This is a genomic window from Rummeliibacillus sp. TYF005 (genome assembly GCF_003844195.1).
In the GTDB taxonomy this organism is placed as follows: Bacteria; Bacillota; Bacilli; order Bacillales_A; family Planococcaceae; genus Rummeliibacillus.
The window spans coordinates 1-57671 of record NZ_ML122549.1 but is presented as its reverse complement, the minus strand read 5'-3'; the positions used below and the strand labels follow the sequence as shown (position 1 = coordinate 57671).

The following is a 57671-nucleotide window of genomic DNA, read 5'->3' as shown; positions in this document are numbered from 1 at the left end:
TATTTCTTCTTTCTTTTCAATATTAATAAACTTATCTTCTTCTTGAAAATGAATGAAAGTCTTAATATTCATTTAATAAGTACTCCTTTATTTTTCACAGGATATAGTTGATGAAAATGCCTTTTTTTCTTTGATACTATTATAAACTCATTCCAACAAATACAAAGATTAATAAACTAATTGCAAATAATAAATACGCAATCTGAATCAGGATATACATTGTCACTTCAATGGTCGTAAGTTTTCTTTGTTTTTTCGTTTTTGCTAAATATTGAAAATAAAAAGAGGAACTTATTATTAGCGCTACAATGGCGATGGTTCGTAATATTTCTGCGAGTAAGATCAAGCAAATCAACACCTTCACGATAAACTTTAACTTTTATACGGTTGAAACAAATTTAAGTTTCAGAGAAAGAAAATTGCCTCGATGTAACAAGGAATCAATAAAGGTTCAATTTCTTCTTTCGTATCGAAGAAAGGGAGAAAGGTATTTCATGATGCCTTTCAAGTTATGATACTATGGAGAAAATTCGTTTATTACTAGATGATTTACTTGATTGTAATTTAAAATATGCCAGTTACCCTCAGCAAATCGGATTGTAGAGATGCAGGCATTTGCTAATACCGTTTTTCCAGAACCAATTTCATTGTTTGAAATAACTGCTAAAATAGTATTTATGACAGCACCGTGAGCTACTAAAATAAGTTTTTTAACATCTTGTTCTGATTGGATTTTTTGGAGTCCCAACATAACTCGCTCTAATAGAAACTCTCTAGATTCTTGATTTGGATATTTTAAATCTGGATATTTAGTAATTCTTTCTTCTTGAGTTAAGCCTTCTGCATCACCATAACTTCTTTCGATAAATTGAGACATTTCTATAATGGGAATATGATTTCTCTCTGAAATAATTTGAGCGGTTTGTTTTGCACGTTTTAGAGGACTAGTAATGATAAGTTCGTAAGATGATTCACGCAAATAATCTGCACATGCATTTGCCTGAATAATTCCTTTTGAATTTAGTCTAATGTCTGTATGTCCTTGAAGTTTACCAAGTTTATTCCAATCAGTTTCACCATGTCTTACTAAACAGATTTCCATAATAATTCATCTCCACCTAAAATGATATGATTATAATCTATCAGGTAAAAAATTCAAATACATTTCCAAAGCATTGTTATGCTTTCTTAAAACTTCAATTGTTTTACGATTAGGTTCTACAAAGATGATTGGGTAATCGATTTCGTCTAGCTCTGGATTTACAGAAAACGCAAGCATTTCTTTGTCGGTAGAAAACTGAGCATTTACGCCCTTTTTGTTTCCTCTGGCATCTAATCTTATCCATTTATTTAAGGATATTATGTACACTGCGTTTAATGCATGTATACAATATCCTTTTTCAGGTGTATCAAATAACATCAAACGTTGATAACAAAAACCTGTTGGAATCCCTTGTGAACGTAGTAGTGCAGCAAGTAGATTTGATTTAGCATAACAAATACCTTTTTGATAACTCAAAACTTCTGAAGCATGACAAGTGACTAATTCATCTTGAATATCCCATGAATGTGACACTTCATCGCGTACAAATTCAAATGCATTTTGTATTTTTTCTACATCTGTTTGATTGGTTTTAAATAGCTCTTCTGCTTTTCTTTGAATGATAGGGTTTGAATAATCTACTTCATTAGATTCTTGTAAATAGTCATTGATATTATCTGATTCTAAAGTAAATTCCATAGATACCTCCATAGATAAATCTTGTGTGAATTATTTTTAATATTACCATTATTTTGATAATATTATAATCTAATAGTTGCGAATTCTTTTAAGAAAATGTTTATAACATAAACTCGGAGGTAAATGATGAAACGATTTAGTAAATGGTCTTTCGGATTACTGATTGTAGGACTCATATTGTTTGGCCTCAATTTGGGAATGGAGGGTTATTCTGAACCAATTATGGTTTTAGGTTTGTTTTCCTTTATTATAGGGATTGTATTAAGTTTTATAGCTATTATAAAACATGAAGAAGGAACTTTAAAATTCATGTCACTTATTTTGTCCTTTGTATTGTTGTTTTGGATTACTTGGTTTGAACCACTTCAGCTTGTTCGAATTTTTACTTGGGTGAAAAATATCCTTTAATTAGGTATAAATTTAATTCTAGTCTTTTTCAAGGTACCAATCCGTCTCCAGCATGGATAGCAACATAATCCGTCCCCATTGCGTCCCCATTGCATTAGATAGTTTGACACATCTAGATTTCCCACCATTTTTAAAGTAATGTTCGTAAAATCTCCCAAATAACTGCTACAGCTAAAAAAAGTTTTTGCATGGGCTTAAAATAACTATCTTAATAATCGTTTACAAAAGGAACTAATAATTTCGTCTAGTTCTAACAAGTAAAATAAACACCTCAATATATAGATTATTCTAAATTTCCATTATACTTTTACTGGTTGTCAACTCAAATAGATTAACATACTTATATGATAAAAAAGGAGTTGTATACGATGAAAATCTTATTAATTCGGCATGGGGAATCAGAGGCGGATCTTTTGAATGTACATGAGGGAAGAGCCGATTACTCATTAACTAAAAAAGGACAAGATCAAGCGTTATGTATGGCTATTCGTGTAAAAAAAGAATTCAATGTTGAAAAAATTTGGTCTAGCACATTAAAAAGAGCAGAGGAAACGGCTAAGGTATTAAGAAAGCAAATAGGTTGTGAGATTGAATTCTTGGATGAACTTCAGGAACATAATAATGGAGATTTAGCAGGAAAACCATTTAGCGAAGTTAAGCATCCAGTGAATCTACTTCCTCATGAAAAGGTGGGAACGTTTGGTGAAAGTAAAATTGAATTCCGCATGCGGGCAGAACAAGTTCTCTCTAGGATCTTAGATAAGAGTAAAGGCTTTGAGGAAATAGCGATTGTTTCTCATGGGGGAATGATTTCTCGTATTATTGAAAGTTTCCTGCAACTTCCTGTCATACATAATAGCTATTTTCTAACAGGTGATACAGGTATTCATCTATTAGAGATAAACAAGGAAGGACGTTTAGTTTTATTTACAAACAATACAAATCATCTCTTAACTATGGATAAGCAGTAGATTATTTGAAAGTGAGTAGGGTATTGGTTATAGGTTTTTGCCAATGGAACTGATTAAATAGCTTATAGAACATCTGAAAGGGAAAGGATAATTTAAAAATATTTCACATAGAATATTGGGGAAGATAGTCTATCTCGTTTTTAGTAGCTTTATCCAGTGATATTTTTACAAAATTGATAGGTGATAAAGTAAAAGGGGAGATAATATATGGGGATATTTTTTATCATTTTTTTCTTAACGGTACTAGTATACATATTTTTTAGTTTGTACCTTTCTTTCATCAACATAGACAAGTATGTTGAAAACCTTCAAATGTTAAGAAGATTCTTTTATGCTATTTTTGTTGTAGGTATATCAATAGGATTAATGTTAGAGAAAATCAATTTAGATGATTGGAAGCAACTCTTAGAATTGACTGCTCTATTTGTTTTTATCGATTTAGCAGTATTCCAAACACCAGATATTTTAAAAATTTGGAATGCAGAATTTAAACATGATCATTATATTCGTAAAATTATCAAGAAAAATGAGGAAATTATTAGCTATAACTCTCAAAAGGTTGAATGTTTTACTGATATTGTTCTGAATAAGAGTACTAATTACTTAAATAATATCCCTTTACATCTTAAATTTGATGATTATAAAGAAGATTTGAAAAAATTCCTAGAATTTTACACCGGTACTTTTCAAATAGATTTGGCTATATTTGAATTTGAAAGCGGATTAAATGCTAATTTAGAAGACCTTCATAGTAACTTGGATATTAAACAAGCATTTACCCGTATTGAACAATGCTACAATAAGACCATAGTAGATGGAGAATGGAAGCTGTTTTTGGTACAAGAATTATTAGATGGGAAAGCGATAGAACTTCACAATAAAAAGGAAGTTAGTTCTTCAGACAATTTTAAAGATAAAAAGGTATTTATCATCCCTTTTTATGGAAGAAAATATGATATTCTCATAGGAATAAGCTCAACATTTATTGAAGTCGATGGAATAGATGCCTCTCATATTTTAAACTTAACACAAATATTTGATTGGTATATGGATTAATATTTTTAGTAGTACTATAATTAGGATATAGAATCCAAAGGAGGGAATGATTATGGAAACATATAAAGAAACAAAAACTCCTATCCCGGTTCAAGAAAAAAGTAAGCCAAATATTCGAAGAAAAAACTATTCTACCGATCAACATAGACCTAAAATGACTGTGAATGTTTCAGAATCATTTAATTCAGTTCATAACCTAAACAAAAAGGCGTTGCGTATACTAGCAAAAAGAGCATAAATAGAAGGAGATGTAAGGAATGACCCTTTACATCTCTTTTTTGTTATAAAGATTACCAAATCTGGACAAAATATAGATAATAATTTGAACAGAGGAGAATGTACAATGCCTTTTGAACGCAATAAAGCAAAGTCAAATAAACATAAACCAAAAATGTCAGTATCTAATGTGATGAAGAATTCGATTCATGAGGAAAATCAAACTGTACTAAATATATTGGATGAAAGAGAAAAGAAAAAGAAGAAAAGTGGATTATTTAAACGATGGGATTAAGCCTACCTTAGAATAGATAGGCTTTTTTGTTTGTATTAATCTATATTTCTTTATTTAAAACCTGATAAACCAATTGACGTGCTTCATCTGCTGACTTGGTATTCATTAATTGGTTTCTTAGTTCAGCTGCGCCACTAAATCCACGAACATAGATTTTGAAGAAGCGATGAAGGTGTGTATATGGACGAGGCACTGATTCTAAATATTTTTCGTAAAGATCCAACTGTAATAGTAATAGATTGAGGAATTCCTCAACACTATGTTCTTTTGGTTCTTTTTCAAAAGCAAATGGATTAGTGAAGACACCACGGCCAATCATAACACCATCAACACCGTATTGTTCGACTAATTTTAATCCAGTTGCACGGTCAGGGATATCCCCATTAATAGTTAACAGTGTGTTAGGAGCGATTTCATCTCGTAATTTTTTTATTTCCGGTATTAGTTCCCAGTGCGCATCTACTTTACTCATTTCTTTTCTTGTACGAAGGTGAATAGTTAGATTTGCAATATCTTGTTTTAACACATGTTCTAACCAATCGTGCCATTCTTCAATATCAGTGAATCCTAATCTTGTTTTTACACTAACAGGTAGGCCACCTGCTTTTGCGGCTTGAATAATTTCAGCTGCTACATCAGGATGGTTGATCAATCCAGATCCTTTTCCGTTACCTGCAACGTTAGGTACTGGGCATCCCATGTTAATATCAATACCACGGTAACCTAGCTTTTTCATCCCGATACTCATTTCTTCAAAAAATGCTGGTTTATTACCCCAAATGTGTGCGACAATCGGTTGTTCATCTTCAGTAAACGTTAAACGACCACGTACACTTTCTTTACCTTCAGGGTGACAATAACTATCGGTATTAGTAAACTCTGTGAAAAATACATCAGGTTTTCCAGCTTTACTAATGACATGGCGAAAGACAACATCTGTGACATCTTCCATTGGTGCTAATATAAAAAACGGCTTCGGTAAATCAAGCCAAAAATTATCTTCGTTGTTCATATGATCTTCTCCTTGTGAAACTTCTATAAATGATTCAAGTAAATTCAAATAGTTTACCATCATAAATAGTATCATTTTATGTCGTTTGATGCACAGAATTTTTCATATTATGTTTGAAGAGTCATACAAGTATCATCGATAGAATCCTTCATTATATTAAGGTTTGATACCATTAGGCGGTGAATTATTTTAGTAAGTTTTTAATGTTTTTATTGATTTATTCAAGGTTAACAGTACATTAATGAGGATTACTTCAGTAAAATAAGGTATATTATATGTTGAGTAGATTCTCTTTGACAAGAAAAGTAGGTGAATACAGTGGGAAAATATCAATTAGATAGCAAAGGTAAGGCAGCTGTGACAAAGTATCACGAAAAAAACAAGCCTACCCAATTTGATAAAAAGCAGCAACTTGAAAAAATACGTGCAGAGTATTTGAAAAAGAAGCAAAATCAAACTGATAAATAATATGAATGAAAACATAGGAAGCCGAAATTTCCTATGTTTTTTTATAGAAAGTATTTTTAAAATTGATATAGAGTTTACTCTGTTACAAATTACTCGTCATCGGGTGTATTTTTCGAAGAATTAATAAGAGACAAAGGATATTAAATTGTAATGTAGAACAAGTAAGTAAAAGTATTTTGGGAGGTAATGTATGATAGTAGATTCGTGGTTTACGGTGCAACAGATTGATTGTAATACATATGCAATAAGTGAATATGGACATTGGGAGAAAGTACACTCATTTTTATTATTGGGTAATCAAAAGGCGGCACTAATTGATACTGGTCTTGGAATTGATAATATAAAGAGAATCACTGACCAATTGACTACTTTATCGATTGACGTTATCACTACCCATGTACATACGGATCATATCGGAAGTCATGGAGAATTTGAGCGGATTTTTGTTCATGAGGATGATAAAGATTGGTTAGTGAATGGAATAAAAGGCTTATCAATAGAACAAATAAGAAAGGATATTAGTAGAGATATAACATTGCCTCTTCCTAGTAATTTTAATGCAGACACATATCAACCATTTCAAGGGGAGCCTACGGATTTGTTAGTTGATGGTGATGTAATTAAATTGGGTGATCGAAAATTAATCATCTATCATACTCCTGGACATTCTCCTGGTCATATTTGTGTTTTAGATGAAAAAAATGGTTATTTATTTACAGGGGATTTATTATATGATGAAACCCCTATATATGCTTTTTATCCCTCCACAAACCCTTCTGATTTAGTTAATTCATTGGAAAAAATTTCAGACATACCTAACATATCGATGATTTACGGTTCACATAATACTTTAGGACTTGAACCGATCATTTTAAAAGAAGTAAAAAGGGCAGTTAAGTTTTTGAGAGAAAATGAACTTACTAAATTCGGTACAGGAATCCACAAATTTAATGGTTTTAGTGTGCAGTTTTAATGGTTCTGATTAATGGTGTAAAGTATATTTTTTAGTTAAGTGGGTAAATAACTTAAAGAGGTAACTTGTTTATGACCAATACTTTATCCAGCAGGGGGGAACCGTTTGAAAGCTGTAACTTATCAAGGTGTAAAAGATGTGAAAGTAAAAGAAGTTCCAGATGCAAAAATAGAGAAGCCTGATGAGCTTGGCGTTTTCGATTTCTCACAAATAGCATTTGTAAAAGGTTTTTATGTATCTAAAAAAATTAAGCCTTTTTATGTTTAAAGAAAAGTTTTAATAGCTCTACTATTAGTATGAAAGCAAAGCTAATACCATAGTAAATTGCATAACCTGGATGGTCATCTTTATATGCAGAAAAGGAAAAAATGATAAGAAAAAGTGCTGTAAATATTGAATAATACTTTGTCATGTTAAAACCTTCTATACATTTTTTGTTAATTATACCATAACTGTATTTTGGAACATGCTAAATAGGTGATGAGTAAGCAATGTTCCAAAATCGATTTCTACTCATAATGAAACCAAATAAAGAATAAGTTTTTAGTATCAAAATTGTTGGATTTGGGGGATGTAGTTGTTCATTCAAGGAGACTTGCTTTCTATTCTACAGTTAGGTACGGGGCTATTTTGGATCATTACATATATTTTAATTATTATACGTGGGTTTCTAGATAAAAGTTATGGTATGCCGATGGCGGCTCTTTGTGCCAATATAGCGTGGGAGTTCATCTATACCTTTGTGTTTCCGCATTCCGGGCCACAAAAAATCATTACGCTCATTTGGTTTTTACTAGATGTTATCATTTTGATGCAATATCTATTGTATGGACCAAAAGAGAAGAAGAAGGGTATTTCAGAAAGATATTTCTATTCCTCATTTTTCATAACACTTGTATTTAGTTTCCTGATCATCATGGCGATGGCATTTGAGTTTAATGATATCGAAGGGAAATACGCTGCATTTGGGCAAAACTTAATGATGTCAGGGTTATTTATTTCTCTATTATTAAGTAGGGAAAATAGAAGCGGCCAATCAATTAGTATTGCAATTTTTAAAATGCTTGGAAGCTTATGTGCAGCCATCGCATTTTATATTTATTTCAGAACCAGTCTCATTACAATACTTTCAATTGCTACGTTAGTATACGACTTGATTTATATTTTACTTTTGCGAAAGTTTTATAGAAGGAAAAGATGATAGAAAGAGAATAGTGCACGTACGTTTTTCGAAGCTTTAAAGTTTGCATTGATTTAGCGGCATTAGTGATTAGTATTCTGTCATTTAACCATAAAAAAAACCCATCCTTGAGTTAGGGCTCTGATGGGTTAATTCACCTAAAACAACTGCCAATCCCCTTGAGGGAACCGACTATCTGTTTGACCGTTGATGGACTAACATCAGCGGTCTTTTTAATTTATGTTGATAATTTTAGTATACGTGCACATTTTTATTTTTTATGGAGATTTGTATAGTTATATTCTAATTTTCCTCTTTTAAGTTTCTTGAATGCCATAGAAAGAGTTGAAGTTGGGACGTAAATTTCACGGAGCGTGGATACAATTCGAAAACGCGTGGATTGGCAGTGAAAGAACGTGGATTAAATCACGAAATACGTGGATTAACAACGGAAGAACGTGGATTGAATCACGATATGCGTGGATTAAACAATAAAACCAATAAAATCCATTTAAATTTACAACTCAAAAAATACTAATCTAACATGATAAAATAGATAGAAAACAATCGGAGGTGGCTTATATGAAATGGGAAGAAGTGTGCCAGGCATTTCCAAAACAATGGGTATTGATTGAAGCTGTTGAAGCATATACTAATGAAAAAAGTGAACGTATTTTAAAAGAAATTATACCAATCAAGAAATTTTCTAATTCTCCTGATGCAATGAAAGCATACCAGGAACTTCATCAAGAAAATCCATCGCGTGAATTATATGTTCTTCATACAAATCGTAAGAATCCCAATATTATTGAGAAAAAACGGGTAGGTGTTAGAAGGTAGTGAAAAAGTTAATCATTGAGGATGGATTATTGCTTACTGATTTGAAAGTAATATTTAGAGGCAAATCGTTAAGTCTAAACCGAGTTTTGGTTGATACGGGGTCAGGGGGTACAATAATATCTACAGATTTAGCTCAATCAATCGATCTAATTCCAGAAGTAGATGACACAATCTACCGTATTAGTGGTGTCGGTGGTTCAGAATTTGTCTTTTCTAAAATGGTAGATACCATTAAAATCGGAGAAGCAGAGGCAACTGATTTTCCATTAGAAATCGGGGCAATGAATTACGATTTTGATTTGGATGGTATTGTTGGATTAGATCTTCTAAAAGAAATGAAGGCCAATATTAACCTAGAGAAACTAACAATAGAATTCAGTTAAAAGGCGAGTATAGATGATTTATCTGTATTGGCCTTTTCTTTTTGAGAGTAGATTTTGTACAAAGAATGTTGAGCCATGCTTATGTATGCTATGTATTAAATCCGTATTACTGTGAAAAAGAAAAAGGGCCATCAATCCCTCTTGATTACAATGTTACCACGACAATAAACAATGAGGAGGAATTAAAAATGCCCTAAAAATATTTTAGTCAAATCATTGACCTTTTAATCACTTGCAGGACTAAATTATTCCTGTACCTGTATGTTTGAGCAACGTTTTGTTAACTCGGTGATAAACTCCGCCTTTTCCTTTGGTGAAATTTTCACACTTCCAAGTGCTCCGGATTCATAAAATAGTTCAAGTCCTTGTCTGGAAGATAATATTCGATAACCTGTCAATATATCATTTGTTGGAGATACTTTGGTGATCATTTTGTATGGAATTTTACTACGAAATGGCCCTCCTTTCACTAATAGATAATCCTTATAGAAAACATACTTAATGAAAAAGGCAGTCCACACGATGATTCCTTCTAAAACAATAAATAGAGCGAACATAATAATTCTAATAGTAGTAGATGCTTCTTTATCAAGAATTGCAGGGAGTAGTGTTACAACTCCTATTATTAAAATAGCTATAGAAATCATTGCTACAAAGAAATTGTCTACCTTTGAACGAAAAATCATTAATAGCCACACCTCCTCTATACTATTTATACGGTTATTTCTTCTAATAGTTTCATCCCAGTATTGATTCAATATTGAATGACACCTAAAAGGGTGGTATGGTCTCCATTACATAACAGTGGTGACTGCCATCGAACAACTTCGACTTCTAGTTGTTCCGCGATTTCGAGTGTCTCTCCCGCGATTTTTACTCCTAGTTCCGCGATTTCGAGTGCAACTTCCGCGGTTTTAGAAAATTCTCCCGCGTATCAGAAAATTTATATCCTATCATCTCCTATGAGAGCTAATATTTGTCTGAAAGATCCTTGATGATCCTAAAAAAATCCCAATCATGACGTAAATTTCACGGAACGTGGATACAATTCATAGTTGCGTGGATTGGCACCTGAAGAACGTGGATTGAATCTCGAAATGCGTGGATTACCCACGAAGAAACGTGGATTGATCCTTGATTTGCGGATTAACTAACAATTAAAATCTGTGGATTACAGCTGAGAAAATGGATTAATGGATTGATCTATAAATTTCATGAATCGTAATGAAGTTAATTGGCATAAAACTCTAATTGGTTCAACTTTTCTGAATATTATTATTTCAACATAATATTGGATTTTGTAGTTTCTTTTACTTATAATATACATGTATATTTTACTAATAATTAATTCGAAATATATGTTTTTAGAACTATGAAAGGTGTTTTTGAAATGGATACTATGAAACAACTATTCCAAAGCGAAGATGGCAATGGAAAACAGAGAGAACAATTAGTCAATTATCTTGAAAAAATTTTAACATCAATGGATTCCTTAAAAGATCCATCTAAAACAACACTTGGACCAATGCAAGAACGTTCGGCAAATTTTTATCAGGAGTTGATGGAAGAGCATGTTGTCCCTACGAATGGTACTGGTTTAGATACTGTCGTGAATGCGTTAACTGACTTAATGAAAGGCCATCCGTTCCATACACATAATTTCGTGACAAATGTACTGCCTATGGCAAGCATTCCAGGTATATTAGGTTTGTTTGTAAACTCCCTCTTGAATGGGAATAATTTATGGGATGTTTATGGGCCTGCAGCTACAGAATCTGAAGTGAAAGTTATTTCGATGATGTCTAAGTTAGTCGGCTATGATTATACAAAGAGCTTCGGTTATACCACTTGGGGCGGCCAAGGTGCAGTATTTAGTGGACTTCGCGTAGCAATTGCGAAACAATTCCCTCATGCAAAAGAAGAAGGGGTGCCAAATAACCTATACTGTTTTGCTTCTGAAAATGCACATTATAGTTTATTAAAATCAATTGAAGCTGTTGGTATTGGAAGTAATCATTTAGTCCGTGTAAAAGCAGGAAAAGATCATTCTATGGATATGGATGATTTACAAAAACGTTTAAATGAAGTGATAGAAAAGGGCGGAATCCCAGTATATATTGTTGCAACAACTGGTGCGACAGATAGCTTTGCAATAGATAATATTAAAGAAATTAAAGAAATTACAACTGAATTTGAAAAACGATACAATTTAAAACCAATTCATATTCATGCAGACTCTGCTTTGGGCGGATTTTATGCATTCTTTAACGATTACGATTTCAAACAAAATCCACTGCACTTTGAAGATGAGGTACTTGAAAGCTTAATGGTTATTCGTTCACGTATGCAATATCTTCATTTGGCTGATTCTTTATGTTTTGACTTCCAAAAGCTTGGTCAAACACCTTATCTAACTAGCTTGTTCCTATTAAAAGAAGGTAGTTCACTAGGTCTTTTAGATTTAGAGGATTTTGATACACCGTATGTTGGAAACCGTGGTTATGGTTCATATCATACAGGATATACATTAGAATGCTCTCGAATGGGTAGCTCTATAGCAATCTATGCTGCACTAATGGCATTCGGTAAAACAGACTACCAAAAAATTCTAGCAAATTATGTTCGTGTTAACTTAGCATTCCGTCAGCAATTACAACAAAAATTACCATCACTGCAAATAGTGAACCCAACTAATATAGGACCAATTACAGCGTTCCGATTATATCCTAACAATGCTAATTGGAAATCAGAACAAGCAGGCAAATATAGCGTTTCAGAAATCGAAAAGATAAATGCATTAAATTCATCATTATTTGAAATATTAGGTAAACATCGAGATGACGTGTTCTTTGGAGACACAACGCGTATTTGTACAGTTGATGCTTCTGACAGTACAGAACGCATCCCAGTTGGAGTAGCAAAATTCTTCTCCATTTCACCTTATACAGAAGTAGAACATATTCCAGCAATCATTGAGTCTCTAAAACACTCAATAGAAGAATTGGAGGATTTAACCGTTGAAGAATCTAGCAAAAAATAGACATACAATGCTATACAAGTATATTCTTTATTTCGTTTCACCAATAGCCATTTTTTCAATCATTTTTGGCTCAATACTTTACTATACTTCAAACAATATTATTCAAAACCGAGTGATGAGTCTCTTTGAGGATAAATTAGAACTTGTATCAGATAAAGTAATGGAAGATGTTGACACTTCTCTCGTTACAGCGGCTGATAATAATGATCAAAAACAATATGAAACACTATTAAAGGCTTTAAATGAGGATAAAAAACGGCTAAAAGTACAAAATGCCTATGTTCTTTCCCGCTCAAATGGAAGAGGGCATATTGTAGCATTGAGTGATACCGATAATCACAATGCAGCTTATAAGTTTGATCCTAAGATGAATGAAGCAATTGATCAAGGTAAAGTCACGTTTAGTGATATTTATGAAGATAAGTATGGTATTCATAAATCTATTTTCGTCCCGTTTAAAGGTACAGATATCATTTTCGGATTAGATATGGACGCTGCCTTTATTTCTCAAGTGCAATCTAAAACACTTTGGACTGCAGTAGGGTTGACATTACTATTTGTTGTTTTAGGTGCAATCCTTGCTTACGTTATTACTAAACGAATTATTAAGCCAGTACTTGCTATTAACAATTATGTTGACGAAGTAGCTGAAGGAAACTTAGCAGCAGAACGATTTGAAATAAAAGGAAAAGATGAAATCGCACAATTATCACATGGAGTTTATCATATGGTAGACGATTTAAGAGACATTATTTCTAAAATTAGTTCAAATGCTGAAAATGTAGCAGCTACTTCTGAAGAACTGTCTGCAGGAGCTGAACAAACAAGCGCCTCTATAGAACAAGTAACGGTATCTATGCAAGAAGTATCAGCAGGTACTGAAAAACAGACAGATGCTGTCGAAGAGATTGGAAATAATGTAAATACAATATCTAAAAAAATGAATGACGTAACGAACTACGTTGAACAAGTAAGCGCAAATGCAGTTGATACAACTCACACAGCAGAAAAGGGTAAAGAAATTATTATCAATGCTGTAGATAAAATGAACACAACGACTAAGATGATTGATACAACTTCAGAAGTGGTTAATCGTTTAAGCAATTACTCTAAAGAAATTGGTGAAATTGTTTCATTAATTACAGAAATCGCTGATCAAACCAACTTACTTGCACTTAACGCATCCATCGAAGCTGCACGTGCAGGTGAACATGGTAAAGGATTCGCCGTTGTAGCTGAAGAAGTAAGAAAACTGGCAGATCAATCTAGAACAGCAGCAAACGATATTAGCAATCGTATTGATTTGATCAAGTCTGAATCTACAAATGCAGTAGACTCAATGTCTACAAGTTATGAAAATCTAAAAGTAAGTGCCGATGCTTTCCAAGAAGCAGGAGATGCATTTAAAGTAATCTACTCAGCGATATCAGAGTTGAACTCTCAAGTGAATCATGTAAGTACAACAATTGATGCAATGAATGGCGGTATGAATAACATCGCTGGCTCCATGAAGAAAGTTAGCGCAAGCGTAGTTCAAAACTCAAGCAGTATTCAAAATGTTGCAGCCGCATCCGAAGAACAAACAGCAAGTATGGAAGAAATTACTGCCTCTTCTAATAACCTAGCCACTATGGCAGAACAACTTCGCACGACTGTTGGCAGATTCAAGCTATAAAGTTCATTTGAATAGTAGCGTTAATAGAAAACAAGAGATTCGATGATATTATTTGTCAACGAATCTCTTGTTTTTTAGGTTCCATACTATTTCAAATCCCAACTTCGACTCCTGGTTCCGCGATTTCGAGTGTCTCTTCCGTGATTTTCACTCCTAGTTCCGCGATTTCGATTGCCACTTCCGCGGTTTCCAAAAATTCTCCCGCGTTTCAGAAAATTTATATCCTACCATGCCTCTTTTGAAAGGTAATACTTCTAATGAGCAGGGGCCTTTTGTGAAAATAGACGGAGAAATTACTAATAATAATCATGTATAAGCTAGATATTTAGTATGGGTATACTCAGTTTAATAGGAAAAAGATTTTGGACAATAGTCTATAATTTGGTATTATTATACTATTTCAGAAAAGTGAAAAGACATTAAGTTGTGATGTGGTAAAATAACACAGTAATGGAAAAATATCGGATAATTTAGAAGGTGAAAGGATAGGGGATTTATGAAACAATTAAGTAAAAAAGGAATCATTGTATCAATTATTCTAGCCTGTAGCTTAGTAATTGGGACAGCAGAAGTTTCAGCAGAAAGTAACGCAACATCCACAAAAAAAGTAGTTCAAACAGCTAGTGAAAAAAAGGTAGTATCAAAAAAAGGTGTCATCACTTTACCAAAGAAATTTAAAACAAAAACAGTTATGAGCGAATTAAGACCAGAAGCTGCAAAACTAATGAAATGTATGGTGCTTCTTTAGGAGACGGAAAAACAAAAGCATTCAAAACGTATGCGATAAAGCACTTAGCATCCAAAAAAGATGGCAGATATATGCTAGGATATGGTTATTCAGTGGAAAATTACAATGATAAAGTAAAAAGGACAAGAAAAGCGAATACAAAAAAGGATACTGCAAACTATTCTAAGGCTGTAAAAAAAGTCACAACTTCTAAAGTAGAATATAATGATTATTCAGTTAGGAAGGGATTTGCAAATTTCAGTTTTTCTTTCCAGCCAAAAAACTATAGTCCAATGAATGCAGTCACAGTTTATTTACATTTTACACAATTGAAAAATGGAAAGTATGTATTAGAACCTATAAACTATTATTAATGTATGAGATTTTTATAGTATTGCAACCACAGGTTTTTAATCAAATAAGCGGTAGATTGATCCTATAACAAATAATCCATTGAACCCTTTGACAAAATACACATTGTCAAAGGGCTTTTTTGCCTTATATCAGTTAGTTCAAGTAGTTCGCGTTGTTGCTGCTGAGTCGCTACTCAATCCACTCATTTCTATTCTCGAAAATATAGCCCTTCAAAAAAGTAACTTATTTCCTGTATAATTAAAAGATATAAATATAGGAAGTGATCTATAATTTCAATCGAATAACTTCCAATTTTATTCAATTCAGCAGTGATTATTATTTTAAAAATACAAAACAAAAAGAGGGATAAAGATGAACATCACATTTCAAAACATACATAAAATTGGTCATATCATTTACGAAGATGCGCTTTACCGACAATATCATTATCCAGAAATGCTAAGCCGTTATGATAGTAACTTTATCGAGTGGAAGCAAATGCCTACATTAGAAGAATTCAAAAAAATCGAACAAGCCTTACATACATTTCATCAACAACACGGACAGCAACATGTAAAATTTGTGTTCCCAGCAGATGAAAAGATTCCTGCTCCTATCACTAGCTATTTAAAAGAAGAAAACTATAATATTGGCTTTCTCGAATTATATACTATTCAACCAAGCCAATTCACAGTTGCTAAAGATCCAAACATCAACGTGCAACCAGTAACAGAAAAGAACCTAGAAGACTTCTTAAAACTCCAATACAATGAAGATTTAAAATATGGCGAAAACTTTGCAACTCAAAAACAAACGATGTTACGTCGTCAATTCAAAGAGGAAAGTTACAGATACCAAATCCTTGCCTATAACAAGGAAGGCGTCCCAGTTGGCTCAGTTGAAGTCAGCGAAAAAGAACAAACAGCAGAAATCGACAACCTATTTGTTATCGAATCCCACCAACGTAAGGGAATAGGAGGTCAACTCCAACGTCACGTCATGGACCAATTCCCAGATAAAACAATCATCCTCGTAGCCGATGGGGAAGACACCCCAAGGGATATGTATCAGAAGCAGAATTATAAATTCCAAGGGTTTCAGTATGAGGTTTTGAAGGTTGAAACTGGAAGCTAGTAATTTTAAGGAAAATGAAGAAATCACTAGATTTTAACAATCACTTTATCGGCTGAGTATAGCTAACTGGGATTAATCAAATTTGGGTTACGTAAGGAAGTTTTTGTTGAGAGACTGAGTATCTTATTTTTTCATAAAAGAGTTCGAAATAGGACGTAAATTTCACGGAACGTGGATACAATTTGTAGTTGCGTGGATTGACATCAAAAGAACGTGGATTGAATCCGGAAATGCGTGGATTGACATCAAAAGAACGTGGATTGAATCCGGAAATGCGTGTATTGACATCAAAAGAACGTGGATTGAATCCGGAAATGCGTGTATTGACACCTAAAGAACGTGGATTGAATCCGGAAATGCGTGTATTGAATCTCAAAAAACGTGGATTAATCTCATCACAATCCCTAACCTTAATAGATTAAACCCGAAAAACCGTTTGTAAATGCTATGTAAAAATCAAAAACCCTTTGACACTAAGTTTGTTTTTGTCAAAGGGCCTTTCTTTGGTTGGAGATATTTTAAATTGGTAGATGGTTTTTGAAATCATCTAATACGAATAATGTCTTGGATGATTGTAGTGTAATATTTAATTTTTTGGCTAATGGTTCTAAGTGGTCCTTAACTTCAGGTGTTACTACGATTGCTTGAGGACGTTCATCTAAGTGCTTCAGTAAGTTCAAAAATTCAATTTGTGTTATCGCTGCATTTTTTTTATCTGGAATAATTTGATGGTAACAAATCATCCCTGTATTTTGATCAGCTGCTATACATAAAACAGGGAAATATGGGCGTTCTGCCATGAAATCATTTACTGCATTATTCGTGTAAAAAAGGTCAAATTCTAATACTAAATTATTTTTCTTTTTTTTCTTAATCTGTGCCATTTCAAACTCAGACAATTCATCGTAGATTTGCATACTATTGTGGATCGACAAATTTAAAGGTTCAATTGTTTGAATCCACTGCCTATTATCATCTCTGTGGCGCATCACAAAGGTATCTGGGTCCTTAATACAAGGGAATTGCCAACCATTTTTGCATTCTTGAACAAATTGAATCGATTGTTGAATAACTGTAATCAGAATAGCAACATCATCGGCATTAGGTAGCCATGGGACAAATCCAGGTTCATAACTTCGGAATTGAATCCAATTGTGTTTGCCTCTATATGAAAGCCCTGTGTCCTTTATTAAATCATAATCGGATTTTTCTAATTCATCTCGATCGACAAAATATACACCTAAACCATGCAATTGATAGAAAAAGTCGTCAGTTACTTGATTATTTAAAATATCTCTCAATACATTCCAACCTTCAATTCCTCTATAGATGGATAAGCCATATTCAATATCACTACTACCTAAGATAGAGCAAAAGAACAACTCCTCTGTTTCAGGATGTCGTACAACAAAGATATGATTGTCATCTAGATATTGCCAAGGTTTAAGCTTTTTTAATTCATCCGCCACATGGAACAATGAAGACCAATCTGGTTTATCCTCTAGAAATTCTCCAATCAACTGATCTAATACATCATTTGATAGAGAGCTTCCAAGTTCAATAAGTTCATTTATCTCATCAATATCAACTGATGAACTTTTATCTGTGGCAAAAATATTTCCTTCAGCAGCGATACAAACAGGGTATTCAGTAGCAGAATTTGGTTTTGTAATTTTCTGTACTTCAATTTGAAGTTCGATCTCTTCATTGGCAACCTCATAAATAGCCTCATCTTTTTCTTTTTTAAACCATTCATAAAGATAAGCATCTTCATCATCTTGAATGTCAGTATCCAAGATAAAAAAATTATTGTCATAATCAATGCCAATATAATTATCTTCTATTTCTTTCCCATTTGATCGGAACGAATGAAATAAATACGATTCCGAATGAACTATATCAAAAGCTGCATTAATAAGTGCCCCAAATTCATCAAATGACATTTCATCTGATAACAGCAATGTACGATAAACGGGGGTGGGGGTATAGAGTGCTTGAATTTGTACTTGTAAAATCATTTATAAAACCTCCATCAATGTAATATTTCTTCAATAAAACAGGATTCTTATTATTTGGAACAACTTGTTCAATGACTTATGTATTTTCATAGCAGTTGTTATGAATCATTGTGGAAATTGTTACATTTCTTACAGAATCACTATCTTCGAATGCAAATGTTCTTGTTACAACGAGTATACCTTTGAAAATATTAAAAAAATCGCTAGTCGTTGTTCTGTGAAAGACCTGAATTAATTGCTATTTTACATGATAGGGTAAAAGAGTGGAAATTTATACATCTCTAACATCATTTTTGAATAATAGATATAAAAAATTGAAGAGGGTTGGGATTTTTTACGACAGATAAGACCTGGTGGATGAAAAGTAAATAAATATTCAAAAAATCCCAAAATAGTTTATATTAAATGTAGATGAAGTTGATACATATAAAAGGGGAGAACAAATATACCTCTATACAATAAATTAGTTCGTGATTTAATTCCAGAAGTTATTCAAAAATCCGGAAAGAAATGTACCACTCGTGTTTTAGCGCCAGAGGAACATCTAGGCGAAATAAAATTAAAAATGCAAGAAGAAGCATTAGAATTTAAAGAAGCAACCGTACAAAAAGATGCCATCGAAGAACTAGCAGATGTACTAGAATTAGTTCACGCAGCTTTAGACATATACAATGTTTCTTACCAAGAACTAGAACAAGTTCGTTTAGCTAAAAAAGAGAAACGCGGCGGCTTTTCAGAAGGTATTTATCTTGTAGAGGTAGAGGATGAAAATTTGCGGTAACATTCGATATTCCAAAAAAAGCTCAAAGTATCCTGTATGATTGGACCAAACAGATCTGTACGTATCGTTTACATATTTACTTTGAGAAGAAGATGGGGAAGATTGATGAAGGATAAGGGATAGATATACTTATATTGGTTTAAATATACATTCAAATAGGAGGATTATTAATGCCTAGCCCGATAACAATTATTAAAAACGATGAACTTTTATATGAAGCTACAAGCATTCAAAATGCTGCTAGATTTCTTGCCGAATATCTTCAGATAAGTAAATATAAATTATATGACCCAATAGAAAGAGGATATGTATATAACATTCCTTATTATGTTGAGGAAGATGAATATCGGTTTATTTCACTTGAGGAAGTAGCGGAGAATCGTCGAAAGGAACTTGAAGAGACGAATCATAAAAATGCTCGTCGAATTTGGTTGGTTCCAGCGAATCCAAAAGAATATGATTTAGAACGAGCATTTAATAGTTATGATAAGATTAATTGGAAAAGATCCTATAATTATGAAAATGGCGATATTTTATTTTTATACGTTTCTGGTAATATACAAAAGGTACGCTATAAAGTTGAAGTTATAGAAGGATTAGTAAGGGATAATGATACTCAAAATAATAAAGAATTCTGGGAAGATGAAGAGAAATATGAGCAGTCTAAAGAATGGACTTACACTAGAATTCGATTAGTTGACGAAGTTGATATAGATGATCTTTCTCTTTCACATTTACGTCAACATGGATTGAAAGGTAATATTCAAGGTTCGATGAAGCTTCATGGTGAACTCAGAGATTATATAATGACTTTTTTTAAACACAATTTAACAGAAGGTTATTATCCTGATGAAGTGTCAGAGGACCTAGCGGAGGGTAAAAGTATTAGTGTGACAGTTAATGCTTATGAACGTAATCCTATTGCACGAAAACTTTGTATCGAATATTTTGGTGTTCAATGTCAAATTTGTGAATTAGATTTTGAAAAAGTATATGGAAAAGTAGGTAAAGATTTCATACATGTACATCATATTATCCCACTTCATGAAATTCAACAAGACTATATAGTGGATCCCCAAAAAGATCTAATTCCTGTTTGTCCTAATTGTCATGCTATGCTTCATCGTAAAGAAAATGGTAAGTATTTAACTATTGAACAATTAAGACAACGTATTTTAAGTAACTAAAGAGTTTAAATATACGAAATCTATACCAATAAGGATACAATAACAACTATTATTTATTGGTAACAGAAAGTAATATACGACTTACTCAATCAGGAGGTACAGCAGATGAAACCATTTTGGTATTTTCCTTCAACTGAAGGCGGACAGATTAATTCGATTAATAATGCAGGGATTGAAACATTCCGAGGCAATGAGTTAGATTCTTTAACTAGAGAAATTTGCCAAAACTCATTGGATGCAGTTAAAGATGAATCTAAGCCAGTAGTTGTTGAGTTTAAAAGATTTGAAATTGAAACAAAGAAATTTCCAAACTACGATGGGATAGTACAAGTTTATGATAAATGCGAAGAAACTTGGAATGGTTTGAATCCTAAGAGCGAACAATTTATCAAACAGGCAAAAGAAATTATGAAAAAGCCTACTATGCAATTTTTAAGAGTCAGTGATTTTAATACAAAAGGACTTGAAGGAGCTCAAACTGATGAACTAGGAACACCTTGGAGTTCTCTTGTAAGAGAATCTGGATCCTCGAACAAAGGAGATAGCTCAGGTGGTAGCTTTGGTATTGGAAAATCAGCTCCTTTTGCAAATTCTAAAATTCGTACCATTTTTTATGAGTCACTTGATATTACAGGCTATTCATCACATATTGGAGTAGCAAATATTATGTCTTACAAAAAGTCTGACTTGACTACAACTTTAGGAACAGGTTTTTATACAAAGGACACACAATCGACAGCAATTCCTGGATTTTTTGGATTTGATAAAAGTTATTCTCGGTGCGAATCTGGAACGGATATCTATATTGCAGCATTTTTGCAACAGGATAATTGGAAAGAATCTATACGAAACTCTGTACTATATAACTTTTTCATCACAATTTATCAAAAAAAGCTAGTCGTACATATTGAGGATGAAATTATCTCGCATGAAAACATAGGAACTCTTATAACGCAACTTGATGATTCAAATGAGGATTTCAGACATTTGAAAGCTTATTATAAAGTGCTTACTTCAGAAAAAGCTTTGAAGATTCCTTCGCCAAAGCGAAAATATAAAACTATTGGTGAATTTAAAGAAGGGGAAGCTACCCTTTATATCATAAAAGGTGAAGATTTAAATCGCAAAGTTCTGATGACTCGTAAAGCAGGAATGCGTTTATTTGAACAAAATCGAATTAGTAGTAGCATCATATTTACAGGGATATTGATGATTACCGGTAAACGAATGAATCAAGTCTTTAAAGAAATGGAAAATCCAGCTCATAATGAATGGCAACCAAATCGCTATGAAGACCCGAAAGCTGCGGAAAAAGCATTCAAAGATTTGAGAAAGTTTGTTCGTGAATCTGTGTTACAAAATTTCCAAGCAGAAACAACAAATACGATGGATGCTATCGGGCTTAATGATTTCTTACCTGATGTTCATGTCAGTGGAGAGGGTGAAGAAAAGCAAGAATCTATCACGATGAAGATTAAAGAAGTGAAACAAAAGAAAAAGGATAAACCAAAAAAGAAAAAGAAGAAAAATCGTCAAACTGAAAAAATTGATGACATATTAATTGATGCCGGGATTGAAAATGGAGTAGACGGTAACGATGAAATAGCACCACACACTCCAAAAAATCCAGATAGTGAAAGTAATCAAGATCTAAATGAAAAAGATTTAAATCATACTGGAAACGATGAACAAGGTAATAAAGAAAAAAAGGAAACGTATAAACCAATTGATACTAAAATGAGATATTTATGTGTGGATAAATCTATGGGATCTTATCGTGTGAGTATCAAACCCGATAAAAAGTTTGAAAAAGGAAAAATTGAATTTAAAGTATCTGGTGAACAAAGTGACTATGAGTTACCTATTGAATCTGTAAAATCACAGGATATAGATGATATATCCGTTAAGGGTAATGTGGTTCATTTTACCAACATGGTAGGTAAAAATATGATTACATTAGAAGTACAAGTAAGCTATGATCATTACTGTGTTATGGAGGTGGATTTATATGAAGCTAAATAGTGAGCTTCCTTATCCAGTACTTTCAAAGGACAACGATCATTATGTAAACTCAACATTTGATGTAGAAGTTGAAGTTAAAAAGGTATTTGGTGAACTCGTAATTGATGCAAACTTTCTTTTGGAAAATAGCGGCATTGAGAGTCTTATAGCTGAAGGAAAAGCATGCTATGTGTTACATATTGAATGCCCGCAAACTAGTTATAGAGTCGTGAAAAAGTCTTTTACAAATCGTTTAACGATTAATATAGATGAAAATATTCTTCGAAATAAAATAGATGTGCATCCGTTAATCGTTGCAAATGATCGAATCGAAAATTATACAAATAGTAATTGGAATGAATTTTATTCGTCCTTACTCATTACATACGAAAAAGGAAATATTCTAGCTAGTTCAGATGCGATTGAATTAATTTTGCATGAAGATTCAACTGAAACGCAAAATTTACCTTCAATTGTAACAATTAGGCGCGTAGAAAAACTAGAATTTATGAGTGTAGATCTAGGAATGGAACAAATAATCATTGAATTACCACAAAAGGTATATAACCAGTATGCTCAATACGGTGATACACGATTAAAAGAAACCATATTAACATTAGTCATATTGCCCTGCTTAGTTGATGTTTTTCATATATTGAAAGAAGATACTTCAAGCTTTGAAGACTATCATTGGTATCAAGTATTAATGCAAATCTTTGAAAATAATCATCTATCTTTTACAAAAGTAATAAATGAAGAAATATCAGTTATGGAGGCTGCACAACGTGTTTTAAGAAATCCACTAATTGCTTCCTTTAAGGAAATTGATAAATTGCTTTCTGAGGAGGATGAAAAATGAAGATAAAATTTTTATCCGAAGACGCTTTACAAGATTTACGGGCTAATTTCGATAGTTATAAAGAATATTATTTTAAACAGGATGAATCATGGTTTCAATCGTATTTTAATAAAGATGGTGCAGTACTTGAATCTAATATAGAATTTACTCAACCTAAATTTAGCTTTAATCCAGATTTTTCGGTAAGCGATTGTGAAAATGTTAAAGCGATGTATGATGCATTAAAGCATTTAACAGTCTCTCAAGCCACTCAAGAACGACTTTGGACTGGATTAGCTCATATGCAAATGCGTGATTATTTCTTTTTCCGTTTAAAAGATGATCTAGAAAAAAAGAATGAAAAACGTCTAAAATCGGCTTTATATTATGTGAATGGTACAAAACGTTCTCTATTCGTTAATGTTCTTGCTCGACTTTGGTGGGTAGGTTACATGACATATGATGAAACAAATCAAGAAAATCCTTATTGGCTAACTGAATTTTTCTGTTCAGCTGAATTTTCTGGTCGAAGTGTCTATTTCTTCTCGAGCAATTTTACGGGAAATCGAACAATTACAAAAGGAATATTACGTGCACTATTAACTCTGAGTCAAGAAGGTCATGATATTAAACGTGCTCATTTTGTAGAAGCAGGAAGATATCTTAACATTTCTGGCGGTGCTATGATTTTAGACATGTTAGAAGAAGATGAGATAAAAGAAATGGTAGAAGCACGAATACGAAAAGTCTTTCAATTTGAGAAACAGTTGATTAGTCAATAAAAGATTAATTTAAGCTCTGGATTTATATGATTTGTAATTAAACATATGAGAATAAAATCACACAAGTATATTTCAGATATACATAGTATGATTTTAATAGTGAAATCACATGAAACAATGGAGGTCATACAGAATGGTTACTTATAACTTTGATGGAACAACATCTACTTTTAAAAACGATATAGGTGAAGCTGTTGTATCATATAAGAAAATGGAAGAAAGTAGAGTAGAAATAGTAGTAAATCTTAAACATTTTAATACTAATACAAAAGCATCATATAAAAAGTCAATTGAATTTAAAAATGGAGCTATACACCACTATCCAATCCGTCAATTTACCGTAAAAGATCAAGAAGTAAAGGAATTCAATACAGTTAAAAAATACTTCACGAATCTATTAGGTGAACAAGGATATAAAGAATTGAAAAACAATTTTTTAAATGAATACACATCTCGCCAGGCATTAGAATTAAGCATTCTTTTGGGACAAAAATAAAGTGCGTTTTTGATAGATAGAGAATTTTAAAAGTATTCTACATTTAAAAATACGAAAACATTATACGACTTAGCAGATATTAAGTGTAACCATCACATAATTTCAGCTAAGTCGTATTTTATTTAAGTCTAATACCAAATCATAAAATTGAAATTTATGGTAAGTAGTAGAATATCACTTCATTTAAAGTTTTAATTTCTTTAAATGAAGTATATTATGTGTAAAAATCATTATCTTTTAAAAAATTTCCATAAAACCAATAAATATTTCATGAATTATTGCCTATTGTCAAAATTTTTATGATAAAAATGTTAAAATAAGAGAGAATCAAAGTTATTTGGAGGTACGTCAATGACAACAGCAAATTTAGGTTTTGAAGAAAAACTATGGCAAATGGCAGATAAATTACGTGGATCGATGGATTCAGGTGAATATAAAAACGTTGTATTAGGTTTACTTTTTTTAAAATATGTATCCGATGCATTTGAAGAAAAGTATGAAGAATTAAAAGCTGATGAATGGGCTGATGAAGAAGATCGCGATGAATATTTAGCTGAAAATATCTTCTTTGTGCCACAAGAAGCACGTTGGTCATTCATTAAAGATAATGCGAAGAAACCTGAAATCGGACAATTAATTGATGCTGCAATGGTAGCAATCGAAAAAGAAAACCCATCACTTGTAGGGGTACTACCAAAATCATTTGCACGACCAGAGTTAGACAAAACACGATTAGGTGAAACAATTGATTTGTTTTCTTTCAAAGTAGGAGATGAAGAAAGTCGTTCGAAAGACGTATTAGGTCGTGTCTATGAATATTTCTTAAGTAAATTTGCGAGCGCTGAAGGAAAAAATGGTGGCGAATTCTATACACCGTCATCTGTCGTTCAACTATTAGTTAAAATGTTGGAACCATATAAAGGCCGCGTATATGATCCTTGCTGTGGGTCAGGTGGTATGTTCGTACAATCATCGAAATTTGTAAAAGAACATCAAGGACGAATCGATAACTTATCTGTATATGGCCAAGAATTCAACCCAACAACTTGGAAACTTTGCAAGATGAACTTAGCAATTCGTGGAATTGACGGAAACTTAGGACCTCATAATGCAGATACTTTCCATAACGACTTACACAAAGGCTTAAAAGCTGATTATATTCTAGCCAATCCACCATTTAATATCAAAGATTGGGGCGGAGATAAATTAACAGATGATGTACGCTGGCAATACGGTATTCCACCACAAGGAAATGCTAACTATGCATGGGTACAACATATGATTTCAAAATTAGCACCAGCGGGTACAGCAGGCTTTGTATTAGCAAACGGATCTATGTCATCTAATACTTCTGGTGAAGGGGAAATTCGTAAAAACTTAATTGAAAATGATTTAGTTGAATGCATCGTAACACTACCGGGTCAACTATTCTACTCAACCCAAATTCCTGTATGTCTTTGGTTTGTTTCAAAGAATAAAGTGAAAACAGGTAAACGTGAAAGAAACAATAAAATCTTATTTATCGATGCACGTAATCTAGGCTTCATGGCAGACCGAACACATAAAGAATTTAGTGAAGAAGATATTCAAAAAGTAACGGATACATTCCATGCTTGGAGAGGTACGAATGACAAAGAGTATGTAGATGAACTAGGATTTTGCAAAGAATCAGCGCTTGAAGAAGTAAAAGAAAATGATTATATTCTAACACCTGGTCGCTATGTAGGATTAGCAGAACAAGAAGATAATGATGAGCCATTTGAAGAAAAAATGGACCGATTGACAAGTGAACTATCTGAGCAATTTGCAAAATCTAAAGAGCTTGAAGAAAAAATCCGCCGTACTTTAGGGGGAATAGGGTATGGAATTTAAAGAAACACAATTAGAATCAATTTTAGAAATAAATCCTACTACATCATTAAAAAAAGGGACTATTACTAAGAAAATTGCTATGGAACATTTAGATGGATTCGTAAAAAAGATACAAGACTATGAAATAACTGAATTTAAAAGTGGTTCTAAGTTTAAGAATGGTGATACTTTAGTTGCACGTATAACACCTTGTTTAGAAAATGGAAAAATAGCTTATGTTGATATATTAGATGAAGATGAAATAGCATTTGGCTCAACAGAGTTTTTTGTTATAAGAGCTAAGCAAGGTAAAGCAGATTCACAATTTATTTATTATCTAATGCGCTCTCCAGAAGTTAGAGATATAACTATTCAGTCAATGACGGGTACCTCAGGAAGACAAAGAGCTCAAAAGGAATCAATTTTAGGATACAAACTAAAAGTTCCTGATTTAGATACGCAAAGAAGAATAGGAAATGTTCTTTCACTATTTGATAAAAAAATTGAAGTAAATAAAGAAATGATAAAAACATTGGAGCAACTCTCCCAAACCCTTTTCAAACATTGGTTCATTGATTTTGAATTTCCAAATGAACAAGGGCAACCGTATAAATCAAGTGGTGGAGAAATGGTGGAAAGTGAGTTAGGGGAGATTCCTAAGGGATGGAGAATTAATAGTTTAGATAAAATTGCAAACTATCAAAACGGATTAGCAATGCAAAAGTATAGACCAATGGAAAGTGAAAAAAAATCATTACCAGTTCTAAAAATTAAAGAATTGAATCAAGGATTCACAGATGTTAATAGTGATAGATGTTCAATCAATATTAAAGATTCTGTTAAAGTTCTTAACGGGGATGTTATATTTTCTTGGTCTGGAACACTATTAGTGAAATTATGGACTGGTGGAGAAGCTGGACTAAATCAACATTTATTTAAAGTTACATCTTGCGATTTTCAAAAATGGTTTTATTATTTATGGACTAAGCATTATTTAACAGTTTTTCAAGCTAGAGCAGCTGAAAAAGCTACAACTATGGGGCATATTAAGCGTGCACATCTAGAAGAAGCAAAAGCTGTGATACCAAAACTGATTCAGTTAGAAGTAGCAAATAAAACTTTCGAACCAATTATTGAGCAAATTATAGCATTAGGAATTGAAAATAAAAAATTGCAAGAGTTACGAGACACCCTTCTTCCAAAACTATTATCAGGAGAAATCGAAATCCCAGACGAATTGGAGGTGAAATAATTGTTTAAGTATAACGAATCTGAATTAGAAATCGCAGCACTTGAATGGTTGGAAGAATTGGATTATGAAATTATCGAAGGGCCAGACATTGCACCAGATGGAGATTATGCTGAGCGAATGAGCTTTCGTGATGTGGTACTTATTGAAAGGTTACGTGATTCTTTGCGAAAGATTAATCCAACGTTCAACGATAAAGTAATTGAAGAGGCCGTTCAAAAAATTATTGCAAATGCTTCACCAAATTTGGTTTTGAACAATAAGCAATTTCAAAAATTCGTTACAGATGGTATTGAAATTCAAACACAAGGGACAGATGGCTATAATCCAACCGTATCTGTACATGTCTTTGACTTTGAAAATCCAAAGAACAATGACTATATGGCGGTGAACCAGTTTACAATCATTGAGGGGCAAAATAATAAGCGCCCGGACATACTTGTATTTGTTAATGGTCTACCGCTTGTCGTGATTGAACTGAAAAACGCAACCAATGAAGATGTCGATATTACCGATGCCTATAATCAGCTGCAAACCTACAAACAAGCTATTCCTACATTATTCCGTTATAACGCATTTTTAATTGCTAGCGATGGTATTAATGCTCGAGTGGGTTCCCTGACTGCAAATGAAGAACGATTTATGAAATGGCGTACAGTAGATGGGGAAAGTCTAGCAAGTGGCGCTGAACCACAGCTTGAAGTGATGTTAAAAGGAATGCTTGAACCAAGTCGTTTGATGGATATTGTTCAAAACTTTATTCTCTTCCAAACGGATGGGGCTGATACATTTAAAATTTTGGCTGCCTATCATCAATACCATGCAGTTAATAAAGCAGTAGAAAAAGCAAAAATAGCTACATCTAAAACTGGTGACCATAAAATCGGTGTGGTTTGGCATACACAAGGTTCAGGGAAAAGTTTATCGATGGTTTTTTATGCGGGAAAATTGATAAAAACGTTGAACAACCCAACACTTGTTGTATTAACAGACCGTAATGATTTAGATGACCAACTCTATAAAACCTTTTCGATGTCCAAAGATATTTTACGTCAAACACCAAGTCAAGCTGATTCAAGAGATGATTTACGTGAGTTGTTAAGTGTGGAGTCAGGAGGAATTGTCTTTACGACTTTGCAAAAATTCGCACCTGATGAAGACACAGGCGAAATGCCATGCTTAACTAATCGAACTAATGTTATTGTCATGGCAGATGAAGCGCACCGTTCACAATATGGATTTGGGGCTTCAATTTCGAGTAAGAAGACTCATCAAGGTGAAGTGAAATATGGTTTTGCTAAGTATGTACGTGATGCATTGCCAAATGCTTCATTCATCGGCTTTACTGGTACACCTGTAGAGGCGACAGATCGTAATACACCAGCTGTCTTTGGAGAATACATAGATATATATGATATGTCTCAGGCAGTAGAAGATGGGGCAACGGTAAAAATCTTCTATGAATCACGCGTTATCCCACTTGAATTACCAGAAGATTTATCGATTGATGCAGATTATGAAGAAATTACAGAAGACCAAGAATCCTCTGTAAAAGAAAAGCTAAAGTCAAAATGGTCACGACTAGAAGCCATTGCGGGAGCAGAATCACGTGTAGTGAAAATGGCAAAAGATATTGTTCATCACTATGAAGAACGCCAAAAAGCAATGTTTGGTAAATCGATGATCGTTGTTATGTCACGTCGAATTGCGATTGACTTATATAAAGAAATCATTAAATTACGTCCAGATTGGCATTCAGATGATGATGATAAAGGGGCTATTAAAATTGTTATGACTGGCTCATCAAGTGACCCAGTAGAATGGCAACCATTTATCGGTACAAAAAAACGTCGTGAATTTTTAGCTCGCCGTATGAAAGATAATGATGACCCATTGAAGATTGTTATTGTAAGAGACATGTGGCTAACAGGTTTTGACGTACCTTCTATGAACACGATGTATATCGACAAACCAATGAAAGGTCACAACTTAATGCAAGCAATTGCACGCGTGAACCGTGTTTTCAAAGATAAGCCAGGTGGTCTTGTTGTGGACTACATTGGTATTGCGGATAACTTGAAACAAGCATTAAAACAATATACCGATAGTGACCGCAAAACAGCTGGTATCGACACATCCGCAGCAGTTAATATAATGATAGAAAAACACGAAATCATCGTGGAACAACTATATCAACATGATTATTCAGGCTATCTATCCGAAAAATCATCCGACCGCATTAAAGCGATTGTTAATACGATGGATTATATTATTGGCTTAGGTGAAGATGAAAAGAAAAGATTCTTAAACACTGTCACCGAGCTTTCAAAGGCCTATGCTTTATGCGCTACAACACCAGAGGCAGAGGAATTAAATGATGAAATTGGCTTTTTCAAAGCAGTAAAAGCAAGCATCGTCAAAACATTAGGGGATGGCAGCAAGAAAAAAACAGCCACACAAATGGATGCACAGATTAACCAATTAATCTCAAAATCCGTTATTTCTGAAGAAGTGGTAGATGTCTATAAAGAATTAGGTTTAGAAAACCCAGACATTTCAATTTTGTCAGATCAATTCTTAGAAGATGTACGAGCGTTACCACAAAAGAATTTAGCAGTAGAACTATTAAATCGTTTAATAAACGGTAAAGTAAAAAACGTACAACGAAACAACCTAATCCAAGCAAGAAAATTCTCTGAAATGCTTTCAAATGCACTCAACAAATACAACAAACGTACCCTTGAAACCTCAAAAGTTATCGAAGAACTAATTGCTTTAGCTAAGGAAATGGATGCTGCCTATAAACGTGGCGAACAAACAGGTATGGTAAAAGAAGAAATTGCCTTCTACGACGCATTAGCTTCTCATGAAACAGCCGAACAAGTACTAGGAGATGACACACTAAAAATCATTGCACATGAACTCACTCAATCCATCAAAGAAAACATGAGCATTGATTGGAACCTGCGAGAATCTGCACGTGCCAAAATGCGTGTCCATGTAAAACGCCTGCTTAAAAAGTATGGCTATCCACCAGATCTCCAAAAAGATGCAATAGAAATTGTAATTGAACAAGCAGAGCTAATGTCAGCACAGTTAGCGTTTGATTTTTAAAGTTATAAGTTTTAGCACATTCTGAGAATTATAAAATTCTCGAATGTGTTCTTATTTTTGAGAATGGAGGAAAGCAAAATGTCTACATGTCTAACTATAAACAAATTAAAAAAAGATAATATTTTCTGTTCTGATTTCTTATCGCTTGAAAATAATAATGAAATAGAATTTAATAACAATCAAAAAATCGCAGTGCTATATGGTCCAAATGGAACTGGCAAAACATCGTTAGCAAAAGTTTTCTCTAGAGAACAAGGTACCGAATACGAGCTTAAATATAATAATATGGATGTAACAAATGAAACAGAGAAAGATATATTTCATGTTATATCTGATCAAAATAGTAGAAACATCATTGAAGGAGAAGAAACTGATTTTTTAATAGGAGATAATATTAGAAAAGAATATGAATTAAAGACAAAATTAGATGATAGCTTTATGAGAACCTTTGATGGATTAAATAAAATTTATAAAAATGAATATGGAATAAAAAAAGTCTCTAGTAAAGTATTTAGTTATATTAAAGATAGTAAATTATCTGCATTTCTAAAAGATATAGTTAATCAAAAAAATAAAGGGAAGAGACTTGATTATGAAGAAGTTATAAATTACATAAAACACAGCACTATAGTTAATATACAGGATTATGAGGAAGAAAAATTAAATTTTCTTAAAGCTAATTTAGAAGGATCTTTAATCAACATAATATTGAACTTAGATAAAGAATTATTGAACTTGAATTCTCAAAATATTTTAGAACTAGAAGAAAATGAAGCGGCTATTGAGATACTAAATAAATTTGATTACATAAATGATTGCATTGTATGTGAAACGAAAGATATAAATACTAAAAAGTTAAAATCAAAAAAGAATCAACATAATATTGAAATAGTAAATAACTTAAATGATAACGAAAAGGCAATAATTGAAAATGTTTTAAACAAAATAAAGGGGAATGATCCTTTATCGATAAGAAAGGCGCTTTATATGATTTTGAATGAAGGAGATGTTACTGAATTAAAATCTTTAGTTCATGAAATAAATAGGTACATAGAAATCTATAGAATAGAAGTGAAAAATAAATTTATAAAAGTTTGTGAAGACGCAAAGCTAGAGGATATTTTTCAAGAGTATTCAAAAGTAAAGAGTGAACAATTGGAGTTAGTTGAAGAAGATTTACTTTTTATTCAAAATATAATTAGTGAAAGTATTGATAAGGAATTAAAAATAGAAAGAACAAAGGAAAATAAAATTTCAATTTTACTTGAAAATGAACAGTTACTAAATAAAGATAGAAATGAATTACATTTAAGTAATGGAGAACAAAATTTTATTTCTCTTACCTTTGAATTATTAAAAGCTAAAAATACTCAAAAAGAAGTAATTATTATTGATGATCCAATTTCAAGCTTTGACTCTATATTTAAAAACAAAATTGCATATGCAATTATTAGATTTTTGGAAAATAAGAATCAAATTATTCTAAGTCATAATGTAGATTTAATAAGATTATTGGAACATCAAAAAAATAATTGTTTTAATTTATACCTTTTAAATAATACAGATGGAGAGTTAAATGGAATAATACCAGTTAGCAATTGCGAGAAAAAAATATTATTATCCATACCTGAATTCTTAGAGATTTTAAAGTCAGACATATTTAATGAAATTTATGATGAAAAGGCCTTTTTAATATCTTTAGCTCCTTTTTTAAGGGGCTATGCACAAATTACATTAGATATAAAATCTAAAAATGAATTAACAAAAATTATGCATGGATACAATTCGGAAAAAGTTAATATTACACATATATACAGTAACTTAATAAAACCGACGAGATGCTTCAAAAATAACATCGAAATTAGTTCTCAAGATATTATAAATTATAATGTTAAAAATGCTAAAGTGTTAAAGGAAGACACAAATTATAAGTTGTTAAAAAGGTCTCTTTTTCATACTTTAAATTACTTGTTTTTAAGACTAAGTGTAGAAAAGAACTTGGTAGATTTATACAAAATAAATACAAAAAAATATGATATGTTAAGTAAAATTATATTTAAGGCATTTTCTGATAATAGCATAAAAGAAAACATTAAACACAGAGCGTTTTTTGCCTCTAAAAAGACACTTTTAAATGAATTTAATCATTTTGATGGGAATATGAGCGTTTTCTTTCCTGCATTAGATATAACCGATAAGGCCCTTGAAAAAGAAAGGGAAGCAATACTAAATTATTTAGAAAAATTAAATCCACAAACTGTACTTGTTTATTAGATAAAATTATTATTTAAGTAACAAAAACGGTGAATTTCCAACTATAAGAATCAAGATAAAATATTATAAAATAGGAGCAATACAATGACAAGTCAAATGTACGATGTTTTAAAAGACATAAACCCACAACTAGCAGAGTTAACAGATGAAATTGAAAAGTTAATTTTCGTAACGCCTCGTGCTGCGACTCAATCTATGCGAACTCTTGTTGAAACATTAGTAAAGCATGTCGCTAAGATTGAGAAAATGCACCATCTTCAATGGTCAAACTTTGCAGAGCAGCAACTAGCATTGAAGCAAGAAGGTATACTAACAGATACTGCAGATAAAGCCATTACATTAGTACGTAAGCAAGGGAATATCGCGACACATGATGGATCACGCAAAATATTAATCCGAGAAGCTTTAACTGTTTGGGAATATACCCATTTAGTAATCAGTTGGTACATTGAAACGTATGCGAGCCCAGATACAGAAGTACCGCCATACATAGAACCAAAACCATACAGAGATCAGGAAAATGATGAGTCTTTAATTGAAAGAATTAAAGAATTAATCGAAGGAATGATGAATGGGGAGGGAAATCAACAGCAACAACAATTAGTACCAACCCAAACAACGAAGAAAATTGCTCGATCCATAAGTTATCAAGATCAAACAATTGAAATACCGCTTTTTTTACGTGATGCTTTTTTATTACCTCAACGTTTTCCAAAATCAACAACGTTCTTAATTCGTTTAAATGGAGAGCAACAAGCACGAATTATGAGTGAGTTACCATCTCAGTTAGAAGGGTTACATGAATATGTAAAACGTTTTAAAGAAACTAATGATGCAACATTTTTCGAAGAGTTAAAAACCTATATCGAAGAAGAAATTGAACGCAAAAAGATCCAAGAAATGTATGCTGGCGAAACATTACTATTCTACAAAGCTGATTATATTATCTTGACTGATGTTCTGGGAGAAGTACCACTAACAAAAGAAAACTTCCCAGGTCTTACAAGCCTTATGAATAGCTTGCAAGAACAAGAATTTACAAAAGTGGTAGATCTACCAAAAGAACTCGTATTACTTGGCAAATACAGAAATGTAGGTGAAACGGCCCTTGCCAATTTGTTTAGCCAATTAAAAGCTAAAAGTGTGATGTATAGTAATATGGTAAGTGGAGATATGCAGTTGAGTTAAGCTGAAGTAACAAGCCTGGGGTTAGATAAAATACAGATACCTAAACGGATTTAGGTAGCTTAATGCCATTATAGGAGGACGTTTATGAATAAGTTCGTATCAATAGCTATTGCAGCTTTAATTTTTTCTATAGTGTTAGGAATTTCAGTTATAATTGATTTTGCTATTGATAGAACTGTTAATAATTTATTAATAGGTTATTCTATTGTATTATTCCTTGTAGGTATAACCTATCTCCTTATGAGAAAGAGAAAATGAAGAATTTAAGAATAGCTTAAATTATAATAAGATACAAAGTTTGATAGAACTGGTAGTCAATATAACAAGGGACCAAAAGGCACTAAATCTAAATCATTGATTTTAGTGCCTTAGTCAATAATTGATGTTAGAAATAATGAGAATTATAAATTAATATTCCTAAGCTCAAATTTAGCAAAGAGTAATGCTTCCTCGTTAATAACTTTTTTATCCATCAATTCTTCACCTGAATTTAAAATATCCTTTTTTTGAACTTCAAGAGATTCGTGAAATGATGTTAATTCTGTTTCTCTATTCATAAAAACTTTCCGGTATACTTCATCTGTTGGCTTATCTATGTAATCTTTGATTCTTTTAATCATTTTCTTTGAAGGTTTATTATTTTCATTAATACTATTTAGATAGAATGTATAGCTTATTCCTAATGCTTTACATAATTCTTTTTTTGTTAATTTTTCAATTGCACGTTTTATTTCAGCTTTTTAATAAGTATTCTTTCATCTGTCATAGTTAATTCTCTCCCTGTATTACTATTGGTTTTTCCATATTACTATTTTGGTATATAGCTATTATAGTAATTTGTCAATAATCGAATGTATGAGGTAATAACTATTATCGCGTAATCGTACTACAATAGAGATATTTTTAATTATTATCATTGCAACTTAAAGTAAGAAAAATAAGAAAGTTAAATAATTACAATATAATGTTATTAATAAGGTTTTATAAATTCTAATCTAAATCAGGAGTGACAGTAATGAACATTCGAGATCTTTTCAACCTAGAAAACGACACAGCCTTTCAAAAATTGAATCAGGCTGTGAATTCGTTTAATACGTTAAAAATATTGAAACTAGAAAGTCATGAAATTCGGCATTCGAATATATTATCATGGCTATTAAATCCGAAAGAAAATCATAGTTTACGTGATTATTTTTTACGTAAAATGTTGGAACACTTAATTTTGATAGATGAAAATAGTAAAAATCCACAATATGACACTATCGGGGGAATTCTGAACCAATCTTTAATAGATAGCCATGTATATCGTGAGGTAAAAACAGATAAAAATCGATATATCGATTTACTTATTGTCAACCAACAGTTGAAAACGGTCTTTCTAATTGAAAATAAGTTTTATTCGACTGAATCGGAAAATCAGTTGGATGACTACTTAGAATATATTGAACATCAATTTGAGAATTTTATGATTATTCCAATATACTTAACGCTTGATGGGGAAGAGCCTTCAAACAAGCAATATTTCATCATGACTTATGAACGAATCGAATCCATTTTACATACCATTCTGATGTTATATAAGGATCAAATAAGTGATGATGTTTATAAATTTATCAAAGATTATGATCAAATATTAAAAGAAAAATTTTATCCAAATCAAGATCAAATCATACAAGCAATCGAAATTTATCGAAATCATAAGCCAATAATTGATGCGCTTTTTGAAGAAACATCCACACAGTATAAGCAATTACATTTTCAATCAGGGTATCAATTTGAATTCATGACAAAGTATAAAAATACCATCAATTATATTTTCAAACATGGACAAAATATTTTATCCTATAGCTTTGAACAATTCGTTCAACAACAGTTTAAAGAAGATGTTCTCTATAATGCTCATCCAACTGTCCCAAACTTGTTACCTCCTGAATGGCAAGCTATTAGTAAAATTCAATTGCGTGAACCAAACTATTGGTTAGGAAAGGGATTGATTGTTTGGTTTGAACAAACGAATGATCATCGTTTACGTCTGATCGCTGAAGTGGGGCCAATCCAATATGCTGGACGTCTTTCACTACTCGAAGGATTAGAAACAGTCGGTTTATCTTTTAGAGAAAATTCTAAATTAGAAAAAGCACGTTATACACGAATTTACACGCAAAAAGTAGATGTCAATAAGTGGGATGATATGGAGGAACTCACTCAAGCAATGATGGATTTGTACAATAGCGCAGAATTTTCTTTGTTACGAAAACAAGTAGCGTCCATTTTAAATCATAAAAAAACTATTAACGAAGAAGCGAAGAAACAAGAAAAAATCTCAATTTCTAATGACGCGAAAAATAAAATTCAACATGCATTTAAAAAATGGATGAAAATGAAGGACATCCCTGAAACACATTATCGTGTTTCTTCTCGAAATCTATCTTTTAAAATCCCGTTGTTTGATGCATTTAAAGAGAAGTTGGGTGAAACAAGAGAAAAATGGTGGTGGGATAATGGACCATTCTTATTTTGGATGAATATTAACCCAGAAAAAATATACTTTACGTTAGAAGTTGGACCGATTGAAGCCGAAAAACGAGTTTTTCTGATGGAGAATTTGAAAGAAAAGGATATTAACTTTAGTAAAAAGGGATTGTCCCTAGAGGCTAAATATAATCGTATTCATTCTGAAACTATATCAATTGAAGGCTTGGAAGAAGTGGAGTTAATGAATGTGTTCAATGCAATGTACAACAATAAAGATTTGCAAGTCATTTTAGAAAAACTTCAAGTGATTTATGATGAGAAGGTTAGTGAAATGGATTAATTTTCGATTCTAAGATGTGTAGTACCATATAAAAATCTTACGAGATTAAAATTAATATTATCATAGAATCTATTTAAGATAGTTGATACTCAAGGGTGGTTGGCACTCTCCCAAAAAGGGTGTGATGCCAATGTCAGTATTCGAGGCATTAATGTTTGCAATCGCGTTTGCAACGTTAGTCATTGCAATTCTGTCATTTAATCATAAAAAATAACCCATCCTTGAGTTAGCCGCTCGAATGGGTTATTTTAACCTAATAACAGCCAATCCCCTTAAGGGAACTAACTATCTAATTGACCGTTTGATGGGATAACATCAGCGGTCATTTTTAATTTTATGCTTTTGATAATTTTAGTATACGTGGAGATTGTAATTATTTCAATTAAATTGGTATTATATTGTATAATATAGTAATATATGTTTCTTTAATTGTATGTATAGTTAGTATAAGTAGAACTTTTTGAAATAGTTGAATAAGAAGTGCATGAATGCTTAAAGGAATGTAGACTAACTCGAGATGACTTTGTTCAGATGTTTTTTGCGACGAGTAATTGCAATAGAAGAATTCGAGTTAACTTATAGGTAATTTAGATTGTGTTAATAGATGGTTTATACACCATGATGTACATCAATTAAACCTTTTTAAGAGAAGTATCTATTAATCTAAGAGGTGATATGATGAGAATTCCAGAAGCAAGGCTGAATGTTGGAGCAAATCCTACTTTAATATCTTTATCAGATGTATCACGCGAAAAATATTATAAAGAGCTCAGGGGGAATCTGTATTGTCCAACCCCAAATTGCAATGCTAAGTTAATCTATAGTAGTGGTGAAAAATCTCATTTTAGAACATGGCAATATAATTTACATTCCCAAAGTTGTCAATATAGATTTGATCATTACACCGTCGAAAAGGAACAAGTTGCAGCTGTTGATGTAATTGTTGGAATTGAATTTGAGCGTAGACAGAAAGCATTAAGTGAAGCATATTCCATCTTAACAATGTCGGAAGAAGAGAAAAAGTCACTTGAAGAATTGAAAACTCAAAATATATCAAATCACAATCCTAAAAAAAGTGGAAGAAAAGAATCGCAAGGTATACAGTTAACATTATTTGATGAGCAAACGGCTAGACAACTATTAAAAAGAAGAGGTCCTAACCTAAAAAAAAGAAAAGTTTCTCAGCTAGATTCATCTCATATAGGAAAGAACTGCTTATTGATGGGCTACATCAAAAAGGTAAAACTTCAAGGAGAGATTGCACTCATCATAGTTTTAGAAGATCAGAAGGAAATAAGGGTTATGTTTGAAGAGGCATTTATTAAAGAACCTAGAAACGGAATATATTTAAATAAATTTGGTGCAATTGAGCGTTTATTAAAACGGCAACAAATCATACCTTTTACTGGGATTGGAGAGGTAAGACAGAACCACATCACTCAAGAATTGGAATTTGTTATTTTCTTCGGAACAGATTTTAGAATAGACAACAACGATTTATATGCACTTGCAATTCGAATGATGTAATGGGTGTTATGCTTTCATTCTGAAGAAGACATAAAACGTCTAAAATCGAAAAGGAGAAGCCAATGTATTTACAAAAAGTTTCTTACAAACGACAACAGGTACCAGATTCTTCAATCTATCCTTTTAATATCGCATGGATGGAGAATTTTCAATGTCTTGAGTTTCCGTCTAATGTAACATTTTTTGTTGGTGAAAATGGAACTGGAAAGTTAACCCTTTTAGAAGCTATAGCTGATCAATGTGATTTCAATACAGCAGGTGGAGGAAGAAACAGTTATTTTGAAGTTGATCAAGCAGAATCTGCTTTGGGGGAGTATATTCGATTATCTTGGAGCCCAAAAGTAACAAAAGGTTTTTTTCTAAGAGCTGAAACATTCTATCATTATGCAAGTTATATTGATGCATTAGAAGATATTCCAAGTAGAAAGTACGCTGCATATGGTGGAAAATCATTACATCATCAATCCCATGGTGAATCATTTCTTTCCCTATTTAATAATTCGTTTGGAGGAAAAGCAATCTATTTGTTAGATGAGCCAGAAGCCTCCCTTTCACCAGTAAGACAATTAAGTCTTATGAAAATTATAAAAGATTTGGAGGACACTGCTCAATTTATTATCGCAACGCATTCACCTATCTTACTTGGATATCCAAATGCGACAATCTATAATTTTGACAATGATGATCTTGAAACGATTCGATACGAAGAAACCATTCACTATATTCTAACAAAACGTTTTCTTCAAGCTCCTGAATTAATTCTAAAGGAGTTGTTCCAAGAGGATGAGGAATAAGAATTTGTAAATTTTTTTAGATTAAATGCCAGTCTCCTAATCAATTAATATCATTTTAAGGTTACATGATTTAAATCTGTAAAATATAAAACAAAATGTTGATATAAAAAGACTTAATTTATGTAGGGCTAGACTTGTTAGCAAACAATGATTTCAGAAAAACTTCAAGTGATTTATGATGAGAAGGTTATAAGATGGAGTATTTTTCATAAGCACTAATCCTAATATCATGTAGTACTTAATTTGGAAAGTATATAGAGTTTATTCAACATATCAAAATCTTGCTAAGCTTAAATTAGCAAAAGAAGATAGTATGTTGTGAAAATCTAAATTGTACTTAAATACTATTATCAGGAACATATGTTTGATATAATGGTATTTAAGATAGTTGGTACTCAAGGGTGGTTGGCTCACTCCCGTTAGAAAGGGGGTGGTGCCATGACAGTATATGAAGCATTAATGCTTGCAATAGCTTTTGCTGCATTGATGGTGTCGATACTTTCATTTAAAAACCATAAAAAATAACCCATCCTTGAGTTGCAGCTCAGATGGGTTACTACCCTGAAAATAGCCAATCCCTTTGAGGGAACCAACTATCTAATTGACTGTTCGATGCAATAACATCGGCGGTCTTTTTAGTTTATGTTGTTCATAGTTTTAGTATACGTGAAGATTGTTATGATTTCAAGAAATCTAAAATAATCCTTTACCTTTACACTTGTAGTATACATAGGGAAGATCAATCTAATATATATTAATTCACTTTTTCACTATTCGATTTCTTGTTGCAGTTGTATGTGGTCTTACAAGAAATCTACTTTCTTGCAATAGAAGAATGAGAAGCTCATAAGAACGGTAGTTGGCTTCGATATCGAGGGATTCCATTTCAGTATGTTCATTGAAATAGCCAGCTGAGATATTCATGCTGTTGATCCCTTGAGAAGCCCATATTCGAGTATCACTGCTACCTCCTTGAACGATGCGCCAATTACCAGGATGGCGATCATTTGCATATCGGTGGATTCTGCGAGCAAATTGCTCTGTACAAAATTGCATATCATAACATGACGTTACGAGATCACCAATTCCTCGGCGATCTACGACAAAAGCCATATCTATGTCCCATAAGAAAAAGTCATTCACGGCTCTCGCACCTCTTAGACCGATTTCTTCTTCTACTGTAAAGATAATCTTAAGAGTCCCTTTAAATCCGCTTTTCTTCGCCGTTTTCACGGTAGCTAACACAGCACAGATACCTGCACGATCATCCGCACCGAGAATGCCATCGCTTGAAGTCAAAATCGAATAATTTTTTACAATTGTACGATTTGGTGAAAATACATCCACTGTATCTAAATGTGCATTTAAAAGAATCGTCGGTCCATGCCCATAGGATACTTGTGCAATGATGTTGCCGTATTTATCTGTTGTTAAATGGTCAACATGATTTGAAAGTTCATCTAAGACAAAACTTCGTATTTGTTCTTCATCTCTGCTCACACCTGAAATATTTAGTAGCTTCTCAAGTAAGGTGTAATATTCATCCTTAGGCATTAATATACTAGTCTTTTCTAAAATCTCCGTTGCTTGCTCTTTTGTCATTTTATTTAATGATAAAGCCATATTAGGCAGATCATAACGAGAAATACGGAATTTTAGTGAACGACCTGTTCTGTTTGTTTCAATACCAATACTTTGTAAAAATGAAGCAGCTTGCATTGCAATATGTGAAGTTTCAAAGCCGATTACTGGACGATTACGGTCATGCCCATCACAAGAATAGTTTGTTTTAAAACCTAGACGATTCAGTTCAATTACAACTCCACGTACGTAGCAATCGATGGCTTCTAGCGGAACTACATTGCCGTTCAGCAGCATTTCAGTACGACTGTCTGTATGTTTTTCAAGAATCTCAACAAAGTCTTGTTCATTCATTTCTTCAGCAATGTCTAGTGCTGATAATTCTTTTTTGACATTTAGAAGTAGGGTAAGGTCACGCTCAACTGTTGAATATTCTCTTGAAAGGGGTGCATCCTTCATGTTATAAAAACCATACTTAATAAATAGTTCATTTAAAGACACTTTTTTCATCTTTACATCTCTCCCTCAAATTTAATCCGCTGTCGATGCGGTATAATTATACTTTAAATCATGCTTTGGACAATATTGTCCGAGCTAGATATATCAAGGGTTTGTGTAAAATGAAAAGGACTTCTGGATTTAGAAGTCCTCCGTTTCTTTATAAAAAAATTTATAGGTTTGCGGTACAAAAGAAATTACATCTTCATCTAATTTCTTTTGCAGTTCAAGTATTTTGATCAGTCTATTATCACTCTCAAAAAAACCATAATTGTTTATTCTACTTACATAAAAAACACAGTTAAATCCAACGATAAGTTATTTACATGAACCATCACAAAAACGATTTTCTTTATGCCTTGATTTAGCTGAAATTTTCAAACCAATGCTAGTCGACCCATTGATTTTAACATTGGTTAACACAAAAAAGATACAATCAAAACACTTTGATGATCATGAAGGAATGGTTTATTTAAATGATGAAGGAAGAAAAATAGTTATAGCTGCGTTTGATGAAAAATTAAAACAGACTATTCGTCACCGAAAATTGAATCGAAACGTTTCCTATAAATATCTAATCCGCCTTGAATGTTATAAGTTAATAAAACATGTTATTGGTGACACAATTTACACACCATTAAAGGCTTGGTGGTAATCAATGTTTGTCATTATAACATATGATATTAATGTTAAAAGTGTAGGAAAAGTATGCAAGAAACTACGAGAACACCTTACTTGGACACAAAACTCTGTATTTGAAGGAGAATTAACCAAAGGGCAGTTTATGAAATGTAGAAAAGAAGTAGAAAAAATAATTGATCCTAGCGAAGATAGCATTTATTACTATATTGTAGAAAATCCAAAACATATTAAAAAAGATACGGTTGGAAATGAAAAAGGGGATTTTGACCTTTTTTTCTAATCTGGTGCATTCTGGAAATAACCGTATAACCTTTAGTAAACCTTGATATAATCATGTTATGAGCAATATTTGCAATTTAACAAAAAACCACATTGAAGGTTCACTGCAAATTCACTAACACAAACGTTGATTTCATGCGGTTTGAATGTAGGGTTTTATCTGAACATAGAGGGATTTAAAGAATTCACTGTGGTTTTTAGCTGCGAGTACCGACGCGGTTTTATCTGAACATAGAGGGATTTAAAGTTTGTTACTTCAATATGTGCGTCGAATGTAATTTCAGTTTTATCTGAACATAGAGGGATTTAAAGGAATCTTTACTCTCTGAAATTACTCAACAAAGAAAGCGTTTTATCTGAACATAGAGGGATTTAAAGCATCGTCGGACTCAATTAGTTTTTTGCGTCTTCGATTGTATTATCTGAACATAGAGGGATTTAAAGCATGATCGCAATTTAAAGATTACGAAGATAGCGAATGGTTTTATCTGAACATAGAGGGATTTAAAGTTAGTTAGCGTGAAAGAGCCATATGATACGTTATAAGTTTTATCTGAACGTAGAGGGATTTAAAGATTAATTCAATCAAGAGTGGCAATTTGCACATTGATTGAATTAATACTTTTATTTAAAAAACATAAAAAAATAACCCATCCTTGAGTTAGATGCTCGAATGTGAGGCACCTCATATCTGAAGTCATATACTAAAAAGACTTGAATTGCGTTGGATGCCTAGCATTTTTCACTACACCGTGAATCATTAAAAAGACTTAGTATTAAAGATAAACCTGCAACTATTCCAAAAATATTTGAAGAAGACGTAACATTTATAAGCCAATACAAAATAGAGGAATTAGCGATAACCTCAGGTAAATTATTAAAAGATGCGAGTGTTGCAGTGATTGGATATGTAAAAGATAGTAGTAAGGATGGAATTGATACACACCATATTAAAGATGGATTTATTTTAAATGACCATTTCTTCACTAATATAAGAGAAAGATAGAGACCAAATAGAATGGAGATAATTACTTTAAACCAAATTAAAGGAATTAAATTAAATGTTGCATCCGCAGATTGTTTTGATTGAATTTCATAACTGAAACTGAGTCTAGCTAATATGATTAGCCCGATAATCCATAAAATTTTCCAAAAATAAGATAGCCATTTGTTTCTTATCATGCAAATCCCTCCTTTTCTACTATACGTTAAAAAAGGAGATAAAGTTTCAAAATTCTATAATAAATCCGATATATGTAACTTATAGAATTAGAGATTTTACTTTTAATAAGAATATACTTTTGGTATTGTCTATTTATAGTTGGTGCTCAAGGGTGGTTGGCTCCCTCCCGTTAGAAAGGGGGTGGTGCCTATGACAGTATATGAAGCATTAATGTTTGCAATTGCATTTGCTGTATTGATGTTGTCAATAATTTCATTTAAAAACCAAAAAAATAACCCATCCTTGAGTTAGCGGCTCAGATGGGTTATTCCCTCATTTAGCCAATCCCCTTAAGGGAACCAACTATCTACTTGACCGTTCGATGCCACAACATCGGCGGTCTTTTTAAGTTATGCTCTAACTAACTCTAGTATACGTAGAGATTATATAATTTTCAAGAAAAGCAAATTCCGAGTAGGTGCGGACACATTTCAATAATTTTCAAGAATATAGTTTAATGTCATGTCCAATCCTATATTTTAATAAAGAATTGGATATAACGAATTTTATCCGAACTCCCGCGGTTTTGAGTGAAACTCCCGCGATTTTTTGGTAAACTTCCGCGAAATCAGACCAAACTCCCGCGATTTCAAAATCCCACATTCAGGATACCCCGTCACTTATTCCATATTATCTTCCGAAGTTCTTCATGTAATGCGGTCCTTCTCGGATACATTTCCTTTAATTGTTCGGTGATTTCTTTCACATCGGTTTCATATCCAGCATCACAAAATTGTTGAAGTGCACCTCGCAATATTTGGTAACCACTACGATTCGCTACAGTTATAGCTTGTTTCTTGATGTCTTGATAGAATAATGCTTTAACTTCTTCCGAAAAATCCTCTTTTAGATAAGTGGAATACGTATAAATGCGGCTCGGAGATTGTTGACAATAGTTGAGCAGTTTTGCAAATTCTCTCTCATTAATAAGAAGATCAGGGTACCATGAAGGATAGTTAGCTAGTTCATCAAATGCAACGATTAAATCTTGGACGATGTTGCTCCATTCCGAGTGATCATACAATTCTTTTAGTTCTTGATAAAAATACAAGTCTCCTTCAGCAGCAAGCATAAAGGCTATTCCACGCATAGCTTCTTGATTTCCTAACTTTTGATGTGCATTATAAGCATATTGCTCCCATTTTGAGCGTAGTTTTACTTTTCCAAAATCACTGTCAATTCCTTCTGATGCTAGTTTAAGTGCTTTTTCGAAATCTTCATCCTCAAATGCAATGTGGATTAATGTTTCGCGAACGTGCGGATTTTGTCGATGCTTATCTATAAATAATTGAATCTGTTCTTCATCTTGTGAAATAATGAGCGCACGGAGTATTAAAGCTTCTGCTTGTTCTCCAAAATCTTCACTATTGAAAGATATCTTTGGAATAGTTGTGCAATAAGCGTTTGAAAATACTGGGTCTTCACAAAATGGTAATGCCTGTTTCAAAAGTTCAAGCTTCCAATAATCCTCTTCTGTTTCAATAGCAACGTCGAAAAGTTTTCTTAAGATATCTTCTTGCTGTTCGATGGAGCAACTAGTAACCCCTTTAGGAATAACCTCATCTAAAAGGCTAACGCACAATTCTAACACTTCTTCTATCATCAATGTATGATTTGAAATATCATAAAGTTTAGCTGTTTTTGAAAAGCAGAGTAGCGTAAGCTCACTGGCTAAATGAAGTTCTCCTTGTTTGATCAAATCATGCACTTGGTTAATGACTTCTTCTACACCAATTAATACTAAGTCCTCTTCACTCGATGAGATATACCCTTTCTTTAATGCATTTTTCATTGGTTTTAATATAGTCTTTTCTGCTTTTTTTAATAGATTTGTTTGCGAAATAGTATCATTCATAAAAGATTTTAAAATTCTTTGCTGGAAATGTGAATCCTCATGAGCTACATCTAGTAGAAAGTGAATAAGTGAATCTTTTGTTTGTTCAATAAGAATCGTTTCTAGTGGTGGATGGTTGAGCACCATTTTTGGTTCGTCTTGCAATGCGTAGAAAACAGCAACTTCGTGTTTGCAATAAGTACCATCATAAGGACAGTTGCATCTTGAAGATGTAATCTCTTCTTCAGATGATAATTTCACATGAACTGTATAATCATCCGTTCCTTCTACGGTTGCTTCCCAATCTGTGTTTGTCAATTGAGTAAGTTCAACTATATGCCCATTTTTAAAATAATTTTTCCCTCGTTTCACGATTGTACTGGAAATATAATTTTGGAAATTCGTTAAATTCATGTACAGTATATCCTTTCAGTTTTATTCATTTTCATAATATAAAAAATTAGTCGTAAAGAAGGCAATCGATTGAAATTTATAAATATATAATACACTATTCAAATTAGAAGGTTTTACTTTACGTGCAAGTCCAGGTTTAGAACTAGTAGATCTTGAGGCTTTTTCATATTATTGCTAAGATATTTTTAAGTAATATCGCCAAAATACATATTTCTAAAAACAAAAGTAAATGAAAAATTTAATTCTAACGCCAAGAAATCGGGGTCTTACAATGCTTAAACAAGGAATTTACGAGGAAATTATAAATCAAAAACTAAAACAAGAAATGCAAGATTTAGATATAACAACCTTTGATATTGGTAAAGAAAAGTTGGATGTAGAAGAAGCTAGAAAATTACTTTCTTCCTATATTTCACTAGTTACGAGAAAAGCACTTCGTTTTGTACGAGACAACGAAAAGAGTGATCCAAAGCAAGCAATTGTTGATCAGATTCGTACATGTAATGACATTATTAGAACGTTGAGTGAGCGTTTGGATGATGAAGAGTTCAGTCGATTGCAAATTGAAGAGGAGGGGGAGGTCCTTACTTCCATCTATTCACGACTTAACTCTGCTAGAAGCTTGAAAAAGCGTGATGTCATACGTCCTGTTACGCCACTTTCACAAAGTTCTCTATTTACTGGTTCCAAATATGAACCCAATATGTTGGAGGAAATGAAGAAGGAAATTGTAACAGCTAATTCCATCGATATGTTAGTTTCGTTTATAAAATGGAGTGGTCTTCGTTGTATTATGGAAGAGCTTCGAACGTTTACCTCAAATCCGGAAAATAGACTTAGGATTATCACAACTTCTTATATGGAAGCAACTGATTTTAAAGCTATCCAAGAATTAAGTAAACTTTCGAATACTGAGATCAAAATATCATACGACGTGGATCGCACAAGACTTCATGCAAAAGCATATTTATTTGAAAGAGAAACAGGATTTAGTACTGCGTATATTGGATCATCTAATTTATCTAATCCAGCTTTAACTTCTGGATTAGAATGGAATATGAAAGTAACGGAAAAGGATTCTTTTGATATTCTCGAAAAATTTAGAGCGACTTTTGAAAGCTATTGGAATGACAATGAGTTCAAACTGTACAGTGCTGAAAGTCAGGAAGATCAGCTTATATTAAAAAGGGCATTATCAAAAGCTAAAGTAAAAGAGGAAGAGGAACGCTATTACTTATTTGATATTCAACCTTATTTTTATCAAAAAGAAATATTAGAGAAGTTACAAGTAGAAAGAGAAGTATATGGGCGAAATAAAAATCTACTAGTTGCTGCAACTGGTGTAGGGAAAACAGTTATTTCGGCTTTTGATTTCAAACAATTTAGAAAAACGCATCCGTCTGCAAAATTATTATTTGTTGCCCATCGAGAAGAAATTTTGAAACAAAGTTTAGAAACCTTCCGCGTTATTTTAAAAGATCCGAACTTTGGAGACATACTGGTACGGAATTATCAACCGGACTCATTTGACCATTTATTTGTTTCAATCCAAAGTTTTAATAGTAAAAAGATGTATGAACGAACTACTCCGGATTATTATGATTTTATTATCGTGGATGAGTTTCATCATGCAGCTGCTCACTCGTATCAGAAATTATTAGAACATTATCACCCTAAAATTCTGCTTGGTCTAACAGCAACACCAGAACGTATGGATGGAAAAAATATATTGTCTTATTTTGATGAAAGAATATCTGCTGAAATGCGATTAACAGAAGCGATTGATCGAAAATTACTAAGTCCATTCCAGTATTTTTGTGTGAGTGACACTATCGATTTAGACCAATTAAAATGGAGTCGAAGAGGTTACGACATTAAAGAACTTGAAAATGTTTATATTTCAAATGATTTACGAAGTCGTCATATTATCAAAAGTATCTATAAATATGTCACAGATATTAATGAAGTAAAGGGACTGGGATTTTGCGTATCTATTGAACACGCCAAATATATGGCGAAATTCTTTTGCGATGCAGGGATTCCGGCCGAGGCTCTATATGGGAATGTTGACTCAAAAATTCGAAATGAAGTACAAAAACGACTAGTTAGTGGAGAGATAAGATTTATCTTTGTTGTCGATCTATATAACGAAGGGGTAGACATTCCAGAGATCAATACCATTTTGTTTTTACGGCCTACAGAGAGCTTGACGGTGTTTTTACAACAGCTTGGTCGAGGACTGCGGTTAGCGGATGAAAAAGAATGTTTAACGGTTTTAGATTTTGTTGGACAAGCTCACAAAAATTATAACTTTGAGGATAAATTTAAAGCGTTAATAGGGAAAACAAAACATTCCGTACGTCATTATGTTGAGAATGGATTTTCACAACTACCGAAAGGATGCTTTATTCAATTAGAAAAACAAGCGAAAGAATATATCTTAAGGAATGTAAAGAGTAGCCAAAATACGCGTAACAATCTAATGGCGAAGATGAAATATTTTGAAGCAAATACGGAGCAAGAATTGACACTGGCTAATTTTTTAAATCATTACCATCTTTCTCTTTATGATTTCTACGGAAAAAGTGGAGATCGTAGTTTTTGTCGTATGAAAGTACAAGCTGGTTTAGCTGATGATTTTGAATTTCCAAATGAAAAGACATTAACAAAACGAATTTCAAAATTATTTCATCTGAACTCAAGAAAGTTTTTACAATTTATCATTAACTATATAAAAAACTCGACGATTCAATCATCTGAAGAACAATTAATGCTTGCCATGTTGTATTACACTTTCTATCAAAAACATCCAAAAGATGAAGGGTTCGAATCAATTGAAGGAGGTATGGACAGTATCTTATCCATTGAACAATTTAAACGAGAAATTTTAGAAATTGTCGACTATTTATATGAATCTATTGATTTGATGGAAAAAGAAAATGACCTACACTTTGAATGTCCGTTAGGTGTCCATAGTAAGTATACGACTGCTCAAGTACTTGCGGCTTTAGGGTATTATAACGAAGAGAAAAGTCCAACATTCCGAGAAGGTGTAAAACATTTTGCAGATCATCATCTAGATATCTTTTTCATCACATTAAACAAGTCTGAAAAAGAATTTTCTCCTTCTACTTTGTATGAAGATTATGCGATTAACGAACGACTTTTCCATTGGCAAACACAAAGTGGTGTAAAAGCAGATAGTAAAACTGCAAAACGTTATATCACACATAAAAGAAATCATCACCAAATTGCATTGTTTGTACGAAACTATAAAACCGAAAATGGCTATACTTCACCATTTGTATTTCTTGGAACAGCCGAATATGTAAGTCATTCAGGAAGCCAACCTATGAGCATCATCTGGCGATTAAATGAAGAAATGCCAGCTTATTTAGTTCCAGTAGCGAATAAAAATATATTATAAATAGCATTAAATCTAAAAATGGGGAATTGTTTCAATCAGGAACGATTCTCCTTTTTTATATCGTGACAGGATTGAATTGAGAAGATCTGTGAAACAGCCAAAATAAAAAGGCATTAATTTCTATCAGTACTTCGTGATTTTATAAATGATTAACTTTTGTAAAGAAGAAGACAAAGATTTGTCAGTAAATACATATTGACATGTAGATAAAATTTATCTTAATCTATATATGTAATATATTAGAAAAAATAGTATATTATTAAAATTTTTGAATGTTATTATGAACTATTTTTTAGTGAAAAAGTAAATGTAATCGTTTTAAATGACTTTATGAAAATAACAGTAAACTAATATGCTAAAAAAGAGATGCATTCTTTCCAAGAGTATCGTGCATCTCTTTTTACCTTAAAAGGAGAATTGTGATGCGGTGGAAATGGTTGTTTCACTTTTATTGTAAGTAATTTGTCAAAAGTAAGTTATATATGGGTGCGAGTATAGCGCTGATTATCCTTGTCATAAGCCGGATCATGTTGCATAAATTTGATCAATTTCATATACAGGATTTTGGCAATTTACCGTCGGAAATCAGCGGCGTTGTCCAAATTGTTTCCATTTTTTATATGATTTATGCCTATCAAGTCGTTTCCAATGAGCTTCAATATGGGATTCAGACCTTTTTTACAGATGGGCATCGGATTATGGTCGAAAAAATTTCAGCGATGTGGGTGGTGCATAGCCTTTTTCAACTAGCATTAGCCATTATTACATATGGATTCTATAGTTTTTATTTTTTAATCAATGGGCTAGGCATGACTTTTTTATATGCAGAATTGTTTCGAATCATCATGACCTTTTTGTTAGAACCGATGATTCTCTATTTCTTTATGGGGATCCTAGTAGCGATTATTTGTGGCAAGCGTAAAATCAGCTTCTTTTTTATCGCGGTTGGATGGATTGTCACGGGAGGAATGAATTCAGAATTTTTAGGGTCTATTTTTGATAACATCACGGCAAAGGATTGGAAGATTCTGCTTTCATTTAGTATGAGCAACATAAACAGTGCTTATAAATCATTTATTGGTTATGATATTAGCTTGGCATATGAATTGCGCTTTCTATTTTGGCTGTTTTTATTGAGCGAGTTCTTTTTTCTTCTCTCCCTTCGATGGGCACAGGATTTTGCCTTACGAAAGCGGATCCGAAATCTCTTAATTGTTCTTCCGATAGTGCTACTGATCGTAGGAAAAATGGCGATCTTATGGATGCCAAATATGTGGAATAATGCGGATTACGATCAAGAAGTTAAATATTATCAAAAGCTTTCCCATTCAAAAAGCAAGACAAATGAAGCGTATGATATCCGGCAGTATGTGATGCAACTAGATGGGAATCAGCTACAAGTAACAGTGTCACTAAAGAATATGAGGACAATAAGGCCTACTTTTCAGCTTTATCACGCGTACGATATTCAGTCGATTACCAATAATCATCGAGCGGTTTCCTATGAACGGTATGGGGATCTGATTACCCTTCATTTAAAGAAACCAGTTGATCAATTACAATTTACCTATACCCTCCGATCAACAAATTTTCATCCTATTTTAAGAAATCGAAAGTTACTCATTGGAAATATAGCTTGGTATCCAAAGAAAAATAATGATCAAATGTATCGTATAAATAGAGATGGAATTGGTGTCGGTTTTATTCCCAATAAGAATAGCAAAGCAGTTAAGATGACCATTCAAACGAAAGACAATCTATTGTTTATCAATTTACCGAAAAAGGGTGGCGTTTATGAAGGAAAGGCTCAGGCGGTCACATTGATCGTGGGGCAAGGGAAAACGTTGGAAACAGGGGGTTACCACATAACGTATCCTAGTGATTGGCCAGATATTACAGAAAGTGCGCCCACCTTTCTTACCTTTCAGGAAAAGCTATTGACATATGCCAAAGAAATTGGTCCAACCGTTGTGAATCGATTGCCTTCGAAGATTGTGTTAACTCAGAATATAACTAATGGAGTAGCTAAATTAATAAATGAGGATCATTTCGTTTATGATACTAGCTCATTGTATCCATTAGCATCTAAGGATACTTTGGAAGGAATTCCTACAGAGATGATACCGATCATCATTGCACCGAAAAAAAGCCCATTCTATGATGCTTGGCGCCTTGCAGCAACTAGTTGGATGAATCGTAAACTCAATGTATTAGATCAAATTCAATTAGAGGATTTCAATGTCCCATCTGTAAAGGAAGGTACGAAAGTTTTAGAGGAATTTCAAGGGAAACCATTGAAAGAGCAACAGGAATTTTTGAAATACTGGTATGCACATATGGAGGAAGCGACTACCTGGAAGGAAATTCATAGTTGGCTAAAGGGGAATCGAAAATAATGGACCTATATATTAAAAATCTTTCAAAAAAGATAAAAAAACAACCGATATTATCGCAATTATCGCTTCATATAACGGGGATTTATGGCCTCTTAGGACCAAATGGAGCAGGAAAAACAACCGTTATGAAAATTATTGCAGGACTATCCAAGATGGATGATGGCGAAGTTTTTTTAAATGAGGAACTCATAAGTAGAGGAACTTATGTCAAACGAGTAGGTTCCATTGGTTATCTACCACAAGATTTTCAGTTTTATCCGCAGCTAACGATTTTTGAAGTTTTAGAACATATTGCAGTTCTACAAGGAATTGTCGATCCTTCTCTTATTGCAACAGAAATTGATGCAGTATTAGAAGTGGTCAATCTTTCTGAACAAAGACATAAAAAAATTCATGAATTGTCTGGCGGAATGCGTAGAAGAGTGGGAATCGCCCAGCTTCTGCTAAGAAAGCCATCTATTTTGATATTCGATGAACCAACAGCAGGGCTAGATATTGAGGAACGAATTCGCTTTCGCAACTTATTAAAAGTATTGGGCGGTAATCATACGATTATCATTTCCTCACATATCGTAGAGGATATTGAATTTTTATGTACGAAAATTGGTGTCATAAGAAAAGGAAAGAAATTATTTGAGGGTGCACCGGATGCGTTAAAAGATTATGCCAAACACAAAACATTTGATCTGCTTATTTCAAAAGAGGACTTGGATGATTTTATTCTAAAGCATGAGGTTGTCTATTTGGAAGAACAAGAAGAGAAAATTCGTGTAAGGATTTTGAGTGAGGATGATGACATTGGAAAGTCAGTTAGTCCTCGTTTGATGGATGGATATCTAGCGCTATTACAAGAGGATTCGCTATGAAGAAATTTTCCTACTTATTCACGTTTGATCTAAAATTACAGCAGTTTTTCTTCTTTCTTCCATTTGTTGCATATGCTTTAGCCATTCTTTGTATCTATATATCGCCAGATGAGAATCGTGACTATATTTTTTTCCAAGTATTAGCCGTTAGCTTTTGTGGAGTCCATTTACTCTTACATTATAGTTATTTATTTGATGAGGGAGCAAATGAAATTCTTTTGCCCTATTATCGTCAAACTGCTTGGTTAGATCTTTTACGTTATGGGTTAGTAGATGGGCTTTGTATAGCGATTGTTTTTTGTTTTGTTGATCCTTTTTTTCATACCCCACAGGTAGTGGCACATACGATTCTTTTAGCATTATGCTACTTTTTAGGAAGTAGTGCATTGCTTATGATCATAAAAAACTTAGAGATTACCATTTCCTGCATATTAGTTTATACAATCATGGAAATTAGTACACAGGGGACCTTTATGCCATGGCCTCATATTTTCTTCTTTGTCTATCCTTATGTCGATTTATGGGTGAGATTGACGTATATCTCACTTGTCATAGGTTTAATTTTATCAATTGTTATCATTAGTAGATTTTATATAACAAGAAAGTAGATTCGTAAAACGTCATTAAAATAATTTTTTATCATGTGAGGGAAAAGACTTCACCCATTCTTATAATACATTTAGGAACACAATCTAGTAGACAGAGAATTGTTTCAATCAGGAACAATTCTCTTTTTTGCTACAAAAATTATAAACCAAACCCTCCACTTAAACACCAGCGAAAAAGACTTTGCTAAACTAGCGATACGGTTTTAATAGGAGGGCTTATGAATGATTGATACAAAGGAAATGAAATATTTTGAAAATACATTATTGAGCCTTGAGAAAGCATATAAAAGGTTATCGAAGGATATTACAAATCAAGATCAAAGCTTCAAAAATTTACAAAAATATATGATTGACTATAAAAGTGAATTGGATAAATTTGAAGTATATGATTATCAGCAAACGTTAAGCATGATTGATCAGCAAGGGTTTGCGCAAGTAGTGGAAAGAGAGAATATTAAAAAGTTAATCGATTCTCCATATTTCGGCCGTTTTGACTTTGTCTATGAAGGAGAAGAAAGAGAGGACGCAGAAAGCTTTTATATTGGAAGATTTGGTTTTAGAGATGAAGAAGGGAATCCACTTATCTATGATTGGCGTGCACCTGTTTGTAATATGTACTATGAATTTGAACTCGGTGAAGCATATTATGATGCGATGGACCGACGTTTTCATGGCGAAATTATTGGAAAACGTCAGTTCAAAATTGAAAACTCGAAGATTATTTATGCGATAGATAGTTCTCTTACCATTCAAGATGCTGTTTTACAAAAGACGTTAAATGAACATGCAAATGAAAAAATGAAAACAATCGTCACATCTATTCAAAAAGAGCAAAACAAAATTGTGCGGAACGAATCGGCTTATAATGTCATTATTCAAGGAGTGGCGGGATCAGGGAAAACAGCGGTTGCCTTACATCGAATTGCATATTACTTGTATAAGTATAGAGATACCCTGCAAGCAAGTCGAATTTTCATCTTGTCTCCAAATAAGGTATTTGGTGATTATATTTCTTCTGTATTACCAGAACTTGGGGAACAACCAATTCGTTCATTTACCTTAGATGAGCTGACGACAAATCTATTGTCAAAAACGTATACTTTCACATCATTTGAAGAAGAAACGAAAAGGATATTAACAGATCCAACAGGAGAGTTGGCAAAAAGAGCAGGGGCAAAAGCAAACGGTCAATTTGTACAGCAATTACAGACATTCTTAGAAGATTTGAATGGGCATTTGTTTAAGAATGAAACCATATCGATTTCAGATGTTGAGTTTACAGGAGAGTATCTGTTACGTCGCTTCGTACAATATGCTAAAGAACCAGTTCTTACACGTTTGGAACTAATGGCTTATGATGTGATTCAAGTTCTTAAATCTAAGCGGAACGGAGAAGGAAAATTCCTAAGTAAAAATGAAATTATAAAGCGTTTAAAGAAACGCTTAACTTATGCAACACCCTTCGATGTGTTCGAAGCTTTTATACATGAACTAGGGGACGAGCTATTCCATTTCAATAAAAAGCATTTTGAATTTAACGATGTGTATCCTTATCTATATGTGAAAATATTTTTTGAAGGAATCAAAACATATGAATTGGTGCAGCACTTCGTATTAGATGAGATGCAGGATTACACACCGATTCAATATGCAGTTCTTGAAAAAGTGTTTACGTGTAAACGAACAATCATCGGAGATTTTAGTCAGGCACTTCTACCATATGAAACGATTTCAAAGAAAGCATTTGAAGAGATTTTCGCGAATTTGGAATACGTGGAACTTACAACAACGTACAGATCTTCTTATGAGATTGCGATGTATTCGAAGAAATTTATGCGAACCGGTGATATTAATCCAATTGCTCGTCACGGAGAAGAGCCAAAAGAACTTGCATATGAAACACTCAATGAAATGATGACAAGTATTCATAAAGCTATACAAAATGATTATAAAACAACCGCCATTATTTGTAAGACAGAAGCAGATTTAAAAATCATCAAAGAACAGCTTAAAAATGTTCCGTATCATCTATTAGACGGACAAACAGAGAAGTTTGAAACAGGATTACTTTTAACAACGATTCAATATGCAAAGGGATTAGAATTCGACGCAGTCATTGTTCCATTTGTCAACGAAACGAACTATAAAACAGCATTTGACCAAGGGTTACTTTATATTGCTACAACAAGAGCGATGCACCAACTAACGATGTTAGTAGATAAAAACAGTCCTTCACCACTATTGTAGTTTTTCTAAAATTGCAATGATCGACAATACGTCTTTCATTGCTTTTTTTATATTCAATTCAAGTTCATCTGTTACGTGATAAAATTCATTTTTGAATTTTGGTGAGTTTAAAAGAGTATGAATATCTATCTCTTGTTCAACTGTTTCAATTTCTTCAAAAAGATGATGGATGCTCGAAATAGAAAAATGGGCACTACGAAGCGTGCGGATGATAAGTAATTTTTGGATATCTTCCATACCATATTGCCGACGATTTTGTGTATTTCTTTTTACAGAATATAATCCATTACGTTCCCAATTACGAAGTGTCTCTTCTGTTAATTGGAGATGATTAGCGACTTCTTTATGGGTGAATACTTTTGTAGAAACTGCTTTCTCATGTAGGATTTTATTGGCAATTTGAACAGCCTTTCGTGTGTAGTCAAGCTCGGATTTTAAAAATTTTAAATAGACATTTGCGGCCTCTATGCTTTCCGTAAACTTTTCTTGTCCACTGAGACGAACAATTTCCGTCGCCATTTTTCGCAAATTATTTTGTATAAACTCTTGTTTAAAGGCAAGCCGTGCAATATACATTTGTTGTAAATGTATATTCGAATACTCTCGATATCCATTTGCTTTTCGAGGAACTGGCGAGATAAAATGCCACTCTTCATAAAGTCGAACAGTATTCGGATGAACCTGTGCTTTTTTTGCAATATCAATTGTTCGCATTTACAAAACCCCTAATTAGATTTCCTTTTAGAATGTTTATTTTAAAAATTAATTTTAGCATAGTTTGTCTAATATTTTTTACTTCAGCTATTACTCTAGAGCAAATATTAATATCTAGTAGTTCGAATTCATAAAATGATATAACCACTACAAAGTAAAATTATGAAACCGCTTAAATTAATGGATTCTAGGAGGCTAAATACAATGATTCAAACCCAAAAAATTTTTACAGTTAACTCACCAAGTACCATCATATACGGAAGAAACTCATTTGAAAAGGTAGGGGAATATGCAAGAAAATTAGGTGTGAAAGCTTTAATCATTAGTGACCCCATTATGGAGAGTCTAGGTTATGTGGTTCAATGTTCTTCTTATTTAAAAGAACAAGGGTTAGAAGCTGTTTCATACCTTGGTGTTAAGTCAGAGCCGGTGGATACGTATGTATCGAAAGGCCTTGAATTATTTCAAGCGGAAGATTGCGATATCATAATTTCTGTTGGTGGAGGCAGTTGTATCGATGTTGCAAAAGCCATTGCAGTTGTGGCCACAAATGGTGGATATATCGGAGACTATATGAAAATGCAGAAGATAGCTGAAATAACACCAATTCCTCATATCGCTATACCGACTACAGCAGGAACGGGATCAGAGGCAACAGATGCGACCGTCATTACAAACACGACAAATGATGTGAAAATGATGATTAAGCAACCTGTTTTTTTACCGAATGTCGCGATTGTGGATCCTGTTTTAACGTTAACATCTCCACCATCTATTACTGCAGCAACTGGAATAGATGCACTTAGTCATGCGATTGAAAGTTATATTTCAAGATTAGCTCACCCATATTCAGATATGCTTGCATTATCTGCAGTTGAACTAATCGTAAAAAATATCTTGCAGGTGTATGAAAATGGGGATGATCTTGGTGCACGCGAGGCGATGTCGATTGGTTCATTGCAAGCTGGACTATCTTTTTCAAATGCTTCTGTTGCATTAGTTCATGGCATGTCGCGTCCGATTGGAGCACTTTTCCATGTCCCACACGGAATTTCCAATGCGATGTTACTTCCGGCTGTTTTGGAATATTCAAAAGATGCATGTATTGAGAGATTAGCTGATTTAGGAAAATTCTTTAATAAAGAAGAAAAGGATTTATCGAAAGAAGAATTAGCGAATCTATTCATTGATTCGATCAAAGAATTATGTAAAAAGATAAAAATCGGTAATTTGCAGGAGTGGGGGATAGAAAAGGATACCTTCTATGCTGCAATTCCAAAAATGACTGTCGATGCCTTGGCAAGTGGCAGCCCTGGAAATAACCCGAAAATACCTACAGAGGAAGAGTTAGTAGAGTTATATAAAAAGGTATATGACTATGAATTTTAAATATAATAATAACCAAGTATGATACAAAAGTGAAATAGATAACCCATCATTGCTACTTGATGGGTTATTTCTAATTTAGATAGTTTTTTTGGACAAAAGGGAAACGTGAGTTGTACAAAAGGAAGCCTGAGTTGTGCAAAAGGAAGCCCGAGTTGTGCAAAAGGAA

55 protein-coding genes, 1 pseudogene and 1 CRISPR repeat array (1 of these 57 running past the window's edge) are annotated in these 57671 nt (G+C 32.9%); of the genes and pseudogenes, 44 read left to right on the top strand and 12 right to left on the bottom strand.

The features are described from left to right. From CW357_RS06955 to CW357_RS06940, 3 genes are all read right to left on the bottom strand, one after another. Positions 1–72 carry the start of a hypothetical protein gene (locus tag CW357_RS06955; RefSeq protein WP_124217681.1) on the bottom strand. The gene continues 411 nt to the left of window position 1, outside the view, so only the first 72 of its 483 coding nucleotides appear in the window; it begins with the start codon at positions 70–72; its stop codon lies beyond the left edge, outside the window. A 445-nt stretch (positions 73–517) separates the two neighbouring features. Further along, complete coding sequence (locus CW357_RS06945; protein WP_371683872.1) at positions 518–1102, bottom strand: histidine phosphatase family protein; 585 nt, start codon at positions 1100–1102, stop codon at positions 518–520. Positions 1103–1132: 30 nt separating this feature from the next. Continuing rightward, positions 1133–1741: a transglutaminase-like domain-containing protein gene (locus CW357_RS06940; protein ID WP_119417006.1), complete on the bottom strand. Its 609-nt coding sequence runs from the start codon at positions 1739–1741 to the stop codon at positions 1133–1135. Positions 1742–1867: 126 nt separating this feature from the next. Here CW357_RS06940 and CW357_RS06935 point away from each other — a divergent pair, with 126 nt between their 5' ends. The 5 genes from CW357_RS06935 (at position 1868) to CW357_RS18210 (ending at position 4687) form a co-directional block, all read left to right on the top strand. Further along, the gene (locus CW357_RS06935) at positions 1868–2149 is read left to right on the top strand and encodes a hypothetical protein (RefSeq protein WP_119417007.1); all 282 of its coding nucleotides are present in this window, start codon (positions 1868–1870) and stop codon (positions 2147–2149) included. A 368-nt stretch (positions 2150–2517) separates the two neighbouring features. Continuing rightward, positions 2518–3120, top strand: coding sequence for a histidine phosphatase family protein (locus tag CW357_RS06930; RefSeq protein ID WP_119417008.1), 603 nt, complete (start codon positions 2518–2520; stop codon positions 3118–3120). Between the two features lie 207 nt (positions 3121–3327). Next, on the top strand, positions 3328–4176 hold the full coding sequence (locus tag CW357_RS06925) for a type II toxin-antitoxin system SpoIISA family toxin (protein ID WP_124217679.1): 849 nt from the start codon (positions 3328–3330) through the stop codon (positions 4174–4176). Between the two features lie 52 nt (positions 4177–4228). After that, positions 4229–4414: a hypothetical protein gene (locus tag CW357_RS06920; RefSeq protein ID WP_119417010.1), complete on the top strand. Its 186-nt coding sequence runs from the start codon at positions 4229–4231 to the stop codon at positions 4412–4414. Between the two features lie 105 nt (positions 4415–4519). Beyond that, entirely contained in the window at positions 4520–4687 is a 168-nt protein-coding gene (locus CW357_RS18210; RefSeq protein WP_158582407.1) for a hypothetical protein, read from the top strand. Positions 4688–4727: 40 nt separating this feature from the next. Here CW357_RS18210 and CW357_RS06915 read toward each other — a convergent pair whose 3' ends face one another. Further along, entirely contained in the window at positions 4728–5699 is a 972-nt protein-coding gene (locus tag CW357_RS06915; RefSeq protein WP_119417011.1) for a tRNA dihydrouridine synthase, read from the bottom strand. 318 nt (positions 5700–6017) lie between these two features. On the opposite strand from CW357_RS06915, the gene CW357_RS18205 reads away from it, so the two are divergent. The 3 genes from CW357_RS18205 to CW357_RS18875 all read left to right on the top strand — a co-directional run bounded on the left by CW357_RS18205 (position 6018) and on the right by CW357_RS18875 (position 7407). Next, positions 6018–6167: a hypothetical protein gene (locus CW357_RS18205; protein ID WP_164489560.1), complete on the top strand. Its 150-nt coding sequence runs from the start codon at positions 6018–6020 to the stop codon at positions 6165–6167. A 190-nt stretch (positions 6168–6357) separates the two neighbouring features. Beyond that, positions 6358–7140: an MBL fold metallo-hydrolase gene (locus CW357_RS06910; RefSeq protein WP_124217678.1), complete on the top strand. Its 783-nt coding sequence runs from the start codon at positions 6358–6360 to the stop codon at positions 7138–7140. A gap of 105 nt (positions 7141–7245) precedes the next feature. Next, positions 7246–7407: a hypothetical protein gene (locus tag CW357_RS18875; protein WP_367269483.1), complete on the top strand. Its 162-nt coding sequence runs from the start codon at positions 7246–7248 to the stop codon at positions 7405–7407. On the opposite strand, the gene CW357_RS18200 is transcribed toward CW357_RS18875, so the two are convergent. After that, a complete protein-coding gene (locus CW357_RS18200) occupies positions 7388–7552 on the bottom strand; it encodes a hypothetical protein (protein ID WP_164489559.1) in 165 nt (54 codons plus the stop codon). The genes CW357_RS18875 and CW357_RS18200 overlap by 20 nt on opposite strands. A gap of 165 nt (positions 7553–7717) precedes the next feature. On the opposite strand from CW357_RS18200, the gene CW357_RS06900 reads away from it, so the two are divergent. From CW357_RS06900 to CW357_RS06890, 4 genes are all read left to right on the top strand, one after another. Next, a complete protein-coding gene (locus CW357_RS06900; protein ID WP_124217677.1) occupies positions 7718–8341 on the top strand; it encodes a transmembrane-type terpene cyclase in 624 nt (207 codons plus the stop codon). Between the two features lie 385 nt (positions 8342–8726). Then, positions 8727–8858 carry a hypothetical protein gene (locus CW357_RS18730; protein ID WP_256386322.1) on the top strand — a complete coding sequence of 44 codons (132 nt, stop codon included), beginning with the start codon at positions 8727–8729 and terminating at the stop codon, positions 8856–8858. Between the two features lie 44 nt (positions 8859–8902). Next, positions 8903–9160 carry a hypothetical protein gene (locus CW357_RS06895; protein WP_119416777.1) on the top strand — a complete coding sequence of 86 codons (258 nt, stop codon included), beginning with the start codon at positions 8903–8905 and terminating at the stop codon, positions 9158–9160. Then, positions 9160–9543, top strand: a complete 384-nt coding sequence (locus tag CW357_RS06890; protein WP_119416778.1) for a retropepsin-like aspartic protease — start codon at positions 9160–9162, stop codon at positions 9541–9543. Before CW357_RS06895 ends, CW357_RS06890 begins: the two co-directional genes overlap by 1 nt. A gap of 245 nt (positions 9544–9788) precedes the next feature. On the opposite strand, the gene CW357_RS06885 is transcribed toward CW357_RS06890, so the two are convergent. Continuing rightward, complete coding sequence (locus CW357_RS06885) at positions 9789–10229, bottom strand: PH domain-containing protein (RefSeq protein ID WP_124217676.1); 441 nt, start codon at positions 10227–10229, stop codon at positions 9789–9791. Positions 10230–10933: 704 nt separating this feature from the next. Here CW357_RS06885 and CW357_RS06880 point away from each other — a divergent pair. The 6 genes from CW357_RS06880 (at position 10934) to CW357_RS06855 (ending at position 16895) form a co-directional block, all read left to right on the top strand. Next, a complete protein-coding gene (locus CW357_RS06880) occupies positions 10934–12583 on the top strand; it encodes a pyridoxal phosphate-dependent decarboxylase family protein (protein WP_124217675.1) in 1650 nt (549 codons plus the stop codon). Then, on the top strand, positions 12561–14258 hold the full coding sequence (locus tag CW357_RS06875) for a methyl-accepting chemotaxis protein (protein WP_124217674.1): 1698 nt from the start codon (positions 12561–12563) through the stop codon (positions 14256–14258). Before CW357_RS06880 ends, CW357_RS06875 begins: the two co-directional genes overlap by 23 nt. A 496-nt stretch (positions 14259–14754) precedes the next feature. Continuing rightward, on the top strand, positions 14755–15006 hold the full coding sequence (locus CW357_RS06870) for a hypothetical protein (RefSeq protein WP_124217673.1): 252 nt from the start codon (positions 14755–14757) through the stop codon (positions 15004–15006). Further along, positions 14988–15359 carry a hypothetical protein gene (locus CW357_RS06865; protein ID WP_124217672.1) on the top strand — a complete coding sequence of 124 codons (372 nt, stop codon included), beginning with the start codon at positions 14988–14990 and terminating at the stop codon, positions 15357–15359. The genes CW357_RS06870 and CW357_RS06865 overlap by 19 nt, the downstream gene beginning before the upstream one ends. Before the next feature lie 352 nt (positions 15360–15711). Beyond that, the gene (locus tag CW357_RS06860; RefSeq protein ID WP_124217671.1) at positions 15712–16473 is read left to right on the top strand and encodes a GNAT family N-acetyltransferase; all 762 of its coding nucleotides are present in this window, start codon (positions 15712–15714) and stop codon (positions 16471–16473) included. A gap of 188 nt (positions 16474–16661) precedes the next feature. After that, positions 16662–16895: a hypothetical protein gene (locus tag CW357_RS06855; protein ID WP_124217670.1), complete on the top strand. Its 234-nt coding sequence runs from the start codon at positions 16662–16664 to the stop codon at positions 16893–16895. A 96-nt stretch (positions 16896–16991) separates the two neighbouring features. Here the strand turns inward: CW357_RS06855 and CW357_RS06850 are convergent, their stop codons facing one another. Beyond that, complete coding sequence (locus tag CW357_RS06850) at positions 16992–18491, bottom strand: DUF7309 domain-containing protein (RefSeq protein WP_124217669.1); 1500 nt, start codon at positions 18489–18491, stop codon at positions 16992–16994. 565 nt (positions 18492–19056) lie between these two features. Here CW357_RS06850 and CW357_RS18870 point away from each other — a divergent pair. The 12 genes from CW357_RS18870 to CW357_RS18195 all read left to right on the top strand — a co-directional run bounded on the left by CW357_RS18870 (position 19057) and on the right by CW357_RS18195 (position 34510). Next, positions 19057–19272 carry a phosphoribosyl-ATP pyrophosphohydrolase gene (locus CW357_RS18870; protein WP_371683865.1) on the top strand — a complete coding sequence of 72 codons (216 nt, stop codon included), beginning with the start codon at positions 19057–19059 and terminating at the stop codon, positions 19270–19272. Positions 19273–19442: 170 nt separating this feature from the next. Further along, positions 19443–20459, top strand: coding sequence for an HNH endonuclease (locus CW357_RS06840; RefSeq protein ID WP_124217667.1), 1017 nt, complete (start codon positions 19443–19445; stop codon positions 20457–20459). A 105-nt stretch (positions 20460–20564) separates the two neighbouring features. Next, on the top strand, positions 20565–22481 hold the full coding sequence (locus CW357_RS06835; protein WP_124217666.1) for a hypothetical protein: 1917 nt from the start codon (positions 20565–20567) through the stop codon (positions 22479–22481). Further along, positions 22468–23319: a hypothetical protein gene (locus CW357_RS06830; RefSeq protein ID WP_124217665.1), complete on the top strand. Its 852-nt coding sequence runs from the start codon at positions 22468–22470 to the stop codon at positions 23317–23319. The genes CW357_RS06835 and CW357_RS06830 overlap by 14 nt, the downstream gene beginning before the upstream one ends. Next, positions 23316–24080, top strand: coding sequence for a DUF6339 family protein (locus tag CW357_RS18550; protein WP_241155053.1), 765 nt, complete (start codon positions 23316–23318; stop codon positions 24078–24080). The genes CW357_RS06830 and CW357_RS18550 overlap by 4 nt, the downstream gene beginning before the upstream one ends. Positions 24081–24213: 133 nt before the next feature. After that, positions 24214–24576 carry a hypothetical protein gene (locus CW357_RS06815; protein WP_119416788.1) on the top strand — a complete coding sequence of 121 codons (363 nt, stop codon included), beginning with the start codon at positions 24214–24216 and terminating at the stop codon, positions 24574–24576. A 351-nt stretch (positions 24577–24927) separates the two neighbouring features. Beyond that, positions 24928–26448, top strand: a complete 1521-nt coding sequence (locus CW357_RS06810; RefSeq protein ID WP_124217664.1) for a class I SAM-dependent DNA methyltransferase — start codon at positions 24928–24930, stop codon at positions 26446–26448. Continuing rightward, positions 26438–27679 carry a restriction endonuclease subunit S gene (locus tag CW357_RS06805; RefSeq protein WP_124217663.1) on the top strand — a complete coding sequence of 414 codons (1242 nt, stop codon included), beginning with the start codon at positions 26438–26440 and terminating at the stop codon, positions 27677–27679. Before CW357_RS06810 ends, CW357_RS06805 begins: the two co-directional genes overlap by 11 nt. Next, entirely contained in the window at positions 27680–30790 is a 3111-nt protein-coding gene (locus CW357_RS06800; RefSeq protein ID WP_124217662.1) for a type I restriction endonuclease subunit R, read from the top strand. It begins immediately after the preceding gene. 78 nt (positions 30791–30868) lie between these two features. After that, positions 30869–33064, top strand: coding sequence for an AAA family ATPase (locus tag CW357_RS06795; RefSeq protein WP_164489558.1), 2196 nt, complete (start codon positions 30869–30871; stop codon positions 33062–33064). A gap of 84 nt (positions 33065–33148) precedes the next feature. Further along, positions 33149–34252 carry a DUF4145 domain-containing protein gene (locus CW357_RS06790; protein ID WP_124217660.1) on the top strand — a complete coding sequence of 368 codons (1104 nt, stop codon included), beginning with the start codon at positions 33149–33151 and terminating at the stop codon, positions 34250–34252. A gap of 84 nt (positions 34253–34336) precedes the next feature. Next, positions 34337–34510 carry a hypothetical protein gene (locus CW357_RS18195; protein ID WP_158582436.1) on the top strand — a complete coding sequence of 58 codons (174 nt, stop codon included), beginning with the start codon at positions 34337–34339 and terminating at the stop codon, positions 34508–34510. Between the two features lie 143 nt (positions 34511–34653). Here CW357_RS18195 and CW357_RS18190 read toward each other — a convergent pair whose 3' ends face one another. Next, positions 34654–34809: a hypothetical protein gene (locus tag CW357_RS18190; protein ID WP_164489557.1), complete on the bottom strand. Its 156-nt coding sequence runs from the start codon at positions 34807–34809 to the stop codon at positions 34654–34656. Between the two features lie 458 nt (positions 34810–35267). Between CW357_RS18190 and CW357_RS06785 the strand changes: the two genes are divergently transcribed. The 5 genes from CW357_RS06785 to CW357_RS18860 all read left to right on the top strand — a co-directional run bounded on the left by CW357_RS06785 (position 35268) and on the right by CW357_RS18860 (position 39913). Beyond that, positions 35268–37067, top strand: a complete 1800-nt coding sequence (locus CW357_RS06785) for a PDDEXK-like family protein (protein WP_124217659.1) — start codon at positions 35268–35270, stop codon at positions 37065–37067. Between the two features lie 124 nt (positions 37068–37191). Continuing rightward, on the top strand, positions 37192–37281 hold the full coding sequence (locus CW357_RS18865; protein WP_371683860.1) for a putative holin-like toxin: 90 nt from the start codon (positions 37192–37194) through the stop codon (positions 37279–37281). A 464-nt stretch (positions 37282–37745) separates the two neighbouring features. Then, on the top strand, positions 37746–38594 hold the full coding sequence (locus tag CW357_RS06780) for a hypothetical protein (protein WP_124217658.1): 849 nt from the start codon (positions 37746–37748) through the stop codon (positions 38592–38594). Positions 38595–38656: 62 nt separating this feature from the next. Then, positions 38657–39388 (top strand): AAA family ATPase, encoded by a 732-nt coding sequence (locus CW357_RS06775; protein ID WP_124217657.1) that lies wholly within the window; start codon positions 38657–38659, stop codon positions 39386–39388. Between the two features lie 438 nt (positions 39389–39826). Next, the gene (locus CW357_RS18860) at positions 39827–39913 is read left to right on the top strand and encodes a putative holin-like toxin (RefSeq protein WP_371683881.1); all 87 of its coding nucleotides are present in this window, start codon (positions 39827–39829) and stop codon (positions 39911–39913) included. A gap of 234 nt (positions 39914–40147) precedes the next feature. On the opposite strand, the gene CW357_RS06770 is transcribed toward CW357_RS18860, so the two are convergent. Continuing rightward, on the bottom strand, positions 40148–41479 hold the full coding sequence (locus CW357_RS06770) for a M20/M25/M40 family metallo-hydrolase (RefSeq protein ID WP_124217656.1): 1332 nt from the start codon (positions 41477–41479) through the stop codon (positions 40148–40150). 280 nt (positions 41480–41759) lie between these two features. Here CW357_RS06770 and cas1 point away from each other — a divergent pair. Both cas1 and cas2 read left to right on the top strand, forming a co-directional pair. Then, positions 41760–42122: pseudogene (gene cas1, locus CW357_RS06765) on the top strand (CRISPR-associated endonuclease Cas1); the annotation flags it as partial. Positions 42123–42125: 3 nt separating this feature from the next. Further along, the gene (cas2, locus tag CW357_RS06760) at positions 42126–42389 is read left to right on the top strand and encodes a CRISPR-associated endonuclease Cas2 (RefSeq protein ID WP_124217654.1); all 264 of its coding nucleotides are present in this window, start codon (positions 42126–42128) and stop codon (positions 42387–42389) included. A gap of 152 nt (positions 42390–42541) precedes the next feature. Next, positions 42542–42963: direct repeats of the CRISPR family, unit length 29 nt; unit sequence GTTTTATCTGAACATAGAGGGATTTAAAG. 157 nt (positions 42964–43120) lie between these two features. Here cas2 and CW357_RS06755 read toward each other — a convergent pair. Further along, complete coding sequence (locus CW357_RS06755; RefSeq protein ID WP_124217653.1) at positions 43121–43570, bottom strand: hypothetical protein; 450 nt, start codon at positions 43568–43570, stop codon at positions 43121–43123. Positions 43571–43760: 190 nt separating this feature from the next. Between CW357_RS06755 and CW357_RS18545 the strand changes: the two genes are divergently transcribed. Then, positions 43761–43862 carry a putative holin-like toxin gene (locus tag CW357_RS18545; RefSeq protein ID WP_241155052.1) on the top strand — a complete coding sequence of 34 codons (102 nt, stop codon included), beginning with the start codon at positions 43761–43763 and terminating at the stop codon, positions 43860–43862. Between the two features lie 364 nt (positions 43863–44226). On the opposite strand, the gene CW357_RS06750 is transcribed toward CW357_RS18545, so the two are convergent. Further along, positions 44227–45858, bottom strand: coding sequence for an SWIM zinc finger family protein (locus CW357_RS06750; RefSeq protein WP_119416741.1), 1632 nt, complete (start codon positions 45856–45858; stop codon positions 44227–44229). A gap of 271 nt (positions 45859–46129) precedes the next feature. On the opposite strand from CW357_RS06750, the gene CW357_RS06745 reads away from it, so the two are divergent. The 5 genes from CW357_RS06745 (at position 46130) to CW357_RS06725 (ending at position 55402) form a co-directional block, all read left to right on the top strand. Beyond that, the gene (locus tag CW357_RS06745; RefSeq protein WP_124217692.1) at positions 46130–49285 is read left to right on the top strand and encodes a DEAD/DEAH box helicase; all 3156 of its coding nucleotides are present in this window, start codon (positions 46130–46132) and stop codon (positions 49283–49285) included. Positions 49286–49812: 527 nt separating this feature from the next. Beyond that, the gene (locus tag CW357_RS06740; RefSeq protein WP_124217652.1) at positions 49813–51681 is read left to right on the top strand and encodes a hypothetical protein; all 1869 of its coding nucleotides are present in this window, start codon (positions 49813–49815) and stop codon (positions 51679–51681) included. Beyond that, on the top strand, positions 51681–52547 hold the full coding sequence (locus CW357_RS06735) for an ATP-binding cassette domain-containing protein (RefSeq protein WP_124217651.1): 867 nt from the start codon (positions 51681–51683) through the stop codon (positions 52545–52547). The genes CW357_RS06740 and CW357_RS06735 overlap by 1 nt, the downstream gene beginning before the upstream one ends. Further along, complete coding sequence (locus CW357_RS06730; RefSeq protein ID WP_124217650.1) at positions 52544–53155, top strand: hypothetical protein; 612 nt, start codon at positions 52544–52546, stop codon at positions 53153–53155. Before CW357_RS06735 ends, CW357_RS06730 begins: the two co-directional genes overlap by 4 nt. Before the next feature lie 222 nt (positions 53156–53377). Further along, on the top strand, positions 53378–55402 hold the full coding sequence (locus tag CW357_RS06725) for a HelD family protein (RefSeq protein ID WP_124217649.1): 2025 nt from the start codon (positions 53378–53380) through the stop codon (positions 55400–55402). Here the strand turns inward: CW357_RS06725 and CW357_RS06720 are convergent. After that, positions 55394–56116, bottom strand: a complete 723-nt coding sequence (locus CW357_RS06720) for a MerR family transcriptional regulator (protein WP_124217648.1) — start codon at positions 56114–56116, stop codon at positions 55394–55396. The two genes, CW357_RS06725 and CW357_RS06720, sit on opposite strands and share 9 nt — an antisense overlap. A gap of 204 nt (positions 56117–56320) precedes the next feature. Between CW357_RS06720 and CW357_RS06715 the strand changes: the two genes are divergently transcribed. Beyond that, the gene (locus CW357_RS06715) at positions 56321–57505 is read left to right on the top strand and encodes an iron-containing alcohol dehydrogenase (RefSeq protein WP_124217647.1); all 1185 of its coding nucleotides are present in this window, start codon (positions 56321–56323) and stop codon (positions 57503–57505) included. Positions 57506–57671 lie beyond the last annotated feature (166 nt).

What these genes read in the sequence shown, in the direction of transcription:
- CW357_RS06860 (WP_124217671.1), top strand. Translation starts at nt 15,712, where the DNA reads ATGAACATCACATTTCAAAACATACATAAAATTGGTCATATCATTTAC.
- CW357_RS06735 (WP_124217651.1), top strand. Translation starts at nt 51,681, where the DNA reads ATGGACCTATATATTAAAAATCTTTCAAAAAAGATAAAAAAACAACCG.
- CW357_RS06940 (WP_119417006.1), bottom strand. Translation starts at nt 1,741, where the DNA reads ATGGAATTTACTTTAGAATCAGATAATATCAATGACTATTTACAAGAA.
- CW357_RS06785 (WP_124217659.1), top strand. Translation starts at nt 35,268, where the DNA reads ATGAACATTCGAGATCTTTTCAACCTAGAAAACGACACAGCCTTTCAA.
- CW357_RS06745 (WP_124217692.1), top strand. Translation starts at nt 46,130, where the DNA reads ATGCTTAAACAAGGAATTTACGAGGAAATTATAAATCAAAAACTAAAA.
- CW357_RS18870 (WP_371683865.1), top strand. Translation starts at nt 19,057, where the DNA reads ATGCAAGAAGAAGCATTAGAATTTAAAGAAGCAACCGTACAAAAAGAT.
- CW357_RS06885 (WP_124217676.1), bottom strand. Translation starts at nt 10,229, where the DNA reads ATGATTTTTCGTTCAAAGGTAGACAATTTCTTTGTAGCAATGATTTCT.
- CW357_RS18190 (WP_164489557.1), bottom strand. Translation starts at nt 34,809, where the DNA reads ATGAATAGAGAAACAGAATTAACATCATTTCACGAATCTCTTGAAGTT.
- CW357_RS06810 (WP_124217664.1), top strand. Translation starts at nt 24,928, where the DNA reads ATGACAACAGCAAATTTAGGTTTTGAAGAAAAACTATGGCAAATGGCA.
- CW357_RS06920 (WP_119417010.1), top strand. Translation starts at nt 4,229, where the DNA reads ATGGAAACATATAAAGAAACAAAAACTCCTATCCCGGTTCAAGAAAAA.
- CW357_RS06895 (WP_119416777.1), top strand. Translation starts at nt 8,903, where the DNA reads ATGAAATGGGAAGAAGTGTGCCAGGCATTTCCAAAACAATGGGTATTG.
- CW357_RS06925 (WP_124217679.1), top strand. Translation starts at nt 3,328, where the DNA reads ATGGGGATATTTTTTATCATTTTTTTCTTAACGGTACTAGTATACATA.
- CW357_RS06790 (WP_124217660.1), top strand. Translation starts at nt 33,149, where the DNA reads ATGACAAGTCAAATGTACGATGTTTTAAAAGACATAAACCCACAACTA.
- CW357_RS06750 (WP_119416741.1), bottom strand. Translation starts at nt 45,858, where the DNA reads ATGAATTTAACGAATTTCCAAAATTATATTTCCAGTACAATCGTGAAA.
- CW357_RS06770 (WP_124217656.1), bottom strand. Translation starts at nt 41,479, where the DNA reads ATGAAAAAAGTGTCTTTAAATGAACTATTTATTAAGTATGGTTTTTAT.
- CW357_RS06880 (WP_124217675.1), top strand. Translation starts at nt 10,934, where the DNA reads ATGGATACTATGAAACAACTATTCCAAAGCGAAGATGGCAATGGAAAA.
- CW357_RS06850 (WP_124217669.1), bottom strand. Translation starts at nt 18,491, where the DNA reads ATGATTTTACAAGTACAAATTCAAGCACTCTATACCCCCACCCCCGTT.
- CW357_RS06910 (WP_124217678.1), top strand. Translation starts at nt 6,358, where the DNA reads ATGATAGTAGATTCGTGGTTTACGGTGCAACAGATTGATTGTAATACA.
- CW357_RS06830 (WP_124217665.1), top strand. Translation starts at nt 22,468, where the DNA reads ATGAAGCTAAATAGTGAGCTTCCTTATCCAGTACTTTCAAAGGACAAC.
- CW357_RS06865 (WP_124217672.1), top strand. Translation starts at nt 14,988, where the DNA reads ATGTATGGTGCTTCTTTAGGAGACGGAAAAACAAAAGCATTCAAAACG.
- CW357_RS06720 (WP_124217648.1), bottom strand. Translation starts at nt 56,116, where the DNA reads ATGCGAACAATTGATATTGCAAAAAAAGCACAGGTTCATCCGAATACT.
- CW357_RS06795 (WP_164489558.1), top strand. Translation starts at nt 30,869, where the DNA reads ATGTCTACATGTCTAACTATAAACAAATTAAAAAAAGATAATATTTTC.
- CW357_RS06715 (WP_124217647.1), top strand. Translation starts at nt 56,321, where the DNA reads ATGATTCAAACCCAAAAAATTTTTACAGTTAACTCACCAAGTACCATC.
- CW357_RS06755 (WP_124217653.1), bottom strand. Translation starts at nt 43,570, where the DNA reads ATGATAAGAAACAAATGGCTATCTTATTTTTGGAAAATTTTATGGATT.
- CW357_RS18210 (WP_158582407.1), top strand. Translation starts at nt 4,520, where the DNA reads ATGCCTTTTGAACGCAATAAAGCAAAGTCAAATAAACATAAACCAAAA.
- CW357_RS18195 (WP_158582436.1), top strand. Translation starts at nt 34,337, where the DNA reads ATGAATAAGTTCGTATCAATAGCTATTGCAGCTTTAATTTTTTCTATA.
- CW357_RS06930 (WP_119417008.1), top strand. Translation starts at nt 2,518, where the DNA reads ATGAAAATCTTATTAATTCGGCATGGGGAATCAGAGGCGGATCTTTTG.
- CW357_RS06915 (WP_119417011.1), bottom strand. Translation starts at nt 5,699, where the DNA reads ATGAACAACGAAGATAATTTTTGGCTTGATTTACCGAAGCCGTTTTTT.
- CW357_RS06870 (WP_124217673.1), top strand. Translation starts at nt 14,755, where the DNA reads ATGAAACAATTAAGTAAAAAAGGAATCATTGTATCAATTATTCTAGCC.
- CW357_RS18200 (WP_164489559.1), bottom strand. Translation starts at nt 7,552, where the DNA reads ATGACAAAGTATTATTCAATATTTACAGCACTTTTTCTTATCATTTTT.
- cas2 (WP_124217654.1), top strand. Translation starts at nt 42,126, where the DNA reads ATGTTTGTCATTATAACATATGATATTAATGTTAAAAGTGTAGGAAAA.
- CW357_RS06780 (WP_124217658.1), top strand. Translation starts at nt 37,746, where the DNA reads ATGAGAATTCCAGAAGCAAGGCTGAATGTTGGAGCAAATCCTACTTTA.
- CW357_RS06725 (WP_124217649.1), top strand. Translation starts at nt 53,378, where the DNA reads ATGATTGATACAAAGGAAATGAAATATTTTGAAAATACATTATTGAGC.
- CW357_RS06775 (WP_124217657.1), top strand. Translation starts at nt 38,657, where the DNA reads ATGTATTTACAAAAAGTTTCTTACAAACGACAACAGGTACCAGATTCT.
- CW357_RS18545 (WP_241155052.1), top strand. Translation starts at nt 43,761, where the DNA reads ATGACAGTATATGAAGCATTAATGTTTGCAATTGCATTTGCTGTATTG.
- CW357_RS18860 (WP_371683881.1), top strand. Translation starts at nt 39,827, where the DNA reads ATGACAGTATATGAAGCATTAATGCTTGCAATAGCTTTTGCTGCATTG.
- CW357_RS06840 (WP_124217667.1), top strand. Translation starts at nt 19,443, where the DNA reads ATGCCTAGCCCGATAACAATTATTAAAAACGATGAACTTTTATATGAA.
- CW357_RS06835 (WP_124217666.1), top strand. Translation starts at nt 20,565, where the DNA reads ATGAAACCATTTTGGTATTTTCCTTCAACTGAAGGCGGACAGATTAAT.
- CW357_RS06740 (WP_124217652.1), top strand. Translation starts at nt 49,813, where the DNA reads ATGTTGCATAAATTTGATCAATTTCATATACAGGATTTTGGCAATTTA.
- CW357_RS06805 (WP_124217663.1), top strand. Translation starts at nt 26,438, where the DNA reads ATGGAATTTAAAGAAACACAATTAGAATCAATTTTAGAAATAAATCCT.
- CW357_RS18550 (WP_241155053.1), top strand. Translation starts at nt 23,316, where the DNA reads ATGAAGATAAAATTTTTATCCGAAGACGCTTTACAAGATTTACGGGCT.
- CW357_RS06945 (WP_371683872.1), bottom strand. Translation starts at nt 1,102, where the DNA reads ATGGAAATCTGTTTAGTAAGACATGGTGAAACTGATTGGAATAAACTT.
- CW357_RS06815 (WP_119416788.1), top strand. Translation starts at nt 24,214, where the DNA reads ATGGTTACTTATAACTTTGATGGAACAACATCTACTTTTAAAAACGAT.
- CW357_RS18865 (WP_371683860.1), top strand. Translation starts at nt 37,192, where the DNA reads ATGCCAATGTCAGTATTCGAGGCATTAATGTTTGCAATCGCGTTTGCA.
- CW357_RS06730 (WP_124217650.1), top strand. Translation starts at nt 52,544, where the DNA reads ATGAAGAAATTTTCCTACTTATTCACGTTTGATCTAAAATTACAGCAG.
- CW357_RS06935 (WP_119417007.1), top strand. Translation starts at nt 1,868, where the DNA reads ATGAAACGATTTAGTAAATGGTCTTTCGGATTACTGATTGTAGGACTC.